The 57,671-nt window shown below is 71.5% G+C and carries 43 protein-coding genes (2 of these 43 only partly in view); 27 read left to right on the forward strand and 16 right to left on the reverse strand.

The genetic code is table 11. The features are described from left to right. From ACTOQ2_RS07680 to ACTOQ2_RS07695, 4 genes are all read right to left on the reverse strand, one after another. A protein-coding gene (locus ACTOQ2_RS07680; RefSeq protein WP_440099003.1) for a glycosyltransferase family 4 protein crosses the window boundary here: on the reverse strand, window positions 1–725 show its 5' portion. The gene continues 355 nt to the left of window position 1, outside the view; the window shows 725 of its 1,080 coding nt (coding positions 1–725); its start codon is at window positions 723–725; its stop codon lies beyond the left edge, outside the window. Beyond that, complete coding sequence (locus ACTOQ2_RS07685) at window positions 725–1,618, reverse strand: glycosyltransferase family 2 protein (protein ID WP_350973122.1); 894 nt, start codon at window positions 1,616–1,618, stop codon at window positions 725–727. Before ACTOQ2_RS07685 ends, ACTOQ2_RS07680 begins: the two co-directional genes overlap by 1 nt. A gap of 105 nt (window positions 1,619–1,723) precedes the next feature. Further along, window positions 1,724–2,563: a permease-like cell division protein FtsX gene (locus ACTOQ2_RS07690; protein WP_440099004.1), complete on the reverse strand. Its 840-nt coding sequence runs from the start codon at window positions 2,561–2,563 to the stop codon at window positions 1,724–1,726. Window positions 2,564–2,911: 348 nt separating this feature from the next. Continuing rightward, on the reverse strand, window positions 2,912–5,065 hold the full coding sequence (locus tag ACTOQ2_RS07695) for a hypothetical protein (RefSeq protein ID WP_440099005.1): 2,154 nt from the start codon (window positions 5,063–5,065) through the stop codon (window positions 2,912–2,914). Between the two features lie 197 nt (window positions 5,066–5,262). Between ACTOQ2_RS07695 and ACTOQ2_RS07700 the strand changes: the two genes are divergently transcribed. From ACTOQ2_RS07700 to ACTOQ2_RS07720, 5 genes are all read left to right on the forward strand, one after another. Next, window positions 5,263–6,774, forward strand: a complete 1,512-nt coding sequence (locus tag ACTOQ2_RS07700; RefSeq protein ID WP_440099006.1) for a hypothetical protein — start codon at window positions 5,263–5,265, stop codon at window positions 6,772–6,774. A 159-nt stretch (window positions 6,775–6,933) separates the two neighbouring features. Beyond that, the gene (locus ACTOQ2_RS07705; protein ID WP_440099007.1) at window positions 6,934–8,553 is read left to right on the forward strand and encodes an LCP family protein; all 1,620 of its coding nucleotides are present in this window, start codon (window positions 6,934–6,936) and stop codon (window positions 8,551–8,553) included. A 259-nt stretch (window positions 8,554–8,812) separates the two neighbouring features. Beyond that, entirely contained in the window at window positions 8,813–10,882 is a 2,070-nt protein-coding gene (locus ACTOQ2_RS07710; protein WP_440099008.1) for an acyltransferase family protein, read from the forward strand. Between the two features lie 100 nt (window positions 10,883–10,982). After that, window positions 10,983–12,068: a glycosyltransferase gene (locus ACTOQ2_RS07715; protein WP_440099009.1), complete on the forward strand. Its 1,086-nt coding sequence runs from the start codon at window positions 10,983–10,985 to the stop codon at window positions 12,066–12,068. After that, window positions 12,053–12,790: an acetoacetate decarboxylase family protein gene (locus ACTOQ2_RS07720; protein ID WP_440067509.1), complete on the forward strand. Its 738-nt coding sequence runs from the start codon at window positions 12,053–12,055 to the stop codon at window positions 12,788–12,790. The genes ACTOQ2_RS07715 and ACTOQ2_RS07720 overlap by 16 nt, the downstream gene beginning before the upstream one ends. 27 nt (window positions 12,791–12,817) lie before the next feature. Here the strand turns inward: ACTOQ2_RS07720 and ACTOQ2_RS07725 are convergent, their stop codons facing one another. From ACTOQ2_RS07725 to ACTOQ2_RS07755, 7 genes are all read right to left on the reverse strand, one after another. Beyond that, window positions 12,818–13,693 (reverse strand): sugar kinase, encoded by an 876-nt coding sequence (locus tag ACTOQ2_RS07725; RefSeq protein ID WP_440099010.1) that lies wholly within the window; start codon window positions 13,691–13,693, stop codon window positions 12,818–12,820. A gap of 13 nt (window positions 13,694–13,706) precedes the next feature. After that, complete coding sequence (locus ACTOQ2_RS07730) at window positions 13,707–14,588, reverse strand: glycosyltransferase family 2 protein (protein WP_440099084.1); 882 nt, start codon at window positions 14,586–14,588, stop codon at window positions 13,707–13,709. A gap of 195 nt (window positions 14,589–14,783) precedes the next feature. Continuing rightward, window positions 14,784–15,551 (reverse strand): CDP-alcohol phosphatidyltransferase family protein, encoded by a 768-nt coding sequence (locus ACTOQ2_RS07735; RefSeq protein ID WP_440099011.1) that lies wholly within the window; start codon window positions 15,549–15,551, stop codon window positions 14,784–14,786. After that, window positions 15,529–16,569 (reverse strand): iron-containing alcohol dehydrogenase family protein, encoded by a 1,041-nt coding sequence (locus ACTOQ2_RS07740; protein WP_440084150.1) that lies wholly within the window; start codon window positions 16,567–16,569, stop codon window positions 15,529–15,531. The genes ACTOQ2_RS07735 and ACTOQ2_RS07740 overlap by 23 nt, the downstream gene beginning before the upstream one ends. A gap of 5 nt (window positions 16,570–16,574) precedes the next feature. Further along, a complete protein-coding gene (locus ACTOQ2_RS07745; RefSeq protein ID WP_362679110.1) occupies window positions 16,575–17,309 on the reverse strand; it encodes a phosphocholine cytidylyltransferase family protein in 735 nt (244 codons plus the stop codon). A gap of 106 nt (window positions 17,310–17,415) precedes the next feature. Beyond that, window positions 17,416–18,051, reverse strand: a complete 636-nt coding sequence (locus tag ACTOQ2_RS07750; RefSeq protein ID WP_440099012.1) for a DUF5941 domain-containing protein — start codon at window positions 18,049–18,051, stop codon at window positions 17,416–17,418. A 71-nt stretch (window positions 18,052–18,122) separates the two neighbouring features. Further along, on the reverse strand, window positions 18,123–19,727 hold the full coding sequence (locus ACTOQ2_RS07755) for a CDP-alcohol phosphatidyltransferase family protein (RefSeq protein ID WP_440099013.1): 1,605 nt from the start codon (window positions 19,725–19,727) through the stop codon (window positions 18,123–18,125). A gap of 155 nt (window positions 19,728–19,882) precedes the next feature. On the opposite strand from ACTOQ2_RS07755, the gene ACTOQ2_RS07760 reads away from it, so the two are divergent. Beyond that, on the forward strand, window positions 19,883–21,271 hold the full coding sequence (locus ACTOQ2_RS07760; RefSeq protein WP_440099014.1) for an SDR family NAD(P)-dependent oxidoreductase: 1,389 nt from the start codon (window positions 19,883–19,885) through the stop codon (window positions 21,269–21,271). A 19-nt stretch (window positions 21,272–21,290) separates the two neighbouring features. Here the strand turns inward: ACTOQ2_RS07760 and ACTOQ2_RS07765 are convergent, their stop codons facing one another. Next, window positions 21,291–22,322, reverse strand: coding sequence for an ExoA family glycosyltransferase (locus tag ACTOQ2_RS07765; RefSeq protein ID WP_440099085.1), 1,032 nt, complete (start codon window positions 22,320–22,322; stop codon window positions 21,291–21,293). A gap of 66 nt (window positions 22,323–22,388) precedes the next feature. On the opposite strand from ACTOQ2_RS07765, the gene ACTOQ2_RS07770 reads away from it, so the two are divergent. From ACTOQ2_RS07770 to ACTOQ2_RS07780, 3 genes are all read left to right on the forward strand, one after another. Next, on the forward strand, window positions 22,389–23,885 hold the full coding sequence (locus ACTOQ2_RS07770; RefSeq protein ID WP_440099015.1) for an LCP family protein: 1,497 nt from the start codon (window positions 22,389–22,391) through the stop codon (window positions 23,883–23,885). A 57-nt stretch (window positions 23,886–23,942) separates the two neighbouring features. Next, window positions 23,943–24,311 (forward strand): STAS domain-containing protein, encoded by a 369-nt coding sequence (locus ACTOQ2_RS07775; protein ID WP_440099016.1) that lies wholly within the window; start codon window positions 23,943–23,945, stop codon window positions 24,309–24,311. 342 nt (window positions 24,312–24,653) lie between these two features. Continuing rightward, a complete protein-coding gene (locus ACTOQ2_RS07780) occupies window positions 24,654–25,049 on the forward strand; it encodes an STAS domain-containing protein (protein WP_440099017.1) in 396 nt (131 codons plus the stop codon). A 49-nt stretch (window positions 25,050–25,098) separates the two neighbouring features. On the opposite strand, the gene ACTOQ2_RS07785 is transcribed toward ACTOQ2_RS07780, so the two are convergent. From ACTOQ2_RS07785 to ACTOQ2_RS07795, 3 genes are all read right to left on the reverse strand, one after another. Next, window positions 25,099–26,148, reverse strand: coding sequence for a LacI family DNA-binding transcriptional regulator (locus ACTOQ2_RS07785; RefSeq protein ID WP_440099018.1), 1,050 nt, complete (start codon window positions 26,146–26,148; stop codon window positions 25,099–25,101). A gap of 7 nt (window positions 26,149–26,155) precedes the next feature. Continuing rightward, the gene (locus ACTOQ2_RS07790) at window positions 26,156–28,672 is read right to left on the reverse strand and encodes a glycoside hydrolase family 3 C-terminal domain-containing protein (protein ID WP_440099019.1); all 2,517 of its coding nucleotides are present in this window, start codon (window positions 28,670–28,672) and stop codon (window positions 26,156–26,158) included. A 265-nt stretch (window positions 28,673–28,937) separates the two neighbouring features. Next, window positions 28,938–30,287 (reverse strand): DUF1996 domain-containing protein, encoded by a 1,350-nt coding sequence (locus ACTOQ2_RS07795; RefSeq protein ID WP_440099020.1) that lies wholly within the window; start codon window positions 30,285–30,287, stop codon window positions 28,938–28,940. 364 nt (window positions 30,288–30,651) lie between these two features. Here ACTOQ2_RS07795 and ACTOQ2_RS07800 point away from each other — a divergent pair, with 364 nt between their 5' ends. Then, window positions 30,652–33,660 (forward strand): galactose-binding domain-containing protein, encoded by a 3,009-nt coding sequence (locus ACTOQ2_RS07800; protein ID WP_440099021.1) that lies wholly within the window; start codon window positions 30,652–30,654, stop codon window positions 33,658–33,660. 217 nt (window positions 33,661–33,877) lie between these two features. Here the strand turns inward: ACTOQ2_RS07800 and ACTOQ2_RS07805 are convergent, their stop codons facing one another. Continuing rightward, window positions 33,878–35,104, reverse strand: a complete 1,227-nt coding sequence (locus tag ACTOQ2_RS07805) for a glycosyltransferase (protein ID WP_440099022.1) — start codon at window positions 35,102–35,104, stop codon at window positions 33,878–33,880. An 830-nt stretch (window positions 35,105–35,934) separates the two neighbouring features. Here ACTOQ2_RS07805 and ACTOQ2_RS07810 point away from each other — a divergent pair. The 17 genes from ACTOQ2_RS07810 to ACTOQ2_RS07890 form a co-directional block, all read left to right on the forward strand. Beyond that, window positions 35,935–36,666 carry a hypothetical protein gene (locus ACTOQ2_RS07810; RefSeq protein WP_440099023.1) on the forward strand — a complete coding sequence of 244 codons (732 nt, stop codon included), beginning with the start codon at window positions 35,935–35,937 and terminating at the stop codon, window positions 36,664–36,666. Between the two features lie 59 nt (window positions 36,667–36,725). Then, entirely contained in the window at window positions 36,726–37,601 is an 876-nt protein-coding gene (locus tag ACTOQ2_RS07815; RefSeq protein WP_440099024.1) for an effector-associated domain EAD1-containing protein, read from the forward strand. 125 nt (window positions 37,602–37,726) lie between these two features. After that, window positions 37,727–40,942, forward strand: a complete 3,216-nt coding sequence (locus tag ACTOQ2_RS07820; protein ID WP_440099025.1) for a hypothetical protein — start codon at window positions 37,727–37,729, stop codon at window positions 40,940–40,942. Window positions 40,943–41,076: 134 nt separating this feature from the next. Beyond that, complete coding sequence (locus ACTOQ2_RS07825) at window positions 41,077–42,018, forward strand: radical SAM protein (RefSeq protein WP_440099026.1); 942 nt, start codon at window positions 41,077–41,079, stop codon at window positions 42,016–42,018. Then, window positions 42,015–42,272 (forward strand): radical SAM-modified peptide, FtsH ternary system-associated, encoded by a 258-nt coding sequence (locus ACTOQ2_RS07830; protein WP_440099027.1) that lies wholly within the window; start codon window positions 42,015–42,017, stop codon window positions 42,270–42,272. Before ACTOQ2_RS07825 ends, ACTOQ2_RS07830 begins: the two co-directional genes overlap by 4 nt. Further along, entirely contained in the window at window positions 42,263–42,967 is a 705-nt protein-coding gene (locus ACTOQ2_RS07835; RefSeq protein ID WP_440099028.1) for a hypothetical protein, read from the forward strand. The genes ACTOQ2_RS07830 and ACTOQ2_RS07835 overlap by 10 nt, the downstream gene beginning before the upstream one ends. A gap of 11 nt (window positions 42,968–42,978) precedes the next feature. Further along, window positions 42,979–44,220 (forward strand): HesA/MoeB/ThiF family protein, encoded by a 1,242-nt coding sequence (locus ACTOQ2_RS07840; protein ID WP_440099029.1) that lies wholly within the window; start codon window positions 42,979–42,981, stop codon window positions 44,218–44,220. Next, complete coding sequence (locus ACTOQ2_RS07845; RefSeq protein ID WP_440099030.1) at window positions 44,217–45,707, forward strand: effector-associated domain EAD1-containing protein; 1,491 nt, start codon at window positions 44,217–44,219, stop codon at window positions 45,705–45,707. Before ACTOQ2_RS07840 ends, ACTOQ2_RS07845 begins: the two co-directional genes overlap by 4 nt. Then, window positions 45,593–46,723, forward strand: a complete 1,131-nt coding sequence (locus tag ACTOQ2_RS07850) for a JAB N-terminal domain-containing protein (RefSeq protein WP_440099031.1) — start codon at window positions 45,593–45,595, stop codon at window positions 46,721–46,723. Before ACTOQ2_RS07845 ends, ACTOQ2_RS07850 begins: the two co-directional genes overlap by 115 nt. Continuing rightward, window positions 46,720–47,661, forward strand: a complete 942-nt coding sequence (locus ACTOQ2_RS07855) for a hypothetical protein (protein WP_440099032.1) — start codon at window positions 46,720–46,722, stop codon at window positions 47,659–47,661. The genes ACTOQ2_RS07850 and ACTOQ2_RS07855 overlap by 4 nt, the downstream gene beginning before the upstream one ends. Beyond that, on the forward strand, window positions 47,658–49,847 hold the full coding sequence (locus ACTOQ2_RS07860; protein ID WP_440099033.1) for an ATP-binding protein: 2,190 nt from the start codon (window positions 47,658–47,660) through the stop codon (window positions 49,845–49,847). The genes ACTOQ2_RS07855 and ACTOQ2_RS07860 overlap by 4 nt, the downstream gene beginning before the upstream one ends. Beyond that, the gene (locus ACTOQ2_RS07865) at window positions 49,844–51,037 is read left to right on the forward strand and encodes an AAA family ATPase (protein WP_440099034.1); all 1,194 of its coding nucleotides are present in this window, start codon (window positions 49,844–49,846) and stop codon (window positions 51,035–51,037) included. Before ACTOQ2_RS07860 ends, ACTOQ2_RS07865 begins: the two co-directional genes overlap by 4 nt. Further along, a complete protein-coding gene (locus ACTOQ2_RS07870; RefSeq protein ID WP_440099035.1) occupies window positions 51,037–51,813 on the forward strand; it encodes a hypothetical protein in 777 nt (258 codons plus the stop codon). The genes ACTOQ2_RS07865 and ACTOQ2_RS07870 overlap by 1 nt, the downstream gene beginning before the upstream one ends. Before the next feature lie 17 nt (window positions 51,814–51,830). Continuing rightward, on the forward strand, window positions 51,831–52,091 hold the full coding sequence (locus tag ACTOQ2_RS07875) for a hypothetical protein (protein ID WP_440099036.1): 261 nt from the start codon (window positions 51,831–51,833) through the stop codon (window positions 52,089–52,091). Next, window positions 52,084–52,671: a hypothetical protein gene (locus tag ACTOQ2_RS07880; RefSeq protein WP_440099037.1), complete on the forward strand. Its 588-nt coding sequence runs from the start codon at window positions 52,084–52,086 to the stop codon at window positions 52,669–52,671. Before ACTOQ2_RS07875 ends, ACTOQ2_RS07880 begins: the two co-directional genes overlap by 8 nt. Window positions 52,672–52,680: 9 nt before the next feature. After that, the gene (locus ACTOQ2_RS07885) at window positions 52,681–54,333 is read left to right on the forward strand and encodes a hypothetical protein (protein ID WP_440099038.1); all 1,653 of its coding nucleotides are present in this window, start codon (window positions 52,681–52,683) and stop codon (window positions 54,331–54,333) included. Window positions 54,334–54,343: 10 nt separating this feature from the next. Further along, window positions 54,344–57,671, forward strand: partial view of a hypothetical protein gene (locus ACTOQ2_RS07890; RefSeq protein WP_440099039.1) — the 5' portion only. Its footprint extends 14 nt past the window's final position; only the first 3,328 of its 3,342 coding nucleotides appear in the window; the start codon lies at window positions 54,344–54,346; its stop codon lies off the right edge, out of view.

Below are 57,671 nucleotides of genomic sequence, written 5' to 3' on the forward strand. Positions count from 1 at the left end.
CGCCCGTCCAGCCCCAGCTCGGTGGCGAGCGCCCTGGTCGTCTCCTCCAGGCCGCCCCAGAACTCCCCGGCGACCCGCAGCGACACGCCCTCGGGCAACGCGCGCAGCAGCAGGTCCAGCCCCTTGTACGGCCGGACGAGGCCGAAAAACAGCAGCCTGTGGTGCACGCCCTCCTCCGGTCCGCGGCGATCGGCCCCCGATGGAAGGTGCGGCGCCATCTCGGCGACCCGCACGGGCGTGGCGGCCAGTTCGCGGGCCTTGCCCGCCTGCCCCTCGGAGTGGACGAGCACCGCGTCCACCCGGCGCAGCAGCGCCTTCATCAGCGGCGTGTCGTACGGCTTGCGCTCGTGCGGCAGGACGTTGTGGCAGAGCGCCACGACCCGGGTCCGGCGGCGCAGGCCGTACAGGATGCCCAGGTACGGCGGGACCTGCACCGGGCTGAGGACGGCGAGGACGACCAGGTCGGCGCTCCGAAGCCGCCTCCCGGCACGGACCCAGCCGTCCGGGCGGCGCCAGTCGAGGTCGCGCCGGACGTGCGGGAACGGCTCGCCGTCGGGCGTGTCGGCGGTCTGTTTTCCCGGATACAGGAAGGAGGGGTACTGCGCCCGCCACGACTCGATCACCACGTCGTGCCCGGCGGCCCGCAGCCGGTGGGCGAGCTCGGTGGTGTGCGCGGCCCCGCCGCCCTTGTAGGGGTACGTCGGCCCGACGACGGCGATCCGCACTACTCGCTCCTGGAGCGCACGATGAGGTCGGCCAGCAGCGCCAGCGAGCCGATGAGCAGGCCGGATAGGAAGATCACGATGGTGTTGCTGGTCAGGTAGAAGCCGTAGCGGACGATGTCGACGACGCCCTTGACCAGGCCGATGCCGACCAGCCAGAGCGCGGGCGGCATGAGGACCTTGAGCGGGTTGAAGTACATGACCATCCGCAGCACCTGCAGGATGTAGCGGTAGGCGTCGGAGACGAAGCTGAACTTGGACTTGCCCGCCCGCTTGCTGTAGCCGATCGGCAGGTAGTAGACGTCGTGCTGGTTCGACAGGAACGACAGCGTGATCGTCGTGACGCAGGAGAACCCGGGCGGCAGCAGCCTCAGGTAGGGCTTGGCGACCGACTTGCGGAACGCCCGCAGCCCGCTGTTGAGGTCGGGGATCTTCTGCCCGGCCAGCCGCTCGGCCACCTTGCGGATGAACCACTTGGCCGGGACCCGCAGGAACTTGTGCGAGCCCTCCTCGCTGGTCCGCGCGCCCACGACCTGGTCGATCGCCGGGTCCTTCTCCAGGATCTGGATGAGCTCGGGGATGCGCTCGTTCGGGTACGTCATGTCGGCGTCGGTCCACACGACGATCTCGCCGTTCGCCTCCTGGGTGCCGATCCTGCGCACCGTGCCGGAGCCGCCGTTGCGGTGGAAGGCCCTGATCCGCATGTTCGGGAACCTGGGCGCGGCCTCCTGCAGCCTGGCCAGGGTCTCGTCGGTGGAGAAGTCGTCCACCGCCACGAGCTCGTAGGTGTATCCGCTGTGGTCCATCGCCTCGCAGATGCGCTCGACCTCGGCGATGACGTGGTCCTGCTCGTTGTAACACGGCAGGACGATGGTCACGTACGGCGTTGCGTCCACGGCTGATCCACTCTCGGGCTCTCGGGCATGCTCTCGACGGGCGAGGATACTCTGCCCGGACGGGACCCGAGCGCACATCACCTCTTCGGACACGGTCCGGCTCTCTCAGTCGACATCCAGGGGTTCGACCTCACCGACACCCGGCATGCCCTTTACCGCGTCGACGACCGCCCGCGCGGCTCCCGGATCCGCGAGCTTGACGAAATAGCTCTCCGGCAAGGGGCGCGCCGCGGCGAAACCGATGAGGAACGAGTCACGGCTCACCACCAGATGCTCCAGAACCCGGCGAGCATGCGCGGCGTTCTCGAAATAGACGTGCTCGATCCCTTCGAGCGCCATGAGTCCGGCCTCGACAGCCTTCTTCTCCTCCGCCGTCGCCGCTCCCCGGCCCGCGCAAGGATCGGGCTCCTCTTTCGTCTCTCCGGGCTTCTCCTCCGTCTCGTCGGACTCCGCGCCCTCGGGGTCCTCGGGCGGGCACAGCACGATGGAGACGTCGACCTTGCCCTCCCAGAAGTGGTACCCGAAAGCGGCGATATTGGAAACGCCCGGCGTGCCGCCCATGATTGTTCCGAAGGACTCGAAGTCGGCTCGCCGGTGAAGCCTGCCCTTGAACGACTCGGGCAGGTCATCGACTTCGAAGATCGAGGCCATTCTCCAGTCGTCGGCGAACTGATCCACGAGTTTCGCCCATGCCGTCTCCTGGGATTCGAACTCCATTTCCGCCACCTCGGGCATCGCGCGCAGTCTCTCCTCGATCGACCGCCGCTGCTCCGGGGTGACCGCCCGCTTGCGGCACCGCTCGTAGACGTCGTCGTTCTTGCAAAGAGAGACAGTGAACGTCCCGCCCTCAGGCCAGGGGCCGTCCGGCGGCGGAAGCACCCGGACGGAGTTCTGGTAGGCGTACCACCCCGCGGTTCCCGCCACACCGAGCAGCAGGACCGCCACCGCACCGGCCAGCAGGACATGTCGGATCCTGAGGCCTTTTCTGGCGGGGGCCTCCTGCTCGGGGTCTCCGAAGGACAGCTCCTCGACTACGGGGATCTCGTTCCCATCGCCCGAACGAGGAGCCGAATCCATCGCATCCACCGTGTTACCCCCAGAAATGATCTGGTATTTGGGTGAATATCGTTACACACCTCTCCAGATTTCGATCACCAGTGACGCGGTGCTCCGGAAACCGGCCGGCTCCGCCCAGACACCCTCCCGCGCGAGGGGTCCTTCAATGGGACGACCAATGGGACGACACGTGGAAATGGGACGACACGTGGACCCGCACCTGGTTCGCGATATCTCTCACGTGTCGATGTTCGCACGCGGAACGGTCATCCAGACGTCGGCGGCCAGGGACCAGGTGCCGTTGGGGGCGTCGACGAGGGAGCGGTCGTCCTGGCGGGTGCGGAGGTTCATGATGTGGACGGGGGTGCCGTACCCGGACAGCTGCCGGGACTCGGCGGCGAGCAGGACCGGGGTGCGACCGGCGGCGCGGACGCGGGCGGCCAGACGGGCGACGTCGGCGGACCTGGGGATGTCGGAACGGTAGATGGTGAGCCGGGCGGCCGGGAAGCCGCAGACGCCCCGGACGACCTGGGTGAAGCGGGCGGCGGTGACGCGCTCGACGACGAGCACCGAGGCGCGCGGCGGGAGGGCCGCGCACATGGTCTCGACCGCGGCGAGCTCGCCGCGGTCGACCGGGCTGAACGCCGTTCCCCCCGAGGTGATCACCGGGGGGACGAGGAGGAGGACCGCGCCGGCCGCGACGAGGCCCCTGCGCGTGCCCTGGCCGTACCCCGACCTCCGCGCCCTGTCGCGCGTCCAGCGCAGGCCCCAGACGGCGAGCAGGATCAGGCCGGGGATGACGACGGGGACCAGCCGCCGGGCGGCCCACGGGTGGTCGGGGGTGATGCCGGGCCGGTAGAGCGTGGTGACCGTGGTCCAGCCGATGACGGCGAGCGGCAGCAGCCAGCCGGGGGCCGTTCCCCTGATGAGCCTGCGCGTGAGCACGACCGCGGCGAGGGTGGCCAGGAGCGCCGCGGGAAGCCCGATGTACCAGACCACCCAGTGTGCCGAGTTCTCGTAGTAGAGCCGGGAGCCGTCGAGCGGCAGGCGGTTGATCCGCTGGACGCCCTTGATGAATTCCGCGGTCACCTGGTCGTCCGACGTGACGGGCGGCCGGACCACGGTCTCCAGCCACGGCCGGGCGGCGAAGGCCGCCGCGACCAGCGCGACCAGGCCGGCGGCGATCTCGGGCAGCCTCGGGACACCGGCCACCCGCCGCAGCGGGGCCGCGAGCCGCGGGGCGAGCGCCGCCGCCACCACGGTGAGGATCCCGACCGCGCCGCAGATGGCCAGCAGCGGGACGACCGAGTCCGACAGGTAGTCCAGGTACGGCCTGGACAGCAGGTAGGCGGCGGCCAGGCCCAGTCCGGCCCCCGCCACCAGCCCGCCGAGCAGCGGCACGCCCAGCCGTCCCCCGTCGCGGTCCCCCGCCCGGCTCAGGGCGATGAGCAGCCCGGCGTAGACGAGCACGGGGAGCACGTCGCGCAGCCCGTCGATCCTGACCAGGACGGCCAGCCCGAACACCAGCCCCGCCAGGGCGGCCCCCGTCCGCGCCGCCCCCTCACCGAAGCCGGAACCGGAACCGAAGCCGGAATCGGAAGGCATGGGCGGCGGGTCACCGGCGCCGACGACACCGCGGCGGAGCCTGGCCTCGGCGTCGTACAGCAGGGCGAGGCCGCCGAAGAGCAGGACCAGGGACGGGATCTCGCTGAAGGTCGTCCGCGAGGTGTAGAGGATCGGAAGGCAGACGGCGAAGGCCGGCGCGGCGAGGAGTGCCCAGCGAGCCCCGACGAGCCGGGCGACGACCCCCGCGAGGACCAGCACACCCGCCGCCCCCAGCACCGGCGGCACCAGCAGCAGCCCCGCGACGTCACCCGGCCAGGCGCCCACCGCGTGGAGCATCGGCGCCCCCGGCATGAACTGCGGCACGACCGCGCCGCCGGAGGCGTAGAAACCCACGCTGTCGAAGTGGAGCGCCGGGTCGGTGCCGCCGAAGGCCCATTCCTGGGAGGGGATCGGCAGCGAGCCGTGCCGGGCCAGCCAGACGCCGTACTGCGCGTAGGTGGCGGGGTCTCGGCGGACGATCAGCTGCTCGCCGTGCAGCAGGCCGTTGAAGATCCCGGAGGCCAGGGCGGCGGCGACCACCCCGGTGACCTGCCAGGCGGTCGCCTCGACGGTCTCCGGCAGGCGGCGCAGGCCGTACCGGCACAGCAGCGCGACGGCCGCCAGCCCCAGCGGGACCGCGACGAGCGGCCGGAACCAGCCGAGCAGCAGCAGCGGCAGCCCGGCCAGCAGCCAGCCCGCCAGGACGAGCGCGGGCACGACGGAGACCACGGCGAGCACCCTGCCCGCCGAGGGCCTGCGCGTACGGTCCAGCCAGCCGGTGGTCATGATGCGAACCGAGCGTAGTGCCACTTCCGGCCCGCACCTGGCACGCCGGGCCTGGACCGGGGCCGCGTCCGGGCGGGGCCGGGTTCAGGCGGGGCCGGGAGCCGAGCGGGATCCAGGGGCGCGGACACGGGACCGGCGCGAACGCGGGGCCAGGTCGAAGCCGGTAGCGTACGCGCAGCATTCGAGGAGGGGGACGAGTGATCGGGTGGGTGCGGCGGTATCGCGGGTTTCGGGGCGACCGCGAATTTCCTGACCGCCGCGGGCTCCGGGACCGCCTCCGGTTCCAGCTCCGGGACCGGGACCAGGACCACGTTCGGCTCCGGGGCCGCCGCCTGCTCCTGGAGCATCGCTGGTTCCTGGGCGTGCTGGCCGCGGGGATCGCGCTGCGGGTGATCACCATGCTCGGCTACCGGCCCGCGCTCTGGTTCCCCGACTCCTACACCTACGTCGTCACCGCGCTGAAACCCCGGCCCGACCTGGTCCGCCCCGCCGGGTACCCGATGTTCATGCGGCTGCTCGAGCCGTTCCACGAGTTTGCCGTCGTCGCGCTCGCCCAGCACCTGCTCGGGCTGCTGATCGGCGTGCTGGTCTATCTCACCGCGCGGCGGCTGCGGGCGCCCGGCTGGGCCGCCGCGCTCGCGTCCGTCCCCTCCCTCCTGGACGCCTACCAGATCCAGCTGGAGCACCTGCTGGTCTCCGACACCCTGTTCGCGGCCCTGGTCATGTCGGCGGCCTGCCTGGCCGTGCGCGGGTCCGTCGGATGGCGTACGGCGTGCGGGATCGGGCTGCTGCTCGCGGCGGCGACGCTGACCAGGACGGTCGGGCTGCCGCTGGTGGCCCTCTTCGCGGGCTGGCTGATCGTCAGGGAGCGGGGCCGGGTGCTCGCGGCGGGGGTGATGCTCGCCGCCGCGACGGTGCCCGTCCTCGGGTACGGGGCTTGGTTCTACGCGACGTACCAGCGGATCGGCATCGTGGGCGCGAACGGCGTCTTCCTGTACGGCAAGACGATGACCTTCGCCGACTGCGGCGTGATGCGCCCGCCGCCCGACCTGGCGGTGCTCTGCGACCCCCGCCCGGCGGCGCGGCGGCCTCCCGCGCAGGAGTACGTCTGGGCGCAGGACTCGCCGCTGGTCAGGCTGCCCGGTATCACCTTCACCCGGGCGAACGACACGCTGGCCGGGCGGTTCGCGTCGCTGGCGATCCTGAGCCAGCCGCTGGACTATCTCGGCTCGGTCGCCTCGGAGCTGGCCCGCTCGTTCACGGTGGGCCGCCCGGTCTACCCGGATCAGGAGATCTACGACTACTACCGATTCCCGGCGACCCCGCCCGCGCCGCCGGGGCGCTATCCGGCGACGGTGGGCGCCGAGGCCGCGAAGCGCTACGAGCGGGGCCCGATCTCCACCCGGATCGTCGAACCGTACGCGGGCTGGATCCGTACCTACCAGGGAATCGCCGGACTGCCTGGCGCGGCGGTCCTGGTGATCCTGCTGCTACCGCCCGCGGCGGCGTGCGTCCGGCGCTTCCGCCCAGACTCCACGGCGTGGGCGCTGCCCTGGTCGGTGGCGGTGGTGCTGCTGGTGATGCCGGCGGCGGTGGCGGAGTTCGACTACCGGTACGTCCTGCCGGCCGTGCCCGCCGCCTGCCTGGCGGCGGCACTTGTCGTACGTAAACCTAATTTCAGTAACATTCCTACTAATGTCCGCATTTGAGTATGCTGGCCGCCGGATCATCATGGCGGTGTCAGGGGGCGGTCTTGGCCAAGTTCGCATCATCACGACTCCTGGCGCGCACCTCGTGATCTACCCTTTGGGCTCGATGATCGAGCACGAGCACCGGACGACGACGCCGCCGCCCAGCGGGAGGCTCGTATGAGCGACCACCGGCAGGCGGCCGTCAGGGACCGCCGGAGCGAACCCGCCTCCCACGGCCGCCGGGGCGCGCGGCGCGCGGGAGGGGACGGGCCCCCTCAGGAAAGCCCGCCGAGAGACCTCCCGACGCAGCCGGGAGAGGCGACGCCGAGGGGCAGGGGCCGCAAGCAGCGGCGGCTCACCGGCGGCGCCTGGGCCGGCATCGCGGCGACCGGCCTGCTGGTGCTCGGCACCCTGGGCGGCTACGGGGTCTACCGCAACACGGTCGGCAACATCAGCGGTGTCGATATCGTCAGCAAGCTCGGCAACGACCGCCCGGCGGCCGTCAAGGGCGCGCTCAACGTGCTGATCGTGGGCTCCGACACCCGTGAGGGCGACAACCTCAAGTACGGCCAGAAGATGGCCGACGCGGGCAAGCGCACCGACACGATCATCCTCATGCACATCGCCCCCGACCGCGACAAGGCGACGTTCGTCAGCTTCCCCCGCGACTCGGTGGTCGACATGCCCGCCTGCCAGTCCGAGACCGGCGCACCGGTGGCGGCCCGCACCGAGATGATCAACGCCGCCTACAACGAGGGCGGCATCACCTGCACGATCACCACGATCGAGGCGCTCACCGACATCCGCATCGACCACTTCGTCGAGGTCGACTTCACCGGTTTCAAGAACATCGTGGACGCCCTCGGCGGCGTCAGGGTCTGCCTGACCAAACCGGTCGACGACAAGAAGGCCAAGCTCAAACTCGCGGCGGGCTGGCACCTCCTGGCGGGCGAGAAGGCCCTGGGCTACGTCCGGCTGCGCGGCTACGGCGACGGCAGCGACATCGGCCGCATCAAGCGCCAGCAGGTCTTCCTCAGCCAGGTGGTGAAGAAGGCCACCAGCAGCGAGCTGCTGACCGACCCCGGCAAGATGCTGAACTTCATCAACACCGCCGCCAAGTCCGTCCGGATGGACGAGGAGCTGGCCAAGGACACCGGCACCCTGCTGCAGATCGGGCAGAGCGCCCAGAAGCTGACCGCGGGCGGCGTCAAGCTGATCACCGTCCCGTGGGGCCCCCATCCCGACGACCCCAACCGGGTCGCCTGGGTGCAGCCGTACGCGAACCAGCTGTTCGCCGCGATCAAGAACGACACCGAGGTCACCCCGCCCCCGGACCCCAAGGCCAAGCCGGCCGTCAAGCGCGAGCAGGTCAGGATCCAGGTGTTCAACGGCACGGACACCCCGAACAGGGCCAGGGAGGTCGCCGCCGAGCTGGCCGACCAGGGCTTCGTGGTCACCCACGTCGGCAACGCCCGCCCGGCGACCGGCAACGTGCCCACCACCACGGTGCGCTACGCCAAGAAGGACGCCGCCGACGGCGTCTCGTACGGCGACGCGCTGGCCGCCAGGCTCTCCGGCGACAAGCGCGCCCCGGTCGCGGGCAAGGTCAGGCCGGTCACCACCGAGAAGTACGTCCCGTCCGTGGCGCCCCCGCCCACCCCGGGGGGCAAGGCCCCGACCGGGCCGGTCATCCAGCTGATCATCGGCGCCGACTGGCCGGGCGTCCGCGCCCTCCCGAAGATCCCCGACGCCCTCACGGACAAGGTCGTCGACAGCAAGACCAACCCCTGCACCTGACCTCCCTCGCGGCTCCCCGCCACCCGGACACCGGGCCCGGTGGCGGGAACCGGCCGCTCACCGGGCCGTGGACAGTCACGATTACCCGAGAACCGCCCGAATCAGAGCGCGTGCATGCGACAGAGGGCGCACAGTCGGTTTAGGGTTGGTCAAGGCCGCGAGGCGAACGCCTGCCCGCACTTCCGGCCCGCCCCCCGGGCACCCCGCCAGTCTGCCCGACTACTCCCCGGTCTCCGACAGATAGCTGAGCCTTCCCCTCGTGAGCGACATCCGATCCTTCCAGGTGCCGGCCCCCCAGGACGACGGCGGTTCCGAACCCGGCTCCGGCGGGTCCACCGGCGGGCAGGGCCGGAGATCCGCCCCGTGGCCCGGCCACGCGCAGGCGTCCGGCGGGTCCCAGCCCTCATGGCCGGAGCCGCCGTCCCCGGGTCCGGCCGCCTCCGGCCGGGCGTCCCGGCGCGACGCCGGGGACGACCGGGAGGAGAGCCCCGGCGAGGTCACCGAGTGGGGGGCCTACCCGGCGTACCGCGAGCCGCACGCCGGTGGCCCCCACGACTCCCACGACCCGCTCGACCTGTCCAAGCCCCTGAACGCCGAGCCGGTCCCCCAGGAGCCCTCGTGGATCCGCGAGGAGCCCGCGTGGTCCCAGGAAGGGCCGGCGTGGGCGCAGGATTCGTCGTGGGCGCAGGCGTCGTGGGCACAGGAGGATTCCTCCCCCTCGGTCCCGCCGCGGGAGGACTCCTCTCCTCCGGTCCCGCCGCGAGGGCGTGAGGGTTCCGCCCCGCCGGTCCCGCCGCGGGGGCGGGAGGACTTCCCCCCGTCGTGGGCGCAGGACGGCCCCACTCCCCCGCAGGGCGCCCCCCAGGTGCCGGCCCCCCGGCCCGACTGGGCTCCGCCGCCCACGTCGCCGCGCGTCCCCCCGTCCGGGGGAGCCGTGCCCCCTCGGGCTCCCGGCCGGGCACCCGCCCCCGGATATCCCGGGGTCCCCGGAGACTCCCAGCTTCCCGGGCGGCCACGGCTGCCCGGAGAGCCGCAGGCTCCCGTGCGGTTCCCGGACCCGGGACGACCGCCGTCCGCCCCGCGGCCCCGCCAGGAGCCGCGGCCGGCCGGCGAGCGTCCCTTCTCCTACTGGGAGAACACCAGCCGGGAGAGCGAGCCCTCGTTCTGGAGCCAGGGCCCGCAGGCCGAGCAGGAACTGCGGGCCGAGCGCGAGCGCGAGCCGATCGCCGAGGAGGAGGCCCCGGCCCCTGCGGCCAGGAAGAAGCGCGAGCCCTACCTCGACAACGTGAAGTTCGTCCTGATCGCCCTGGTGGTGACGGGCCACTCGCTGGTCCCCACCCTGAAGGCGCACTCGGCGGAGGCCGCGTACCTGTTCATCTACATGTTCCACATGCCAGCGTTCGTGCTGATCAGCGGCTACCTGGGCCGCAACTTCTGGAACTCCAACGCGAAGATCAACAAGCTGGTCGACACCCTGCTGATCCCGTACGTGGTCGTGGAGATCGGTTACGCGCTGCTCCGCTACGGGCTTGGCCAGAAGTGGACGCTGACGATAATTGATCCGGCCTGGCTGAACTGGTATCTGCTGGCCCTGGTCCTCTGGCGGATCTCCACGCCCATCTGGACGCGGATGCGGCAGCCGCTGCTGGTCGCGGTGGTCATCTACATGGCCGCGGGCTTCTCGGAGATCTCCGGCGACTTCAGCATCGACCGCTTCTTCGGCCTGCTGCCGTTCTACGTGCTCGGCCTGCTGCTCAAGCCGGAGCACTTCGACCTGCTCAAGCCCCTCTGGGTCAAGATCACCTCAGCGGTCGTCCTCATCGGCGCCGCCGGGGTGGCGATCGTCATCGCGCCCCACGTCCCTCGCGACCCGATCTACTTCCGCTACAGCTTCAAGGGCATGGACATGTCCTGGTGGCTGGGCCTCGGCGTGCGCGGCGCCGTGCTGGTCGCCGCGCTGGTCATGACGGTCGCGGTGCTCGCGCTGGTTCCCCGGGGCGAGACCTGGTTCTCCGACCTCGGCACCCGCACCCTGTACGCCTACCTGCTCCACGGCGTCGTGGTGGTCATCGCCAAGGACCAGGGCTGGCTGAGCTTCCCCTGGCTGTACGGCCCGCTGGGCGTGGCGGCGATCGCGTGCAGCTCGCTCGCCCTCGCCATCGTGCTGTGCCTGCCGGAGACCCGCAAACTCTTCAAGTGGATGCTCGAACCCCGCCTGGTCTGGCTCTACCGCCGCCCGTCCCCGCCCGCCGACACCACTGCCGCTACCACCGCACCGGCCGGCGCCGCCCCCGCCGCCAAGGAGAGTTCAGCGTCAGTTACCCGGTAATTAACCCCACACATCCGGTGATGACGGAACGAACACTCAGCATCGGGATATGCGGGTATGCGTCGCGACAATCGCTCATCACCCAGAGGACGCCCGGATCATGCATCGGCAGATCCGGTCGCTCCTCGACGCCGGGCATGAGATCACCTACGTCGCCCCCTTCACCGACTGCAACGTCACCCCGGATCCCGGGATCCGGGCGATCGACGTGCCCCGGGCGACCGCCGGGCGCCGCAGGCGGGCGCTGAAGGCCGCCCGGGGGGCACTCGAACGCGGGGTGGAGGGCGCCGACCTGCTGGTCGTGCACGACACGGAGCTGCTGTTCCGCCTGCCAAGGCGCCGCCCCGTCACCGTCTGGGACGTGCGCGACGACGTCGGGACCGCCCTGGGCGCCTGGAACACGGCCACCGGCCTCCCCGGCCACCTGCGCCGGGCCCTGCCCGCGCTGGTACGCCGGGTCGAGGCCCGCGCGGAGCACCGCCTGCACCTGATCCTGGCCGAGGACTCCTACCGGGAGCGGTTCTCCGGCACCCACCCGGTCGTGCCCAACGCCGCCTACGTGCCCCCTGTGCCGCCCGCGCCGCCCGGCCGGAACCGGGTGGTCCACGTGGGTCACCTCTCCGAGGCCGGTGGCGTGGCCGAGCTGGTGGAAACGGCCCGGCTGCTGCTCCCGTACGGGATCAGGCTCGACCTGATCGGCTCCGCCGACGTCCGGATCAGGCCGCTGCTGCGGGACGCGCAGCGGGAGGGCCTGCTCGACTGGTACGGCTACGTGCCCAACCGGCACGCGCTGCGGATGGCCGAGGGGGCGATCGCCGGCCTGTCGCTCCCGCACGACGCTCCCGGCCCCCGGCCCGTACCGGCCAAGATCATCGATTACATGTCCCGGGGAGTCCCGGTGGTCACCACCCCCCTGCCCGCCGCGGCGTCCATGGTCGAGAGGACCGGGTGCGGTGTCGTCGTCCCCTTCGGGGACGCGCAGGCGGTGGTACGCGCGGTGCTGGCGTTGCGGGGCGACCCGGAAGGGGCGGCCGCGACGGGCGCGCGCGGCCACGCCGAGGCCCTGGCCCACCACAACTGGCCGGACCACGCGGGCGCGTTCGTGGGGCGGCTGGAGGAATGGGCGGGCAAAACAGTGACGTCCGGCCTGGAGATTGGTGTACTGGAGGCATGGCACGCCATCTGATTCAGGGGCGCGAGGTCACCATGCCGGTCCGCGTCCGCGACGTCATGGTCTGCAGCGCGTCCTACCTGGTCAGGGCGGACGCCGCGCGGGCGGTGATCGCCTACTCGCACCTGGACGTCGCCGAGGTGCTGCCCCGCAAGGCCCTGTGCACGCTGGTGTTCGCCGACTATCTCGACGGTGACCTGGGCTGCTACCACGAGTTCGGCGTCGCCTTCCTGGCCAGGCCTCCCGGCTCCGGCCACGTTCCCGGCGGAGGGCTGCGCGCGAACCTGGCCGAGCTGCACCGCACCGGCGCCGGGGCGTTCGTCCACTGGCTCCCCGTCGACCAGGGCTTCACCCTGGAGGCGGGTCGCGCCATCTGGGGCTTCCCCAAGGAGCTCGCCGACATCGACCTGCGCCTGTCCTCCCCCTACAAACGGTGCATCGTGCGCAAGGACGGCCGCCTGGTGCTGGACCTGCTGATCAAACCGGGCGTCCCGGTGCCGGGCACCGGCATGATGACCCCCCTCGACGCCTACAGCCACCTGGACGGCGTCACCCGCCGCATCCCCTGGTCGCTGTCCCCCCGGGGGATCCGCACGCGTCCCGGCGGCGCTCTCATCCGCCTGGGCAACCATCCGATCGCCAAGGAGCTGAGCGAGCTCGGCCTGCCCAAGCGCGCCCTGGTGACGAGCACGGTCTCCCACCTGGCCATGACGCTCGGCGAGGCCAAGGAGCCCTGACAGCCCTGACAGGAGCCGCGTGCGGGATCAGGCGTCGAGCTCCAGGAGGGGCAGTTCGGCCCTCGTCGGCAGGCCCTGCCAGTCGCTGGGCCCCGACGAGGCGAAGGCCGCGAGCAGGCCGCCCCGGCGCAACCGGTCGGCCGGGTGCAGACCTTCCAGCAGCGCGCTGAGATAACCCGCGACGAAGGCGTCCCCGGAGCCGTTGGGGTCGACCACGGGCGTGGAGAGGTTCGCGGCGTCGTGGCGGACACCGTCGACCCGCACGCTCGCCCCCCGGGCGCCGCGGGTCACGATGACCTCGCGATCCCCGGTGAGCGCGGGCTTGACCAGGTCGAGCTCGGTCTGCCGGACGAACAGCACGTCGGCCGAGCAGGCCAGCACGCTGAGGATCTCCTCGGCCTCGCGCAGGTCGGGCCAGAGCTGGTCGTGGTAGTCGATCGCCACCGAGACCGCGACCCCGGCGGTCCGCGCGGCGCGTACGGCGGCGTGCATGGCGTCGCGCGCGCTCAGCGCGGCGGTGATCCCGCTGACGTGCAGGACGCGGGAGGCCGCGATCCGGTCCACCGGAACATTCCCCTGGGCGAGCCTGACGCCGGTGCGGTAGTACGTGACCCTGGACGCCTGGCCGAGCCGCGACTCCTTCAGGAGGATCCCGGTCGGGGACCCCTCGTCCACCCGGGCGTCGGAGACGTCCACGCCCTCGCCGCGCAGCGCGGTGAGGATCCTGGCCCCCAGCTCGTCGCCGCCGACCTTGCCCAGCCAGCCCACCCGGTGGCCGAGCCTGGACAGCCCGACCGCGACGGTGAACTCGGCCCCGGCGACGTCCAGCCTGGCCTCGTGCTCGTGACGGATCCGGCCGCTGGTGACGACGCCGAACGCCTCGCCGAGGGTGTAAACGTCCACTGCGGATCGGGGATCAGACGATCGGCGGGCGACCGAGGCGGAGCATGCGCCAGGCGGTGTTCCAGCCCATGGGACGGCGCTCGCCCGCGGGCTCGCGGAGCCCCTCGGTGAAGCCCTTGAACCAGGCGCGCAGGGCCGGCCTGGAGCGCTCGCGGACCAGGGTCAGCACGATCCAGTTGAGGAGGTAGAGCCCGGCCAGCACCCAGGGAAGGTTGCGGCGGGCCAGCCAGACCCGGTTGCGGGCGTTGAGGCGGTAGAAGTCGGTGTGCCGGGTCGGGGGGACCTGCGGGTGGTACATGACCGTCTGGGCGTCGTACTCGATGCGGTAGCCCTCGCCGAGGAGCCGCCAGGCCAGGTCGGTCTCCTCGTGGGCGTAGAAGAAACGCTCGGGGAGACCACCGACCTGGAGGAAGGCCGAGCGGCGGATGGCGCACGCGCCGCCCAGGAAGGTGGTGACCGGGGAGGACCGCTCGGGGTCGCCCGCGCGCAGGCGGGGGACGTGGCGGCGCTGGCCGATGCCGCCGTCGGGGTCCTTCACCCTGAAGGAGACGACCGCGAGGTCGTGCTCGGTGGAGAAGCGCTCCCGCAGGTGGGAGACGAGCCCCATGTCGGCGTACCAGCCGTCGTCGTCGAGGAAGAGGACGACGTCGCCCGAGCACTCCTCGACGCCGCGGTTGCGGCCCGCGGGAATACCCGCGTTGTGGTTCAGCCGCACGCTCCTGATCGAGGCCGAGGACCCCTGAGGCACGGTGGCCGACAGCTCGGGAACGTCCGTGCCGTTGCCGACGATGACCACCTCGACGTCACCGTCGACCTGGTTCAGCGCGGACTCGACCGCCCGGTCCAGCTCGGGGACCCGGTTGCCCATGGTGAGGATGACGCACGAGATCTTCAACGGGTCATCGTCCTGACGCGTCGAGAGCACGTACGGAGCATACTTTCATGATCACCGAGTCTGCTGGGTCGGGAATTCTGGCGGGGCTGGAGTTTCCTGGTATATCGGGGGACAAGCGTATCGGAACCGCTGGCGAACACCCACCAAACAGCGGGGTGTTCGCACTTACGACGCGCCCGGACGCCATCCGGTTCCTCATGAAAGCCGCCTGGACGCCAGAATGCTGATCAGATGCAGGACCATCTGCAGCACGGCGACGACCACGCAGGCCACCACGAGGATCCTCGTCGCCGCCAGCCCCCCGTTGAGGGCGTCCCAGATCGCGGCGACCACGATGAGGAGGGACAGCTCGACCGCCTGCACGATCCGGTGGAATTTCAGCGCGGCGGCCGCCCTGCGCGCCATGCCCAGCCCGCGCGACCGGAAGTGCTCGGCCGAGGCCTCGCTCGCCGCGACCAGCCCGGAGCGGGCTCGGGCCACGTCGACCAGGTCGGTCTCCGCCTTGATCAGGATGGCGCCGAGCGCGGCGGCGAACCCGATCACGGTGTACCAGTCGGGCAGGATCTCCGACGCCCGGAACCCCAGCCCGATGAGGATGGCCGCCTCGGCGAAGTAGTGGCCGACCCGGTCGAGGTAGACGCCGGTGATGGAGGTGCGGCCGGTCCAGCGGGCCAGCTCGCCGTCGGAGCAGTCGAGCAGCAGGTAAAGCTGGACCAGCAGGGCCGCGAGGACGGCCGCCCAGAGCCCGGGCAGCGCGAGCACGGCTCCGGCCAGCAGGCCGGTGAGGATCATCAGCCAGGTGGTCTGGTTGGGGGTGATCGGCGTCTTGGCGAGGAACCAGGTGACGTAGATCGACAGCTTGCGCATGTAGAGCGCGCCGGCCCAGTGCTCGCCGCTGTTGCGATCCATGGTCGAGTGCGGCTGGGCCACCGCACGGAGCTCAGCGACCGACGGCCCGGACATAATCCTCCACCCGATCGTGAATCTCCGGCTCCGACAGGCGCAGGTGCTCAAGGATCGTGTAGCGGCCGGGGCGCGTGGCCGGGGCCAGCATGACCGCCTCGGTGAACTGGGCCGCGGACAGCCCCACGTCGATGGGGGTGACCGGCAGCTCGTGCCCGCGCAGGCAGTCGACGACCTGGTTGAGCCTCCGCGAGTCCTCGCGAAGGAAGAAACAGAATGCGGCACCTATCCCGGCGAGCTCGCCGTGGTTGGAGGTGCCGGGAAAGAGCTGATCCACGGCATGCAGGATCTCATGGTCTCCGCCACTCGAAGGACGTGAGGATCCGGCGACCACCATCGACATGCCCGACAGGATGAGCGCCTCGGCCAGCACGGTGAGGAACGCGTCGGACTCGATCGAGTCGGATCTGCCGATCACCGCCTCCGCCGAGGTCCTGGACATCGCGCAGGCCAGGCCGTCGATCGGCTCCCCGCGCTCGCTCGCGCCGAGCTGCCAGTCCTCGATCGCCGAGAGGTTGCTGACCACGTCGCCGACCCCGGAACGGACCAGCGAGGCGGGCGCGTCGTGTACGAAATCGAGATCCACCATGATGGCCAGCGGCATGGGCACGCCGAAGGAGCCCTTGCCGCCGTCGTGCGTGAGCGAGGCCACCGGCGAGCAGATCCCGTCGTGCGACAGGTTGGTGGCCACCGCCACCATCGGGATCCCGGCCAGCGACGCGGCGTACTTGGTCACGTCGATGGTCTTGCCGCCGCCGATGCCCACGACCGCCTCGTACGCGCCCTTGCGCAGGTCGGCACCGAGCGAGATCGCCGCGTCGACCGAGCCGTCGGGCACCCGGAAGACCTGGGCCTCGCCGAGCGAGGGAGTGATCACCGAGGCGATCCGGTCTCCCTGGCCCGCGCCCACGGCCACCGCCACCCGCCCCGAGGTCGCCACCCTGCTGTCGGCCAGCAACGAGCCCAACTGGGCGACGGCGCCCCGGCGCACCTCCATGGACAGGGGGGCCGGGAGCATCCTGGCTAGTATCGGCACGCGATCTCCCGCGCCTTGGCGAGGTCGTCGTGGTTGTCTACCTCGACCCACGGGACGTCACCGATCGGAGCGACGGCGATCTTCTCGCCGCGGGCGACGAGCTCCTGGTAGCCGTCCTCGTAGTAGAGCTGCGGGTCGCGCTCGAAGGTGGCTTGGAGGGCGTCGGCGAGGCGGTCGCCGATGCCAGGCCGGATGAGCGTGGCGCCGATGTACTCACCGGCGGCGGCGGCCGGGTCCATCAGCTTGGTGATCAGCCGCAGGTGGCGGTCGCCGTCCAGGGTGACCTTCATCTCCTCGTCGGCGAGCTTCTTGACGTCGTCGACCGCGAGCAGGATGTCGGTGGTCGCCGGCGCGGAGAGCAGCGTCTCCTCCACCGAGACGGGGTGCACCGTGTCGCCGTTGACCAGGAGCACACCCTGGTCGAAGTAGTCGCGCGCGCACCACAGGGAGTAGGCGTTGTTCCACTCCTCGGCCTTGTCGTTGTGCACGAGGGTGAGCTTCACGCCGTGCCGCCGTTCCAGCTCGGCCTTGCGCTCGTGTACCGCCTGCGCCTGGTAGCCGACGATGACCACGACATCACGGAGATCGGCCGCCGCGAGGTTGCGCAGCGAAATGTCCATGATCGTGGTGTCGCCGTCGACCGGCACGAGCGCCTTGGGCAGCGTGTCCGTGTACGGCCGCAGGCGTCGTCCGGCCCCGGCGGCCAGCACCATTCCCAGCAACGTGCACTCCTCATTCGGGTGAGAGCCTCCCGGCGGGCACTCCTAGGCCCCAAAGATTAGTTGCCTTCGGGCCCTGATCGTGTAATCCGGGGTTCGCCGGACGTTCTCAATCGTGTGCGCCGAGGTCGGCCGCGTCCACCCCGGTGTCCACCCCGACCCGCGGGGCGGCCAGCCAGCAGGTGACGCTCTCCCAGGAGAAAAGGCACCACAGGTAGAGCGCGAGCAGGGCGAACACCAGCGTGACCTGCCCGGCGAGCCCGCCGAGGGCGATCAGCAGCATCCGGCCGTCCCAGCCGAGGCCGGACGTGGCCAGCCAGGACGGGGGGTAGACCCGCTGCCTCAGCCGGTAGACGACGTCGTAGTGGTGGAAGGCCATCGCGCCGAGCAGCATGAAGATCAGCCACGGTGGCACGTCGTGCGCGAAGCCCACCGAGGCCACGAAGCCGTACTCGGTGAGGCGCAGGACCGGCGGCACCAGCCAGTCGAGCCGGCCGTCGTGCGGGTGGGAGCTTCCGAGACCGGCCAGCAGCAGCGCCACCGCGGGGGCGAACACCGCCGGCCCGTCGGTGCCGGCCACCCCGACCAGGAGCAGCACCCCGGTCACGAACATCCCGACGATCGCGGGCGGCAGCGGCGGGAGTTGCCCGGCCACCAGGGCGCCCATGCCCCTCGACAGCACCCCGTCGTCCCGGTAGGCGACCACGACACTCCGCGGCACCGGCGCCATATGCACAGAAATCATGATCGCACCTGTTTTTCCCACTCGCCTGGCGGAAGATCCGTCCCGCCGGTCATGGATCCCGCCGCCCCGGGTCATCGGCTGAGCGACCTGCCCATCCGGCCGAAGAGGATGTAGAGGGCGGCGATCCCGCCCCAGACCAGCAGCGCGACGAAGGTCACCCGGGCGTTGAAGAGGGCGGCGGTCACCGCGATCAGGGCCATCCGCTCCCCGATGGGCAACACGATGATCTTCTTGAACCAGCGGGTGAGCGACGCCTTCTCCATGGCCCGCGAGAGCCGCACGACCGCGTTGCCCGTGCCCGGCGTCCGTCCCGCGTCGGCACCCGCGAACGCGGCCCGCCGATCCGGCCGGTGCGGCGCCGCCGTCCGCCTCGCGTCACCTGCCGGGTCGGCCAGCGAACCCGCCGGCCTGGCCCAGGCCGCGCCCACCCGGCTCGCGTCGGCGCGCGCCCCCGAGTACGAGAAGTCGATCGTGTGGCGGAGCATCTGCAGGATCATCGCGGACACCGCCAGCGCCCAGATGCCGTCCGGGCCGCCGCCCGCGACGTCCAGCCCTGCCGCGTACCCGATGGCGAGGCCCAGGTAGACGGCGTACTCCTTGACGCGGTCGAAGGTGGCGTCCAGCCACGCCCCGAGCGGCGAGAAGGTCCGGGTGTAGCGGGCGAGCTGGCCGTCGACGCAGTCGAGCACGAACGACAGGTAGAGCAGGACCGCCCCGGCGACCAGACCGGGCCGGGTGCCCACGGAGAACCAGATCGCGGCGAGCGCGGCGAAGCCGACGGAGATGCCGGTGACCGCGTTCGGCGTCAGGCCGAGCCTGGCGACCGACTTCACGAGGTGCCTGGACCAGGAGCTCACCCCGTACGTGGCGAAGAAGCCGTCGTTGGTCTTGACCGCGGCGTCCAGCCGGGCCTCGCCCTCGTCGATCTCGGCCAGCCGGGACACGGCCGTGTCGGCGTCCGCCTGCCCGGCCATCCGGTCGGCGTGCAGGCGTCCGAGCCTGGCCGCGCGCACCTGGACGCCGGAGCGGACCAGGCCGACCAGGAGCAGGCCGGGGGCCTCGCCGGCGTCCATCGGGCCGAAGGCGCCCGTCTCGGCGAGCTCGGCGAGCGTCTCGGCGATCTCGGCGAAGCCCGCGAGGTCGGACACGCCGACCTGGAAGGCGCCCCTGAAGGTGCCGTTGGTCTCGCCGGCCTCGTGGAAGGAGGTGCCCGCGGCCACCACGGACCTGCCGTCGGTCCTGACCGGCGGGCGCGCCGGCCCCGGGGCCCGGCCCACCTGGCCCGCCTGGCCCGTCTCGCCCACCAGCGCGCCGGTGCCGCGGGCCGGGTGCTCCACGAGCATGGCCAGCGCCTCGGTGTGCGCCACCAGGTCGCCGGCGACCACCAGCACCGGGCCGATGGACGAGCGGGCCACCTTCGCGATCCTGCGCAGGTCGTCGGCGAGCCCCCTCGACCCCTCGGCCCCGATCATGTGGGTACCGCCGGGCGCGTGGATGATGTCGCTGGAACGGGCCACCACGTGCACGTCCCGTACGGGAAGGGTGGCGAGCTGGCCGGTCAGCCTGTCGAGCAGGGTCCCGCCGGAGCACCGGAGGCCGGACGTCTCGGTGGTGGCGAGCACGACCGCGACCGCCTGTGAGGCGTCGGACGAGGCGATGGCGTGAGGGTCGGGCAATCCGGGCTCCTTCGTATCCGACGGGATCACCGTACGAATCGGGGAGTGCGCACTCAGCGTAGCTAGATCTTGACGGGATAGCACGGGAGCACGCCGGACGATCGGGTACGCACCCATTACGCTCGCCATATCCGAACTGTCAAAGGAATCTGATCGTGGCCGAACGTGAACCGCGTCCCCGAACCGTCGGTGTGGTCCTGGCAGGCGGCGTCGGCCGGCGCGTCGGCCACGACACCCCCAAGCAGCTGCTGGAGATAGCCGGCAGGACGATCCTCGAACACACCCTCGCCCTGTTCGAGGGGTCGCCGGAGGTCGACGAGATCATGGTCATGATGGCGCCCGGCTTCACCGGCGAGGTGGAGCGGATCGTCGAGCGCAACGGCTTCATGAAGGTCGGCAGGATCCTGGAGGGCGGCGCGAGCCGCCCGGAGACCACCTGGCGGGCGCTGCGGGCCCTGGGCACGCGGGAGTGCCTCGTGCTGCTGCACGACGCCGTACGCCCGCTGGCGGAGCCCAGGATCATCGCCGACTGCGTCGAGGCGCTGAGGACCTTCTCGGCGGTCGAGGTGGCGATCCCGAGTTCCGACACGATCGTGGTGACCTCGCAGGGGCCGCACGGGGAGATCGTCAGCGACGTCCCCGACCGTGCCGGCCTGCGCCGCGTCCAGACCCCGCAGTGCTTCCGGCTCTCGGTGATCCGCGAGGCGTACGAGCGCGCCTTCGCCGATCCCGGCTTCGGCGACCGGCCGCCCACCGACGACTGCGGGGTGGTGCTGCGATACCTTCCCGACGTGCCGATCCACGTGGTGCCGGGCAGCGAGCGGAACATGAAGGTCACGCACCCGGTGGACCTCTTCATCGCCGACAAGCTCCTGCGGCTCGCCGCGAGCGACGTCCCCGCCCGCTCCGGCACCGCCCTGCGCGAGGTGCTGGAGGGCAGGACCGTGGTGGTCTTCGGCTCGGACGACGGCGCCGGCGCCGAGGTGGCGGAACTGGCCGGGCACCACGGCGCCCGCGTGTTCCCCCTCCCCGGTGCGGCGAGCCTTCCCGGTACGCCGGACGTGGTCCGCGTCGACGACTTCCGGGCGGTGGCCGACGCGCTCGCCCGGATCGTCAAGGAGACGGGCGGGATCGACTACGTGGTCAGCGCGGCGGGCGCGCCCCCGGGCAGGATCGACGCGGCGGACGACACCGCGATCGCCGAGACCGTGAGCCTGAACCACCTGGGCCCCGTCACCGTCGCCAGGGCGGCCCTCCCCCATCTCCGCGAGACGCGGGGACAGCTGCTGTTCCACGCTCCCTCCCGCGCCCGGGACGCGGCGGGAGACGGCCTGCGCTCCTTCGCGGGAGCCGCCGTGGCCGGCCTGACCCGGGCACTCGCGGAGGAATGGGCCGGGTACGGGGTGCGGGTCAACTGCGTGGATCCCGGGCGGGCCGAAGCCACGGCGCCGCCGGGCCCGCGCGCCCCGTCCGCCGTCGCCCGCACCTCGCTGGACGTGCTCGCCTCCGGCATCACCGGTCAGGTGGTCGACGCCCGCCCCTGAGCGGCGTCCGCCCCGGGGGTCAGCCGCCCGCGCGGTCGGGCTTGCCGAGCCTTCTCGGGCTCGTCAGGAAGCCCCAGCCCCACGACATGTGCATGGTGACGTAGACCAGCGGCAACCGGACGAGCGCCGAGGCGGGCAGGCCGCTGCCGGTGACCGCGGAACCGGCCAGGATCGCCGCCAGGTAGCCGCCCGGGATCAGCAGCCCCGGCCAGAAGAACGGGGAGACCACCAGGCCCGCGAGGATGGCCAGCACGGCCAGGGGCGGCGCCAGGTAGCGCAGGTTGATCGTGCCCTCGTGGGTGCGGGCGACCACCCTGCGCCAGCGGCCGTAGTGGAAGTACTGCTTGGCGAGCGCCTTGAGGTCGGGCCTGGGCCGGTAGGAGACGCGCATCCGGGGCTGGAACCAGACCAGGCCGCCCGTCTCGCGGATGCGGTGGTTCATCTCCCAGTCCTGGGCCCGCTGGAAGTGCTCGTCGTAGCCGCCGACCCGCTCCAGCGCGGCGCGGCGGAACACGCCGAGGTAGACCGTGTCGGCCGGGCCCGCGGTGCCGCCGGTGTGGAACCGGGCGCCGCCGACACCGATCTTGGACGTCATCGCGCGGGCCACCGCCTGCTCGAACGGCGTGACGCCCTCGGCCGCCATGACGCCGCCCACGTTGTCGGCGCCGGTCTCCTCGAGGGTCTCCACCGCGACCTGGAGGTAGTCGTCGGGGAGCATCGCGTGGCCGTCCACCCTGGCGATGATCGCGTTGCCGGACGCGGCGATGGCGGCGTTGAGCGCGTTGGGGGTGCGGCCGGTCGGATTGGGCACGACGACCACGCGGGGGTCGTCGGCGGCGATTTCGTCGGCGACCTCCTGGGTACGGTCGCGAGAGGGGCCGATCGCGAGAACGACCTCGATCGGTCCCGCGTACCGCTGCGAGAGCACCTGACGCACCGCCTCCCGCAGATGGCGCTCCTCGTTCAGCACCGGGATGACGATGGAGATGGGGGGCCAGACACGTGTCTCGGAAGACGACGCCGGCGCGGGCGAGTCGGGGAACTGCTTCATGGCGTCGCTCACGCTACTGTACGAACGGGTACCTCATCGACCCAGCTGGAGCCTAGGGGGCCATGCATGCGCGACCCGGAGGAGGATTCGGGTGTGCACGTAGGCGGCGACGCCTACGGCAGCGTTCGGGTGAACCCGAGGCGTGATCGCAGGTCGGCGAGGGGTGCCCGCACCCGGCGGCGCGGTCTCGTGATCGCCGGCGCGCTCTCGTGCCTGGTTCTGGGCAGCTCCGGAGTGACCTGGGCGCTGACCAACTACGCCACGACGAAGATCGAGGCGGTCGACGCGGGGGTCCCCGGCTCGCGGTCGAGCACCGGCGCCATGAACATCCTGGTGGTCGGCGTCGACAAGCGCGACGACCTCACCCGCAAGCAGCAGAACCAGCTCAAGCTGGGCCGCGAGACCGGCGAGCGCACCGACACCATGATGGTGATCCACGTGTCGGAGGACCACAGCAAGGTCACCGTGGTCAGCCTCCCCCGCGACACCTGGACGACGGTCCCCGGCAAGGGCATGCACAAGATCAACGCCGCCTACCAGCTCGGCGGCCCAAAACTCGCGACACGCACGGTGCAGGCCGCCACGGGCCTGACCCTGCACCACTACGTCGAGGTCAACGTGCTGGGCTTCATCGAGGTGGTCGACGCCCTCGGCGGCATCTCGGTCTGCACCCCGGTCCCGATCAACGACCCGAAGACCGCGCTCGACCTGCAGCCGGGCACCTACTCCTTCGACGGCGTCAAGGCCCTCTCCTACGCCCGCACCCGCGCCACCGCCCGCTCCGACCTCGACCGCATCGACCGCCAGCAACAGGTGATCTCCGCGCTGCTGAACCAGGCGCTCAGCGGCGAGACGCTGACCAACCCGGTCAGGCTCGCCTCGTTCGTCGACACCACGCTCGACACGATCCGGGTGGACGACGCTCTGCGCGGGGACCTGCTCGGCCTGGCCGACCAGCTCAAGGACGTCTCCACCGACGACGTGGCCTTCGCCACGGTCCCGCTCGCCGACGTCGACTACAAGACGCCGACCGGCGAGTCCGCGGTGCTCTGGGACAAGGAGGCGGCCAAGGAGCTGTTCCGCAGGATCGCCGCCGACGAGACGCTGGTCAAGCCCGCCAAACCCGGCAAGTCCACGCCCACCCCTGCGGCCTCCCCCTCGGCTCCCGCGCTGACCGTCGCGCCCTCGCGGATCGCCCTCAGGGTGCTCAACGGCACCACGATCACCGGCCTGGGCGCGCAGACCAGGGCCGACCTGCAGAGAGTCGGCTTCCTGGTGCCCGAGACCCCGGGCAACACCCCGCAGAAGGACTTCGAGAAGACCGTCATCCGCTACGGCCCCGGCCGCGAGGATTCCGCACGCACGGTCGCCGCCGCGCTGCCCGGGGCGGAACTGCGCCCCCTGGAGAGCCTGGGCGACAAGATCGAGGTGGTCGTGGGCCGGAAACACGCCCCGGCGAAGAAGGTCACCGTGAAGGAGACGACCGCCTCGCCCGCCCCGAGCGCTACCCCTGCCGCGACCCCGACAGCAAGAACAGCAACGGACAACATCTGCAAAAAGTGAGCTAAGTGCATAACAACCTTCTGTCAGGGCAGCTGGAAAGGCACGGAGGTGATGATCGTGATCTCAACATTCGATGTTCAGACATGGCGCAGTGGCACCTGTGTGGTCGTGCAGGCGACGGGCGAGCTCGACATGGCCGTGGCTCCCCGGTTGCGCGCGGAAATCGACCACGTCCTGCACGAGGCGGGCACCCCGAACCTGGTGATGGACCTGACGGGAGTGCCGTTCTGCGACTCGGTGGGATTGGGGGTCCTCGTGGGCACGCTCACCCGTCTCAAGGAGGCCCACGGCCGCCTCATGCTGGTGGTGAGCCCCGGCATGATCACCCACCTGTTGACGATCACCAATCTCGACCGGCACTTCGAGACGCGGGACAGCCTGCGCGAAGCGCTCGACGCCATGGCACCGAGCCACTCCCCGGGCTGACCCCTCCCAGGTCGGGCCGGCTTTCCCAGCCGGCTCACGCCTCTCTCCCGTCATTCGGGAACCGGCTTTCCCGCACCTCCGCACCCACGTTCGGGCGGGGTCACAAAGCTGTTTCCTCGAATAGCTGGCACATATGCAGGTTGGCATCTACACTTCGCTTCGAAGCTATACGATCACGGAAAGCGATGATTCGCACCGTTAGGGAGTATCGTGGCTTCAGATGGTCCACCCCCTCCGCGCCCGCACGACGCGACCGGGGAGGCGACGATCTGAGGCCAGGCGTCCGAGCGACACCCCCTGGCCGGATACGTACATTCACGTGAGCCTGCAGGGAAGTGGGCGATGAACGCACTTCAACTCACGAGCGAGCACGCGAACGGCTTCGTGGTCATCACGGTGGCCGGCGAGCTCGACCTCGCCACCAGGCCGGACCTGTCGGCCTTCACCCAGGACGTCATCGACGCCCGCCCCGGCACGGTCATCATCGACCTGGCCGGTGTCACCTTCATCGACGCGTGCGGCCTGAGCGCGCTGATCGCCGTCAAACGGTACGCACGCGAGCACGACACGCCTCTGCTCCTGGCCGGAGCCCCACCGGTCGTCCTGAAGCTTCTGAAGCTGACCAACCTCGACGCGTCCTTCACCGTGATCTCCCGCACGGCGGCGATGGGCCCCCCGCCGGACTGCTCGGAGGTCGCCCCGCACGTCCAGGCGACCAGCCCCCTCGCCGAACGCTAGACGTCCGGCCCGCACCCCGCGGAGCGGCCGCACCGGCCGCTCCCCCGGATCAGGCGGACTCCCTGACCACCAGCGTCGGTTCGAAGATCCGCGAGGTCACCGGATGATCCGGATGCTCGATGTGGGTCAGCAGCAGCCGTCCCATCTCGGCCGCCATGTCCTCGACGGGGTGGCGGACGGTGGTGAGCGGCGGGCGGCAGGCCAGCGCCGCGCTGCTGTCGTCGAAACCCACCATGGCCACGTCACCGGGCACGCTGCGCCCGTGCTGGCGCAGCACCAGCAGGGCCCCCTGGGCCATCAGGTCGTTGGCCGCGAAGACGCCGTCGATGTCGGGATGCTCGGCGAGCAGCCGTTCCATCGCCACCTCGCCGCTGTGAAGGGTGAAGTTGCCCTCGGCGCAGGGGATGTAGGGATGGCCGTGCACGGCCATCGCCTCCTGGAAGCCCGCCAGGCGGTCCTGGCCGGCCGGGACGTCGAGCGGGCCGGAGATGGTCGCCGGCCTGCGACAGCCCCGGGCGACGAGATGGTCGGCGGCCAGCTTGCCCCCGGCCCGGTGCCCGACGTCGACGTAGCTGATCGGGATCGGCCTGGCCGGTCTGGCGAAGAGCACCGCGGGCAGCGAGGCGTCGGCGAGCAACTTGGGCAACGTGTCCTCGGCGCTGATGGAGACCAGGATGGCCCCGTCGACGTTGCCCCGGCGCAGGTAGCCGATGACCTGGTCGCGGGTCTCCGGGGTGTCGGCGAACATCAGGATCGGATAGATGCCCAGCGGGCGCAGGAAACCGACGACACCCCCGGCCACGCGCCCGAAGAACGGATCGGCGAAGACGTGGCCGGGAAACGGGCTCTCCTCGCTGCTGCCCGCCCCGGAGACGATCAGGGCGATCGTCCCCGTACGCCGGGTGACCAGGGAGCGCGCGGCCTGGTTGGGCACGTAGCCGGTGAGGGCGATCGCCTGCTTGACCTTCTCCTGGATCGCGAGATCCACGTTGCGGATCCCGTTGATCACGCGCGAGACCGTGGCACGGGAGACTCCCGCCGCCCGCGCCACATCCTCCAAGGTCGGGGGCGCCGACACTCGCGGCAGGCCTTCGCTCATAGGGCTTTTATAGCACAGCGAGAGAGCGCTCTCCCGAGGACTCTCCCGAGGTCGGCGGCTCCGTGCCGAGGAGCACCTCGGCGCTCAGCGGCAGGTCGGCGGCCGAGCGTCCGGCGAGCACCGTGAAGGCGCCCTCCTCGGCCCGCCAGGCGTGGTGCTCGGCCGACCAGTGCCGGAAGGCCCGCGCCGGGACGTCCACCGTGACCTCGACGACCTCGCCCGGCCCCGCGTCGGCGAGGGCGTAGCCGGCCAGCCAGCGCGCGGGACGGGTCACGCCCGTCTCCGGCCGGGACAGGTAGACCTGGACGACCTCGCGACCGGCGCGCTCGCCGGTGTTGCGCAGCCGTACCCGGACGGGCAGCGGGCTCTCCGGGGAGACGTCCCAGGGCACGGAGACGTCCTCGTAGGACCAGGACGTGTATCCGAGGCCGTGCCCGAACCAGTACGCCGGCGGCTCGGGCCGCCGCAGCCAGGCACGGTAACCGATGTCGAGACCCTCGGTGTAGGCGAGCGTCCCGTCCCGCGGGACGGTGGAGACGAGCGCCCTGCCGGCCCAGGTCGTGGGCAGCCGGCCCCCGGGTTCTGCCCGGCCGAACAGGACGTCGGCGAGGCCGTGCCCCGCCTCCTGCCCGGGGAACCAGCTCAGGAGCACGGCCGGCACCTCCTCGCGCCACGGCAGGACCATCGGGCCGCCGGAGTTGACGACCACGACGGTCGCCGGGTTGGCCGCGGCCACCGCCCGGACCAGCTCGTCCTGGCGTCCCGGCAGGTTCAGGTGGGCGCGGTCGGCGCCCTCGTTCTCGATCTCCTCCGTGGAGCCGACCACGACGACGACGGCGTCGCAGGTGCGGGCGAGCTCCACCGCGGCGGCCAGCTCCACCTCGTCGGCGCGCCGGGGCGGGTCCGCGGCCAGGACCGAGGCGATCCCGCTGCCGGGATCGAGCCGCCGCCGGGAGACGAGCTCCACGTCCCGGCCCGCCGTCACGGGGAACCGAGCGCGCCGGTACGGCGGGGACAGGTGCACGGTGGCGGGGTCGTCGGTGTCACGCTCCACCTCCTCGTCGACCAGGACGTGGCCGTCCGCCTCCAGCAGGACGTGACCCCATCCGGCGACGGCCAGCTCCCACAGGCCGTCCACCTCCGGGCTCAGCAGGGCGCGGATCTCGACGGTGGCGGCGGCGTCGATCCGCGCGGGTTCCAGGATGCGGCCGGTCAGCCGGTGTTCGGCGTGGATCTCGGCTCCGGCGCCGTCCAGCAGCCGGACCAGGACGCCGGGTTCGCCGGTCAGGGGGTCGCGGGCGTTGTCCGTGCCCAGCGGGGTCGGCCGGTCGTCGAGGTGCGGGCCGGGGCGGTGGAGCACCTCCGCCGTACCGGACAGCGCCTCGCGGATGCCGTCGAGGGGGGACACGACGGACACGGGGTACACGCCCGCGCTGCCGCCTCCCTGGATCCGGGCGGCGGCGGCGTTCGGCCCGAGCACGGCGACCCTGCGCAGCCGCGCGGGGTCCAGGGGGAGCAGCGAGTCCTCGTTGCGCAGGAGGACGGTGCTCGCGGCGACGGCCCGGCGCAACAGCGTGCGGGCGGCCCCGTACCCTCCCTGCTCGCCGGCGTCCTCCCGTTCGGCGGGGCCGGGGAGGGCGGGCGGGGCGTCGGCGGCATCGGCGGCGAGGTCCAGCGCGCCGACCCGGGAGGCCAGCCGGAGCAGGCGCCGGACCTTGTCGTCGATCGCGGCCTCCGGCACCTCGCCCGCGCGCACCGCGGCGACCAGCGCCTCCCCCCAGGTGCCCTCCGGCCCCGGCATCGCGAGGTCCTGCGCGGCGCGGGCGGCGGGACCGGTGGAGCGGACGCCGCCCCAGTCCGACACGACCACCCCGTCGAACCCCCACGCCCCCTTGAGCGGGTCGGCCAGGAGAGGGCTCTCCGACATCGTGGTCCCGTTCACCCCGTTGTAGGCGGACATGACGACCCAGACGCCCGCCTCCACCGCGGCCTCGAACGGCGCCAGGTACAGCTCGCGCAGGGTCTGCTCGTCGACGCGGGCGTCGAGGGTGAGCCGTTCGGTCTCGGAGTCGTTGGCGACGTAGTGCTTGGCGGTGGCCGCCACCCCGCCCGCCTGGACGCCCCGGACGCAGGCGGCGCCGATCCTGCCGGTCAGCAGGGGGTCCTCGGAGTAGCACTCGAAGTGGCGCCCGCCGAGCGGCGAGCGGTGCAGGTTGAGCGTCGGGGCGAGCAGGACGTCCACGCCCTTGCGCCGTGCCTCGCCGGCGAGCAGGCCGCCCAGCAGTTCCACCAGGTCGTCGTCCCAGGTGGCGGCCAGTGCGGTCGCGGAGGGCAGGGTCAGGGAGGTGCTCCGCTCGTCCCACCCCTCCCCGCGCACGCCGACCGGGCCGTCGGAGGTGACCATGGCCCGCAGCCCGATGCCGGGCTCCGCGTGGGTGGACCACACGGTCGCCCCGGTGAGCAGCCGCACCTTGCGTTCCAGGTCCAGCTTCTCCACCAGCCGGTCGAGCTCGTCGATGCCCACGTGTGTTTCCCTTCGCTGTCGGAGAGCGCTCTCCAGTACGTCACGGCGGTCCCGCGCTGTCAATGTCCGGCAGCGGACACGCCGGGGCCCGCGTCGGGAAAGGCCCTGCCGAGAAAACCCTTGTCGGGAGAGTCCTTGCCGGCAGGGTCCTTGCCGGAAAAGGCGGCCGGGAAAAGCACGTGCCCGGCCCCGGCCCGCGGGTGCCGGAGTCCGGGGCACCCCAGGCCGGAGCCGGGCACATGCGGTCAAGGAGGGTCAGAGAAGGTCAGGGAAGCTCGAAGTTCTCCGTGAGGGCGGCGCCGCGGTGCGGCTTGTACAGGTCGTAGCCGCGCGGGTTGCACTGGAGGCCGCCGTTGATGCAGTGGGTCACCAGGGCGTCGAGGATGGCGGGGTCGTCCCAGGCGTTGAAGAAGTCGTAGTGCCAGGTGTAACCGCGCCCGCTGGCCAGCCGCGCCTGCGACAGGTCACCGCTGGCGGGGAAGGCGATCTTGAACTCCAGCATCGGCACCGCCACCGGGTGGCTGGGCGGGCAGTAACCGCCGGCCGGGTAGGACATGTGGCTCTTGTGGTTGGCGCTGTCGAGGTTGACGCCGTCCCAGCAGCTCGGCGCCTGGTAGCGGACGTTCACCTGGCTGCCCGCCACGCAGGACGTCGGGATGTCCCAGCTCTTGGAGATGTCGCCGCACTCGAAGCCCTCGACGGCGCCCGGGGAGTCGCGGAACTCCGCCAGCGTCGCGGTCGGGCTGCCGACGACGAAGCGCAGGCCCTGTGGGAAGGGCTGCACCTCCCAGTAGTTGAGGATGCCGGACTTGTAGTAGATGACCTGGTTGCCGGTCGGCTCGATCAGCTGGGTGCCCTTGTAGAAGCTCGGGAACCAGTAGGCCGACCTGTCGTGCGGGTTGGTGCACGAGGTGCCGCCGCCGAGGAGCGAGGACGACGTGCTGTGCGCGTTGGTCGTCCTGTTGCCGACGAAGGTGTGCATGTGCGAGGCGCCGGGCAGGCCGGGGTAGACGATCGGGTCGTCGGGCCGGTTCGCCGTCGGGGAGCAGTTGGCCTGGAACTCGTGGTGCGTCACCTCGTCGGTGAACGTCGGCTTCGGCCTCGGGGTGACCGGGGAGCCACCGGTGCCGTACACCTTGAACTCCCACAGCGAGTAGCCGTAGCCGGTGCCCCGGGCGGTGCCGTGCATCCGCACGTACCGGCCCGAGCCCGAGACGTTGAGGGTCTGGGTGCCGCCGGTGCCGGTGGTGGTGGAGTAGACGTCGGTCCAGGAGGAGCCGTCGGCCGATGTCTGGATCTTGAACGACCTGCCGTACGCGCCCTCCCAGTTGAGCACGACCTGGGAGATCGTCGCGGTGGCGCCCAGGTCGACCTGGAGCCACTGCGGGTCGGCGGCGGCGCTGGACCACCGGGTCCCGTTGTCGCCGTCGAAGGCGGCTCCGGCGCCGTAACCGCCCCCTTCCGAGGAGGAGGCGGTCGCGGGCCGGCTCTGGGAGATCAAGCCGTCCGCCGCGCCGGCGGGGGAGGTGATCGCCAGACCGGCCGCGACCAGCGCGGTGAGGGTGGCGGCGACCAGTCCCAGGCGGAACCTGACTGGACTTCGGGATGGGCGCATTGCCTCTCCTTCAGTGGGGGGTGGCCGTGGGGAACGGCACAGGGAGAGCGCTCTCCTCCGAGGTTGATCCCCCCTGTTGCGAATTGTCAAGACGACAGCCAACCCAATCTGAAACCCGCCGTTCACGTCACCGACACAGGGACGCGCCCACCTTCTCTCCGTGGACGCCTCGACGGACGTGCGGAAAGGTGGGCTTTGAAGGGATATGTCCATTGGGGTGAAGTTTCGGGTGTGTGAGCAGCGCGTTTCGATCTCGCGAGAAGAAGGGCCTTGACACCGCTCGACCCCGGGAGCACCCTCGGTTACGGAGAGCGCTCTCCCCCTCGCCGTCCCCTGGCGGGCATCCCCCTTTCGAGGAGAGATCGTGTATCCAGCTCGTAGTTCGGGCCGCTTCCGGTTGGGCCTGGTCATCGCCGCTCTGGCGGCACTGGTCCTTTCCGGGCTGGCATTCACCGGCCCCGCGGCGGCGGCCGACGGCCTGCTGTCGCAGGGCAAGACAGCGACGGCCTCGTCGTCCGAGGGCGCCGGCTACGTCGCGTCGCTGGCGGTCGACGGGAACCCGACGGGAACCCGCTGGGCCAGCGCGTTCAGCGACCCGCAGTGGCTCCAGGTCGACCTCGGCGAGACGGCCACGATCAGCCGGGTGGTGCTGACCTGGGAGGCCGCGTACGGCAGGTCGTTCAAGATCCAGACATCGGCCGACGGCTCCTCCTGGACCGACGTCTACTCCACCACCACCGGCACCGGCGGCACCCAGACCCTCAACGTCTCGGGCTCGGGCCGGTACGTGCGGATGCACGGCACCGCCCGGGGCACCGGCTACGGCTACTCGCTGTGGGAGTTCCAGGTCTACGGCAGCACGGGCGGCTCCCAGGAACCTGAGGAGCCCGAGGAGCCCGGCACCTGGACCGAGGTGTGGAAGGACGACTTCAACGGAGCGGCCGGCACCTCCCCCTCGGCCGCCGACTGGATCCTGCGCACCGGCACCTCCTACCCCGGCGGCGCCGCGAACTGGGGCACCGGCGAGGTCGAGACCATGAGCGCCTCGACGGCCAACGTCCACCTCGACGGCACCGGCAACCTGAACATCAAGGCGATCAAGGACGGCGCGGGCAACTGGACCTCCGGCCGGATCGAGACCCAGCGCACCGACTTCGCGCCCCAGCCGGGCGAGCTGCTCAGGTTCAGCGCCCGGCTCAAGCAGCCCGACGTCGCGAACGCCCTGGGCTACTGGCCCGGCTTCCGCGCGACCGGCGCCGCCTACCGGGGCAACTACAACAACTGGCCGTCCGTCGGCGAGACCGACATCATGACCGGCGTCAACGGCCGCGACCAGCTGGCCAACACCCTGCACTGCGGCACCGCGCCCGAGGGCGTGTGCAACGAGTACAACGGCCGCACCAGCGGTTTCGCCACCTGCGACGGCTGCCAGACCGGCTACCACGAGTACGCCCAGGTCATCGACCGCACCAAGACCGACGAGGAGATCCGCTTCTACCTCGACGGCAGGCAGACCTGGGTCGTGCGCCAGAGCCAGGTCGGCGTCACCGCGTGGAGGGCGGCCCTGCACCACGGCTTCTACCTCCGCCTCGACCTCGCCATCGGCGGCTCGCTGCCCAACGCGCTCGCGGGAACCACGACGCCGACCGCCGCCACCACCTCCGGCGGCGTGCTCAGCGTGGACCGGATCTCGGTCGCCAGGCAGGCCGGCACCGTCCCCGCCGCGATGACCGACCCGGCGACCCCGGCCGGGCCGAGCACGGTCAGGGTGACCGGTTCGCAGGGCAACTGGCAGCTCCAGGTGAACGGCGCCCCGTACCTGGTCAAGGGCCTGACCTACGGCCCGCCGCAGGCCGCGGCCGACGGCTACATGCGCGACCTGGCGGCGATGGGCGTCAACACGATCCGCACCTGGGGCGTCGACGACACCCACACCCCGGCGCTGCTCGACAGGGCCGCCCAGCAGGGCATCAAGGTCATCGTCGGGCACTGGCTCAACCAGGGCGCCGACTACGTCAACGACACCGCGTACAAGAACAGCGTGAAGAACGAGATCGTCGCCAGGGTGAACGCCCTCAAGGGCCGCCAGGGCGTGCTCATGTGGGACGTCGGCAACGAGGTCATCCTCACCATGCAGGACCACGGCCTGCCGGCCGACGTGGTCGAGCAGCGGCGGGTGGCGTACGCGAAGTTCGTCAACGAGGTGGCGCAGGCGATCCACGCCGCCGACCCCAACCACCCGGTCACATCCACCGACGCCTACACCCACGCCTGGACCTACTACAAGGCCCACTCCCCCGCCCTCGACCTGCTCGCGGTCAACTCCTACGGCGCCATCCACACCGTCAAGCCGGACTGGATCAGCGGCGGGTACACCAAGCCGTACATCGTCACCGAGGCCGGGCCCGACGGCGAGTGGGAGGTGCCCAACGACGTCAACGGCGTCCCCGACGAGCCGACCGACCTGCAGAAGCGGGACCAGTACACCGCCAGCTGGAACGCGATCAAGGGCCACCCCGGCGTCGCGCTCGGCGCGACCGAGTTCCACTACGGCCTGGAGAACGACTTCGGCGGGGTGTGGCTCAACACCACCACCGGCGGCTGGCGCAGGCACGGCTACCACGCGCTCAAGGCGGCCTACACCGGGCAGCCCTCGGCGAACACCCCTCCGGAGATCACCTCGATGACGGTCGGCTCGCAGACCGCCGTCCAGGCCGGGAAGACCTTCACCGTCGAGGTCGCCGCGACCGACCCGAACAGCGACCTGATCCGCTACAACCTGATGTTCGGCAACAAGCACATCAACGGCAACCGCGGCTTCGACAACGTCAGGTTCACCCAGACCGGCCCCGGCAGGTTCACGGTGACCGCGCCGGAGCAGATGGGCGTGTGGAAGGTGTACGTGTACGCCTTCGACGGGCACGGCAACGCGGGCATCGAGCAGCGGTCGTTCCGCGTCGTCCCGCCGACGGTCTCCGGGACCAACGTGGCACTCGGCAAGCCGACCACCGCCTCCTCCTACCAGGCGACCGGCGACGGCGGCCCGTTCACCGCGAACCGGGCCACCGACGGCAGCTTCACCTCCCGGTGGGCCAGCGAGTGGGCCGACCCGCAGTGGATCCAGGTCGACCTCGGCGCGACCACCGCGATCAGGCACGTCCAGCTCGGCTGGGAGGGCGCGTACGGCAGGGCGTACCAGATCCAGACCTCAACCAACGGCTCGACCTGGACCACCGTCCACTCGACCACGACCGGCGACGGCGGGTTCGACTCCGTCGACCTCAACGCGTCGGCCAGGTACGTCCGGGTGAACCTCACCCAGCGCGGCACGGCGTACGGCTACTCGCTCTGGGAGTTCGGCATCTACAGCTAGGCGCCGTGCCCGGTACGTCTTCGAGCACGGCGGCGCGCCGGCCAGGCGCGTTCCGAGGACGGCGGCGCCTCCGCGGGCAGCGGGCGGGGGCCTCCCGCCCGCGGAGGCACGGCCCTTCCAAGATGCGCGGAGACCCGGCCAGGAAGCACACTTCCCGACCGGGTCTCCGGGCTTCCGCCGGGTCGGCATCCACCCGGAGAACCTCCCGGAACCTTTTTCAAAATGAGCTGTGCGCGTCCACGGCCACCAGCAGCCGCGCGGCGACGTCCGCGCCGTCGGTGCGCACCGCGCCGGCGAGGGATCGGGCACGGGCCGCCACGTCCGGCTGTAGAGCGTGACCGAGAGCCTCGGTCAGCGAGCCGGTGGTCGGCGCGCCGGGCGCGTGCGCGGTCCCGGCTCCGAGGTCGTCGACCCGCCGCGCCCAGTAGTGCTGGTCGAACTGCTGGGGGATGACGACCTGGGGTGCCCCGGCTCGCGCGGCCGCGGTGGTGGTGCCCGCGCCGCCGTGGTGCACGACCGCGGCGACCCGCCGGAAGAGCAGCTGCTGGTTCACCTCCCCGATGGACAGGCAGTCGGGTTCGTCGGCCGGCGGCGCCAGGTCCGCCCACCCTCGGAGCACGACCGCGCGGCGGCCGAGCGCGCGGGCCGTCTCGATCATCGTCTTGCCGAGGTCCTGCGGAGCGCGGATGCTGCCGAAGCCGAAATAGACGGGTGGCTCACCGGCGTCGAGGAAGGCCTCCAGCTCCGCGGAGAGCGGACGCTCGTCCGGCAGGATCCAGGCGCCCGTCTGGACCACATCCGGGTCCTCGTGCTCGGGCCAGGGTCCCAGCGTCGGGTCGGCGGCCAGCCAGGGCCGGTCGGTGAACATGTGGCCTCGCACGTCGCCGACCGGGGCCAGGCCGACAGAGGCCCGATGGGAGTTGAGAGCGGCGCCGAAGACGCCGTTCCAGCGTTGTGCGTCCTGCTCCCAGAGCTCGCGGTTGCCGGCCGTGCCGTCCGCCGGTACGGCTCCCGGCATCGGCAGGGGCGGCGGCGCGTGGTGCGGGGAGGGCAGGGCCACCGGGCAGTAGCCGGCGAAGACGTAGCGGATCCCCATCCGCTCGGCCACCGAGCGGGCGGCCACCACCAGGTATCCGCCCGCCAGGATGGCGTCGCAGCCTTCGGCCGCCGCCGACAGCGTCTCGAACTGGCCGGCGATCGAGTCCTCCACCATCCGGCGCCGCTGCTCGGGCGAGGGCGGGGCCGCCGCCGGGTCGGCCTTCCCGGTCGAGCGCAGTTCGGGGCCGAGGGGGGTGAACGGGATCCCGAGACCGCCGACCCAGTCGCGGAAGTCGGGGGGCGCGCACACCCGGACCTCCTCGCCGAGCTCCCTCAACCGCACCGCCAGCGCCACCACCGGCTGGACGTCACCGCGCGACCCGATCGTCGACAGCAGAACACGCATCGAAACTCCCCCTCCCACGGCAGCCGCGGCCACGATCGGCCGGGCATGGTCGGCGTGAGCCCGCACACGCGTCCATCCCCGTCCGCCGTGTGCCCGTTCGGCTCACGGCCCCGAATTCTGGACCGCCACCGGGGTCTTGCCGCAAGCCCCCCTGTCCGCTATACGTTGAAAGTGGCGAGGAGTCCGGGTGTTTCCGCGGGCCTGGCGCGGGAGTTCGTCACCTGACAGAACCCGGCGTCGCCGCCGTGGCCACGGCGTGGCGAAAACGAAGTTCCCAGGGCGCCCTGACGACGTGGTGAAACGCGATTCCTGGAGCGCCCCGACGTACACCCGGTCGCCCGCGTGCCTGGCGAAGCCGCTGTGCTCTCCATGTGACCCGGCTCGCCGCGCTCGACGTAGTGGGCGCGGAAGCGGACGGTGCCCCCGGTGTGGAGGGAACTACCGCCGGTCGTCTCCAGCACCTCCAGTCGCGCCGGAGAGAGCGTTTCCTGTTGCTGGATAAAGCAGGACATATCAGCATAAAGATAGAATTGACAACAGCAGCACGGCGCCGCAGGGCAACAACTCAAAACCTCCGGCACGCAAGTTGATCTTTGTGGCCCACCCTTTAACCAGGACCTCTCCTTTCATCGATCAAGACAGTGGCCACATTAACCCCAAATCGTACTTTTGGGCATAAAAAGCCTCATCAAAGGAACGGGAAGATCTCGCGTCAGATCCCTGGAAAGAATGCGGGCTTCACCGCGCATCAACCCATTACAGTCGACCACAGGCATACCGTCACGCCCCGCGCCAGAGTCCTCCCCGGTCCCCTCAGTACGAGGATGTAAATGATCGAGATTCCTCTCCCCGCCCTCCAAGAGCAGGACCTGAGCCTCGGATCCCTGGACACAGCGCGATCCGAGGAGTCCCCGTCCTCCCCCGGTGGTCAGCACTCCCCGCCCCTCGGCGAGCACCTTCCGCCCCTCTCCGGCCGGATCAGCCTCGGCGGCCCCCTGGCCGTGCGGGTCACCCCCGACTACGTGGCCGACGATCCGGGCCTGCGCGCGTTCGTGGAGCAGGAGTACGAGCACGTCACCTACCACGTGGTGCACCTGTCGATCAGCTTCGCCACCGAGCCCAGGGCACCACGCCTGGCCACCACCGACGTCAAGCTGGCGCTGTCCTCTACATCCACCTCCGTCGAGCCGATGGCGTGGTCGATGACGCCGAAACAGGTGACCGACGTGGCCCAGGTGGAACGCAGGTTCACTCTGGGGCCGCAACTGAGCCTCCTGGGCGCCGACGTGAGCCTGGGCGAGATCGGGCGGACCACCTCCAGGCAGCGCGCCGAGGTCTTTCTCCAGGCACGGAACGAGTTGCGCGCCAACCCGGAATGGGCATTCACCAGCACCAAGACCATGACCATAAATGGTTCATATCGCCTCATTTTGGTCGTACGAGGAGCTCGGGAAAGCGCGACCGGTATCAGCGTCACGATAAACGCCTCCACCGAGGGAAACCTGCTCCGCTGGTACGGGAGAACACTTCCCGATCCCCTGCGGCTCGCGGCCGTTCTGTGATCACGGCGCGCCCGCGCCGTCCGGAGACGAGACCACCACATTGAGAAAGAAGTGACCGGGTGAGGGACGAATTCACCTCAGAGGAGATCACTGAACTCGCCGGAGCGTTCTCGCTCGGTCCCGAGGCCCGGTGGCTGCTCGACAGAGCCGGATTCCCGCCCGCCATGATCCCCGCGATGAGGGACGTCAACGGCGGAGACTTCTGGTGGGCGGTGGGGCGGGAGATCGCACGCGGAGTCATGCCGGACGGCCGCCGCCGTCTCATGGCGGTGGCGGCGGAACGCTACCCCAACAACCCGGTCTTCCAGGCCGCGCTGCGCGATGCGGCCCCCGAGACGACCCGCCACCCCTCGGAGACCGTTACGGCGACGCGCGTCATGGCGGTGGGTGCCAGCCCGCGGGGTCACCTGAGAGTCCGCGCCGACCGGGAGGCGCGGGCGATACAGGAGGCCGCCAGGCTGGGGCACCTGGACGTCCTGATCTGCCCGGCCGCCCAGGCCGCCGACCTCAAACGCCTGAGAGAGTTCCAGCCGGACATCCTGCACCTGAGCTGTCACGGCGACGGCAAGAACCTGATCTTCGAAGACGTGCACGGCGGGGAGCACCCGGTGCCCGCCGGCGACGTCGTCGAGACGCTCCGGCACCACCGGGAGGCCGAAGGAGGCCACCTGCGGGGCCTCGTCCTCGGCTCGTGCCACAGCGTGGAGATCGCGTCCCGCTTCACCGAGGTCGCCGATCAGGTGATCGCCCATCGCGGCGAGCTTGACGACGCGTGCGCGATCGCCTTCGCCCGGCACCTCTACGAGGATCTGCACCGGATTCCCGACCTCGGCCGGGCCGCGCGGAACGCCGCCAGGGACGCCGTGAACACCGACCACTCCTGCACCGGCGTGCTGACCGGCCTCGTCGTCCTGCCGGAACGGGGGCCGGGATGAACGCGGGCTTCGATCCGGCGATCGCTGCCTGGGCCGAGGCCCACGCGGCGACGATCAGGGCGCGCACCACGCACTCAGCCGACAGCGGGCCTCAGGAAGCAATCGGACCGGTGACCGTCAGCGCCGTGACCGAGGTCGGGATGTGGTCCACCGGCAGGACGGAGATACGAGCTCTGGCCGGAGTCGCCCTCCCCGACGGACAACTCCGCCTCGCCACCACAGGCACCGACGGCAGCGTACACATCTGGGACGGCCATACCGCAACCCTCCTGCACACTCTCACCCACCACACCAGCATGGTCTACTCGGTCGCCTGGGCCACCCTCCCCGACGGACAACTCCGCCTCGCCACCGCAGGCTATGACTACACCGCACGTATCTGGGACGGCCATACCGCAACCCTCCTGCACACTCTCACCCACCGCACCAGCTCGGTCTACTCCGTCGCCTGGGCCACCCTCCCCGACGGACAACTCCGCCTCGCCACCGGAAGCACCGACCACACCGCACGCATCTGGGACGGCCACGCCGGCACCCTCCTGCACACCCTCACCGCACACACCGGCCCGGTCAGGTCCGTCGCCTGGGCCATCCTCCCCGACGGACAACTCCGCCTCGCCACCGCAGGCGGCACCACCGTACGTATCTGGGACGGTCACACCGCGACACCCCTGCACACCCTTACCCGCCAAGTCGGCTCGGTCGCCTGGGCCACCCTGCCCGACGGACAACTCCGCCTCGCCATCGCAAGCTTCGACGGCACCACACGCATCTGGGACGGACACACCGCCACCCCCCTGCACACCCTCACCCACACCGGCCCGGTCTACTCCGTCGCCTGGGCCACCCTCCCCGACGGACGCGCCCTCCTCGCCACCACAAGCTTCGACGGCACCACACGCATCTGGGACGGACACACCGCCACCCCCCTGCACACCCTCACCGAACACACCGACGCGATCCACTCCGTCGACTGGGTCCCTCTCCCCAACGAGGGATTACTCGTGGCGGGCAGCATGTCAAGCGAGGTCCACATGTGGGACATCCAACTCGCCCCATCCCCGCGCCCGACTTCCTTGTCTCCGGCCCCCGGCCATCCATCCGACTCGGCCGCCACACCGCGAACCGTCCTGGAGAACGTCGAAGAGATAACTCCGACCAACTTGTCAGCCGATCTGGGATCGGAGGAAACCGACAGGGTCGCATGCGTGGCGCTTGACGACGGACGACTCCTCCTCGCCACCGCAAGCCTCGACAACCCCGCACGCATCTGGGACGGACACACCGCCACACCCCTGCACACCCTCGCTCACACCGGCTCGGCCACCTCGGTCGCCTGGGCCGCCCTCCCCGACGGACGACTCCTCCTCGCCGCCGCGAGCGACGACGGCACCGCACGCATCTGGGACGGACACACCGGAGCACTCCTGCACACCCTCGCCGGACACACCGGCGCGGTCTGGTCCGTCGCCTGGGCCGCCCTCCCCGACGGACGACTCCTCCTCGCCGCCGCGAGCGACGACGGCACCATACGCATCTGGGACGGACACACCGCCACACTCCTGCACACCCTCACCGGACACACCGGCGCGGTCAGGTCGTCCGCCTGGGCCGCCCTCCCCGACGGACGACTCCTCCTCACCACCGCAGGCGCCGACGGCACCGCACGCATCTGGGACGGACACACCGGAGCACTCCTGCACACCCTCACCGAACACACAGACGCGATCGTCTCGGTCGCCTGGGCCGCCCTCCCCGACGGACGACTCCTCCTCGCCGCCACCAGCCACGACGGCACCGCACGCATCTGGGACGGCCACACCGGCGCTCTCCTGCACACCCTCACCCACCACACCAACGAGGTCTACTCCGCCGCCTGGGCCACCCTCCCCGACGAACGACTCCTCCTCGCCACCGCGAGCGGCAACGGCACCGCACACATCTGGGACGGACACACCGGTACCGAGCTGTACCAGCTCCCAATTCACGGCGCCTACCCCGAGGGGATCGACTGGGCGCTGCTCCCCGACAGGCGGCTGCTTCTCGCCGTGGCACGTGGCCAAGACCCGATCCACAGCCCCGCGCGCCTCTGGGAAGTGCGCCTCGACCCCCCGGTCGGTCACGCCCCGCCGGCTCGGCAAGCACGTCCTCGCAGCAGGCCGGGGATCCCCGCCGAAGCCCTTCTCGCCTTCGGCGGTGCCGGGTTGTGGCCACCGCTCGGGCTGATCGACGACCTCGTCGCGCTCACCGGTCCCCGGTGGACGGGAGAGCCGGTGCTGAACGACGGGCGCCTCGGGACGCTGGCCGAGCGGCCCGGCATCCGGCGGCTGCGTGACCTGGGATGGCCTCGCAGGGCCAGGCTCGCCTTCGCGGCGCTGCTCGTCGGCGGCCTCACCCCGCAGGACCGCTACGTCCCGCCCGCCGAGGCGGAGCCGCCCGCACTGCGGGCCGCGCTCGCGGCCTCCGTGGACGGGCCGGGGAGCCGGTGGGGACCGGCGGGAACGGACATGGCCGAGCTGGCGAGCGCCGCGGAGGAGATCACCGCTCGTACGATCACCCTGCTGACGATTCTCGGGCCCGCCGCGTGCGCGGCCGATCCCCTGCTGCCGCTGCGGCTCGCCCACCGGATCCCGCAACTGCCCGCGCTGAACCAGCGGCAGCTCCGGTTCCTGGCGGCTCCCGCCGCGCGCGAAAAGGCGGGGGTGAGGCGGAGCGGCGCGGGAACCTCCCGCTACAGCCCCGGCACGGCGGACATCACCCGCCACGGGCCGCTCACCGCGCTGCTGGGCACCCAGCTGGCTCTGCCTCCCGACCTGATGGCGCTGCGCGACCTGGAGAACCAGCTGCTCTACCGCAGGCACCTCGCCCCGGTCCCGCCGACGCCGGAACCCGTCGTTCTGCTGCTGGACACGACCCCGCCCACCCACGGGCAGCCCGAGCAGGTGCTCCGGATGGTCGCGCACCTCATGACCGCCGCGCTGTGGGAGCACGACCGGCGGCCGACGCTGATCTCGCTGACCGACCCGGGTGTCGCGACGCCGCTGGCCGGTCCGGCGGATCTCGCGAGGCTGTGGTCCACCCGGACTCTGGAACCACCGCTGCCCGCGCTCCGCCGGGCGATGGAGACCGCCCACGAGATCCCCTGGCCGGTCGTGCTGCTGACCCATCACCACACCGCGCAGGACGCCTATCTCATCACCGAACGGACACGACTGGTGACCACCCACCACCCGCCGGAGACCGCGCCGCGCTCTCCCGGCCACCCGCGCCACCGGCATCTGCCGCCGGACCCCACGCGCGAACAGCTGCGCGCCGCCGTCCACACCCTCCTGCTGCCGTGACGGACGCGATGAACACGGCGGAGACGCACATCATGACGGACGCGACGCCCGGCGGGCCGGTCTGGCGGGAGGCCGTGCTGGGAGAGCCGTACGACGGCGGGCGAATCAGATGCGAGCTGTGCCCGTTCCGGTGTGTGCTCGCCGACGGCCAGGTGGGGGTGTGCCAGGTGCGGCGCAACCGGGCCGGGGTCCTGGAGACGGCCACCTTCACCGCCGCGACCGCCCACCTGGACGCCATCGAGCGCAAGCCGCTCTATCACGTACGGCCCGGAATCCGGGTGCTGACCGTCGCCGGCCCCGGCTGCACGTTCCGATGCGACTACTGCGTCAACCATCGCCTGTCGCAGTACGGCCGGGTGGACACGGTGCCGTGGATCGGCGATCCGGCGCGTCCTGGCGAACTGGTGGAGCAAGCCGTCGCGGCGGGGGCGGCGGTGGGCCTGTCCTACGCCGAGCCGGGGCTGGCCCCGGAGCTGACGCTGGCACTGGCCGAGCACGCGTACGGCGCGGGGGTGCCCCTCGTGTGGAAGAGCAACGGGTTCCTCACGTCCCGGGCGATCGATCTGGTGGCACCGGCGCTCACGGCGGTGAACATCGACGTGAAGGCGGGGGGCGAGGCCGAGCACAGACGCCTCACGGGCGCTCCGCTGAAGCCGGTGCTGGACGCCGTCGAGCGGTTCCTCGCGGCGGGTGTGTGGGTCGAGGTGAGCACGCCGCTGATCCCGGGCACCTCTGCGGAGCCGGCGGCCCTGCGCCGGATCTCCGGCTGGCTGCGCGGACTCGGGCGGGAAGTCCCCTGGCATCTCCTGCGCTTCACACCGGACTTTCGGATGCGTCGCCATTCGCCAACCGCGCCGTCCGAATTAAACGCGGCCCGGGAAATCGGACGTGAATCGGGATTGGACTTCGTCTACGTGGAGAGGGCTCTGGGCGCGGAAGGCCGCCACACCCGGTGCCCGGTTTGCGAAACGATGCTCGTGGAACGCGGAATATGGGAAACAATGGAAAATCACATCACGGGCGATCGGTGTCCGCGATGCGCGAAGCAGGTTCCCGGTCGATGGGGGGATCCATGACGGTCCGACATTCAGAAAGCCCTCGCGACGACAAAGACGGCGGAGAGACCACATACGAATTCGTGGAGTCCCTGCCGGATCTCATCGACGCCTCGGAATACGGCCGGTATCCGGACGGCGGTCTGGTAAAGCTGCGAATCACAGTGACCGAGTCGGGTGTCGAATTACTCGGAGACGGCATGCGTCCGGAGGCGGTGGAGGCACTCCTGACCGCACTCGGCGGCGACACGATGGAGCAGATGCTGTGCGGGTAGACGACGCGGGCGCTTCCGCGGATTCCGGTGCGGAGACCGGCTCCGCGCGTTCCCACGCTCCGGACGGGGAGAGCGGTTTTCTCCACGCTCGTGATCCCGGCGAGGAGGGCGAGTTCCTTCGCGGCCTCCGGCTGGGCCTCGATCCCCAGCCCGCGTCCGGCGCGGCGAACCGCGGCGCGGCCACGACGAACCCCTCCTCATGGTGGAACCACCTGTTCTGCACGACCTGCGGCCACACGTTCCGGCGCGGTGACCGGGTGCTGGTGGACGAGGAGACCGGGACGGTCCGGCACGCCGAACGGGCGCTGGAGTGCGGAACCGGCCGGCCGGACGACCCAGGAACCGTCAGGGAGGATCCGAAGGACCCGGACAACGAGGTCGCGGAGTTCTCGATCGGTCTGCTGAGCACCTGGCCTCCCACGGTGCCGATCTCGCGGCTGGCCGCCGGAGACTGGAGGATCCCCAGGAGGGGTGCGGCGGGGAAGCCGCGGGGCTGCGGTTTCTGCGGTCACACCTTCCGGGCGGGCGAGTACGTCGTCGTGTGCCCTTGCAGCCCGGACGCCCCGAGGTGCGAGGCGGCGGTCCATCGTGACCCGGCCATCGGGCTGCCCTGCTGGGAGCGGTGGCAACCGTCCGGAGGACTCACCGTATGCCCGGTGACGCAGACCCGGATCGTCCGCGCGGGGGACCGGTGATCATGCCCGAGGTGACCGTTTCCGAGGTGACCAGGCCGGAGAAGGCCGGGCCGGAGACGGCGGACCGGTTCGCCAGGCAGCGGACGATCCCCGGCTGGGACCAGGAGCGTCTCGCGGCGGCGACCGCCGTCATCGCGGGCGTGGGGGCGCTCGGCAACGAGACGGCCAAGAACCTGGCGCTCGCCGGGGTGGGACGGCTCATCCTGTGCGACCCCGACACCGTGTCGACCACCAATCTGAGCCGCACGGTGCTTCTGGGCCCCGGCGACGTCGGCAGTCCGAAGGTGACCGCCGCGGCCGGGGCGCTCCGCCGCCTGGTGCCCGGCCTGGAGGTCGAGACGCGCGCCACCGACCTCGTCTCCGGGATCGGTCTCGGCGAGCTCGCCGACGCGGACGTGGTGGTCGGCTGCGTCGACACGATCGAGGCCCGCATGCGGCTGCTGGGCCGGTGCGCGCTGGTCGGCGCCCCCCTGCTGGACGGTGGCACCCACCCGTGGGGAGGCGAGGTGCGGGTGCGCGTCTCGCCGGAGGAGGCCTGCTACGCGTGCACCCTGACGCCGCACCAGCGCGGCGCGAGCGACCTGCCGTGGAGCTGCTCCGAGCCGGCCGGTGCCGGGCCCGAGACCGCCACGATCGCCACCACCGCGCTGGTCGCCTCGTGGCTGACGCTCGCCGCGCTCCGCCTGCTGTTCGGCGAGCCTCCCCCGTACCGGGTCCTGAGCATCGACGCGATCGGCGGGCGCACCGCGCCGGTCGCGATCAGGCGCGACCCCGGGTGCCCGCTGCACCGGCCGCTGAGCGGTCCTGTGGAGCGGTCGTCCCTCGACAACCGGGCCACCGTCGCCCGGTTCCTGGACACGCTTTCCCCGGGTTCGGACCCGGTGACCTGGCAGGCGTTCCCGCTGCCCGGCCGCTGCCCCCGCTGCCGTGAGGAGAGCCGGGAAACGCCCCGCACGATGCCCACCGGCACCGCGAGCGAGACGATCACCGGCGCCGCCGAAGCGACAGCCGCCGACGCCACGGGTACGGCACCGGCCGAGACGCCGGGCAGGCCGGGCAGGACGACCGGCGGCGTCGCGGACGGCGCCCCCGTCACGTGCGGGCGTTGCGGGGCACTCGTCAGGGGGAGATCGAGCGAGCATCTGCGCGACGCCGACCCGCGGGCCGGCCTGTCGGAGCTCGGCGTCGCTCCGGGGGAAATTCTGATCGTCGGCATGCCGGGAGGTGGGTTCACATGTCATCGGCTCAAATGAGGCGAGGACCGGGTGACGGGGAGGGACCGCGGGCGCAGGACATCCATCTCACCCCGGACAGCCGGGACATCTTCCTGGAAGCCCTGGCCTCGGCCTTCGGCAATTCGAGGGAGGCGAACCACATATTGGAGGCGATCGGGTTCCCGATGGCCTCCGTCCCCGGCTTCGACAGACCATTCGACTTCTGGAACGACGTCTTCAGGGAGTTCAACCGCGGGATCATGCCGACGCCGTATCGTCTCCTGCTCAACGCGTCGTTGCGCAGGTACGGCCACAACGCCGGCTTCACTCGCGTGGCGGCCGCCTGCGGGCTCACCACCGGCGGCACCGGCGCCGGCACGGGGGCGGGGATCGGGACTCGCGAGGATCCTCCCGCGTGCCACGTCATCGTCCGGGCCGACTCGGAGAGCGAGCGGCGGGCGACGGCCCGGTGGCTGACCGCGGAAGGGCTGGAACCTCGGGAGGTCTGGTCGACGCCGACCGCCGTCTCCTACCGGCTCGGCGAGACGGATCCCGGCGCGGTCCGGCTGGCCCTGGAGAACCGCCCCGACCTGGGCTGGACGGTCGTCCCGCCCGGCGCCCCCGACTACCTCATCCACCACATCTACGTGGAGGGCCCTGACGGGAGACGGTTCAGCGTCACCGACGCCCCGGCGCAGCAGACGGTCGGCAACCTCGCCGAGGAGATCGTCGAACAGTACCGGGAGAACGGGGGCCTGCCGTCCGGCGACCGGCCGACGGTCGTCGACAAGGTCGGGCCCGCAGGGCAGGGCGAGCGGACGAACCCGGACAACACATTGCACGAGGAGGGCATCGGGGAGGACGACCTGCTCCGCGTGGGCTTCCAGGCGACGGCCGCCGCGATCAACCCGCTCGACCGGCAGGACGCGCTGTCCCGGGCGCGCAACCAGATCCGGGCATACGCCAGGGCGCGGCCCGGTTTCGTCGTCCGGTCCAACTCCACCGAACTCCCCACCGAGTACGAGATCAGGTTCGAGGGCCGGAGTTTCGGGCCGCCGGTGTCTCGGGAGACCGAGCCCCTGGACATCGGCCACCACATCGTGTCGATCCTTCTCTGCACCCAGTTCCCGCTGACCGCGCCCCAGGTCTTCTGGGAGTCGCCGATCTTCCACCCGAACGTCTTCCCGACCTACGAGTGCGAGGCCCTGCGGAGAAGACCGCACATGCAGGGGCTGGTGTGCCTGGGCACTCTCGCCGAGTCGTACAGCCCGTCACTGGACTTCGGCGAGCTGTGCGCGACGCTGCGTGACATCGCCGGTTTCCGCAACTACAGCGTGTTCGTGCTCTCCGAGGATCTCGACGCCGGCGGACCGAGAATCCGCGGGGACTACTACGACGAAGAGGCGGCGTTGTGGGCGGTTTCGCTGACGGGCCAGGAACGCATCCAGAAGATCGGCGGGATGATGGCCTTCTCGGCACCCCGGGCGCCGGGCCACTACCGCAATGTGATCAGTCCGGACGCATGAGCCTCACGATCCAGATCTTCAAGAGCGACGACTATCTTCCCGACGGCGAGATCCCGCTCCTGCCGCTGCTTCACGAGTTCTTCAGGCCGGTGATCGGGGAGGCCGCAGAGGGAAGGGTCACGTTCAGGCTCCTCTTCCTGGGCGTGAGCGACAAGGCCGCCCTGTCCGGCACGCCGTCGGTGGTGAACCTGCGGTCCAGCCACGGCTACGTCCAGGTCCAGATCCGCAGGGACGGGCAGCTCCTGTACCGGCATCCCCATCCCGTACGGGAGATCATCGCTCAACCGCTGCGAAGCATGCTGGCGGCGCGCGACCCCGAGACGACCCACTGGGGGTTCGGTGTCCGGGGACAGGCACTCGACCGGATCCCGCTGGTGCGTCCCGCCCCGCGGGTGGCCAACGAGATCGGTGTCGCGGCACGTCCCCGGCGGGCGCGGCTGTTCCGGCTGGAGGAGATGGCCGAGCCCGAACCGCCCTGGGCCGGGCTGGCGGAGCTGGGGGTGGCCGTGCCCGAGGACGGAGACGGGAACGCGGCCGATCCGGAGTCCCCGATACGCGTCGTGATGACCGAGGAGATCCGTACCGCGTTCGCCGAGACGCTGCCGTTCTCCTCAGAGGTGGAGGAGGGGGGTTTTCTCGCGGGAAATGTTTTTCGCGACGTAAACCGGGAGGGGGGGTACCTCGTCCAAGTGAATGCGGTCATTCAAGCTGAACGCACCGGAGCGTCGATGCTGAACTTCACCTTCACCGGGGAGAGTTTCCTGCGGATCAACGAGCAGATCGTCACCCGGGGGCGCGGCGAGAAACTGCTGGGCTGGTATCACACACATCTCTTCCCCGCGACGGATTCGCTAGGGCTCTCCTCCGTCGATGTCGATCTCCATCGGTCGATCTTCCGCCAGCCGTGGCAGGTGGCCGCTCTGGTCAATATTTCCGATAACGGCAGAACGCTCCGTTTTTACCGAAATAACGGAAAAATCATGGCAAAAGCTCCTTATCTAACGGCGAGCGAATGAACGCCGAGATCACCGCCCAGCGGGTGCTGGGGTGGGCCGTGACGCGGGAGGGAACCCTGCCCAGCGGCCCCCTGTGGGAGACGGCGCGACTGGGCCGTCCCGGGCGGGCGACCCGCGTGCTGGCGGGCGAGCTGGCCCGGCGGACGGCGGCCACGCTCGGGATCGGGGTTCCGGCACCGGGCGACGCGACCACGATAGGGCTGGGCACGGTCTTCCTGGCCGCGGCTGTGGGGGGCCGGGGACAGCCGGAGCCCGCGCGACGGCTCGCCGAACTCGCCCGCCCAGCCGGGCGCCGGGCCATCGGGCCGCGCTGGTACGACCTCGTCGCCCTGCACGGGCTGGTGGCGGCCGTGCTCCGGGACTGGCGCCCCCCGCCCCCGTCCTCCGGCACCACTACCACCGTGTCCACGACGGTGTCCGGCGACGGCGACGAGCCCGAACCGCTCGACGAGATCCTGCTGCGCGTCTCACCGCTGAGCGCAGTGCTCCACCGGCCGCCGCTGAGGAAGCTGGCCGCGCGGGCCACCGGTGAGGAGGTCGCGACGGCGGTCGAGCTGCTCGCCCGGCCGCGCGGCGCGGCGACGCTCGCCGCGGGCCTGGCGTCCTGGTCCCCGGACCACACCGTGCTGAGCTGGCGTGTCGAGCTCATGCGCAGGCTCCGCGCCGATCACCCCGACGCGGTCCTGGACATCCACTGCCTGGCGCGGTCGCGGCACGGAGCCGAATGGGACCGGCGGCTGAGCTGGGCCCGGCGCGCGCTCAACAGGCTCGGACCGCCGGATCCGCTCGCCATCGCCACCGTCGAGTTCTGGGCCCCGCTGTTCTCCGCGGTCCGCTCCGGCACGGAGCTCGCACGCGTACGCCCCCTCCTCCAGGGACACGAGCAGGCACTCCAACTCGTCCGATTCCACAACCTCGACAAGGTGGGCGCCCGATGACGAGGAAACGCACGATCACCCTCGCGCCGGCCGACCCCGGCGCGTTCAGCGACCGCTACATCCTCGCTGAGACGGACGAACCCGAGCTCACCCTCAGAGCGCTGCTGCGCGACCTGCCGGCCCTCTCCCTCCAGCCTCTGGAACCCGCCGTCCTCGGGCTGCTCGTGCGCAGTCTGCTGATCGAGGTGGTCCGGGCGGAGCCCGGCACCCCGCTGTTCCTGCCACCGGGAACGAGCCTGGCCGCCTTCTCCGCGGGCATCCCCGGCGAGGGCGACGGAACCGTTCCCCCACCCGAGACCGATCCCCGTACGGACCCGGAAGAGGACGATCGGGTGCCGCCGGTCACCGACGCCCACCCTGAGCTGCTGAGCGAGCGCCAGGCCGTGCTCATCGCCCACGCCAGGGAGATGAGCACGGCGGCCTCCTACCTGGAGAGCGGCCTCTCGGTGCTGGTCCGCTGCGAGAAACTCCTGGTGGAGCACCTCGCGCAACAGATCGCCGCCATGTCGGGCAAGCCCTTCCGGCGGATCCGGGTGCCGTCGGGCCTCGACAGGGCCGAGTCGAACCCGCTGCTGGGAGGCGGGCGCCGATCCGAGCTCATGGCCGGGCTGGAGAAGGCCGTCGTGGAGAGCGTGCCCGGGGATCTGGTGGTGATCCCCCAGCTCGACCTGCTGGCGGGCGGCAGCGACGCCTCACTCAGCGGCGAGGCCAGGGAGCTCACGGACCTGCTGTACGAACACAGCGAGCGGGTGATCCTGGCCTTCACCGACCCCTCGCTCGTCATCCCCGAGGTGCTCGCCAACAGGTTCGCCGTACGGCTGGCGATGGACATCCTCCCGCGCGAGGTACGGGGGGCGGACGGCAGGGCGGTCCCCATCGGACGGGCCCTGGTCACCCGCGAGGAGGCCGAACTCTTCACCGGATTCGACCCGGCCGTCCTGTACAAGCACATCGCGGGCATGAACGCCGTACGGCTGCGGCACGGCATGCTCTTCGCCCACCACCAGCACCGGATGGCGAGCGAGTCGGTGGAGGTGCCGGGCAGCGGCCCCACCTTCACCAGCCTCAGGCCCGACCTGGCCGGGCCTCGCGAGGCCCCCACCTTCGCGGGTCTCCTGCAGGAGTTGCGCACTTTCAAGGCGCGCACCTCCAGCGCCTTCGACGTGCCGAACGTGTCTCTGGACTCCATCGGCGGCTACGACGACGTCAAGGAGGAGCTGAAGCAGGCACTGAAGATCATCAGTGGTGCCGCGGCCGCCGAGCACAATGTGCCGGAACATCTGCGACACGACCTGATACCGCGCGGTTTCATCTTCCACGGCCCGCCGGGCACCGGTAAGACCCTTTTCGCCAAGGCGATCGCCAGCCGGCTGGACGCCACGATCCTGGTGGTCTCGGGGCCGGAGATCACCGACATGTACGTCGGCGAGAGCGAGCGCAAGCTCAGGGACCTGTTCACCGAGGCGCGCCGCAACGCTCCCGCGGTGCTCGTCTTCGACGAGTTCGACTCCATCGCGGGCAAGCGCACCGGCCGCGACGACGGCGGCAGCCGAGCGGGCAACGCGATCGTCGCCCAGCTCCTCACCGAGCTCGACGGCTTCCGGCCGGAGGTGCCCGTGCTCATCATCGGCACGACGAACAGGATCGACATCATCGACGACGCGCTGCTGCGGCCGAGCCGGTTCAAACCGATCAAGATCGACCTGCCGAACGAGCCCGCCCGTCTCGCCATCGCGAAGGTGCACGCCGAGCACTTCGGGGTGGACGTCAGCGAGCGCCTGCTGCTGACGATCGCCCGCGCGACCGAGGGCATGAACGGCGACGAGATCCGCTCGATCTTCAGGAACGCCCGTGCCGAGCAGCTGGTCGGCCAGGGGCGCGAGCCCGACGCCCGGCACCTCGGGGAGCTCGTCGGGAGGCTGCGCTGGGCCCAGCAGCAACGCGACATCGACAAGGAAGACCAGAACGGGCGCGCGAGACCGGCGTCCGGGGAGAGAAGACGCCCCCAGATCCTGTGGGAGACCCAGGCGGGCCCGGCGGACGACGCGGACGAGACAGGCCCGGCGAACGCTCCCGGCGCGACGGACGCACCCGGCACGACAAACGCGGCGCACACCACAGACCGGGCACACCACGCGGGAACGCCCGCCTCGCACGACGGCGAAGGGAACGGCACCACATCGTGAGCGACACGACCCGCCCGGCACGCATGCTGGCTCGCACCTACGCGCAGCGGCTCAACGAGGTCAAGGAACGCTTCGTGGGCCGGGACCGGGTCATCGACCTCCTGGGGATCGCGGCGCTGTGCAACGAGCACGTCCTGGTGATCGGCCCTCCGGGGACCGCCAAGACCAGGCTGCTCAACGACTTCTGCGGAATGCTCGAGACCAAGCCGTTCACGTACCTCCTGACCCGGTTCACCGAACCCGCGGAGATCTTCGGGCCGATCAACGTCAAACGCTTCCAGCAGGACGGCGTCTACGAGATCAACACCGAGGGGATGCTGCCCACCGCCCGCGTCGCCTTCCTCGACGAGGTCTTCCAGGGCAGTTCCGCCATCCTCAACACCCTGCTGACACTGATCAACGAGCGGACCTTCCACGACGGGCGGACCAGCGGGACGACCCCCCTGATCACCCTGGTCGGCTCGTCCAACGAGATCCCCGACGATCCCGTGCTGGCCGCCTTCAGCGACCGGTTCCTGCTGCGCTGCAACCTGGACTACGTGGACGACGAGCAGGTGGAGGAGGTCCTGGCGCTCGGATGGAAGGCGGAACGTCAGAGGATCCAGGCCGATGGTGCGGCGGCGGATCCGCACGGGAACCGCCTGTACGCCCCGATCTCCGCGCCCGACCTGAGAAGTCTCCAGCGGGCGGTCGGGGAGATCGACCTCACGGCCGTACTCGACCGGTACATGGAGATCATGCGGGTGCTGCGCGGGGAGGGGATCGCCTTCTCCGACCGGCGGGCGGTGAAGGCACAGAAGATCTTCGCGGCGTCCGCGCTGCTGGCGGGCCGGTCGAGGGCGGAACTCTCGGATCTGGCGTACCTGATCCATCTCTGGACGGCCCCCGAGGACGAGGAGTCGCTGCGCCGCATCGTCTCCGACCACGGCGTGCCGGTCGACGAGCCCGGCGGCCGCGTCCGCGAGGTGTACGAGATCGTCCAGGTCGACCTGGACGAGATCGTGACGCGGCGCGGACAGGTCGGTACCGAGCACGAGCTGCGCGAGCTGATCCGGCGGATCCAGCGGCTGGTCACCGAGTTGCGGCGTGACCATCCCGGCGAGGAGGCCGCGCTGGAGCGGGTGAAGCGGGAGCACCGCACGACCCTCACCCTCCTGGGAGAACGATTCGGCAGGGAAGGACTGGGCTGATGTGCAATCCACGCCGGGTGCGCGTCCGGGCGACGCGCGAACTCGCCGAGGCATGGGGACAGGAGGTGCGCCGCCAGGTCACCAGGAGCGGCCGGACCGTCGGGGAGGCGCGGGTCAGGGAACCGCTGGCGTCCACGGTGGGCGGCCCGACTCTGACCGCCCTCACCGCCGTACTCGCCAGGACGGAGGGCTGGACGCGGGGCGACGACGGCGTCTTCCGGCACGAGCTCGACGGAGGGCTGATCGCCTTCGACCCCGGCACCCGCGAGCTGGAGATCGTCGCCCGGGTGTCGGGCGAGGTCACCGGCGTCGGTGAGGCGTCCAGCGTGGTGGAGACCCGGGTGACCGACACGGTCGAGGCCGAGGGGGTCGGCACCTACTACGACGACAACTGGGGCGGCGTCACCGAGCAGGACGCCCGGCGTGCCGCGGAACAGGACCTGGAGCGGTCCCTGGCGGAGGCGGCCGAGGCGCGCCGCGCCGAGGCCAGGCGGGCCGCCGAGGCGAGCGCGGGCGGCGAGGTGGAGTCACGGGCGGCGCGGCAGGCGGACGAGGCGTTCGCGAGCGCGTCGGCGGCCAGGGAGGAGGAGCTCCGCGAGCGGGCCGCCGAGCGGCTGACGGCGGTCGGCGTCGAGGGGCGGACGCGGTTCCACCACGCCCTGGCCGAGGCGTACCGCGACGCGGTCCTCGCCTTCGCCAGGGCCAGGCGGGCCGACAACATCCACCACCGCGCCGAGAACGGCGTGCTGGAGATCGAGTTCGACCTGCAGATCTGATCCTTCAGGAGGCTGACGTGCGTGTCCGGGTCAAGTTCCGCTACCGCGCCGAGACCGGCGAGGTCGAGATGTTCCAGATCGAGGATCTCCATGACGGGCCGCCGCTGGCCGACCACGACGCGCGCCACGACCGCGCCGCGGCCGACGTGGCCCGCGTCGTGGAGAACAACGCCCTCATCGAGGAGACGTTCCCCGGCGCCGAACCCGCCGCCCCCCGGACAACCCGGACGGCCGCGGAACGGGCCGGCGAGCAGAGGGAACAGCGCCTCCGTGACTGACCCCCAGCTGTACGAGAAGGCGGCCGACTGCTTCAGGCGGGCGGGCCTCGCTCTCGACGCGGCGCGTTGCTACCGGCTCGCCGGGGCGTACCGGCGGGCCGGGGAGCAGTACGCCGCCATCGGGGAGTACCGGGAGGCGGCCCTCGACTACGAGCGGTCGAACCAGGCCGACCTCGCGGCCTGGCTGCTGGCCCACCGGGCCGGCGATCCGGCGGCGGCCCGCGCCCTGATCGCCCGGAACACGTCGAGGGAGGCCGGCCCCACTCTCCACCAGCGGCTCGCGCTCGCCCGCTGCGCGATCGGCGACGGGGCACCGGCGGAGACGATCCCGCCGGTGATCGATGACGTCTGCGCGGAACTGTCCGACCAGGACGCGCTGTACGACCGCTTTCTTGAGGAGTGGGCCGTGGCGCTGGCCGAGCACCTGCGACGGTACGACCAGGTCGCGCTGGTGTACGCGGCGTCGGTGCGCGGGCGCCGGCACGGAGCCGCGACGCGCTGGGCGCAGTGGGCTCTCCGCGTACTGGGAACCGAACTAATCATCCCGGCCGGAACCGAGCCGGTCCGACAGCCTGCCTGAGGACGATCGATGTCAGAGCGACGAACGCCGGGACCCGGAACACCGGACGGCACGGGACGCCCCCGCCGGGCGACGGGTGAGGTGAGGGCGCTTCCCGAGCAGCCCCCCTCCGTCCCGCCGGACCCGCCGCCGAGCCGGCAGGCGTCCGGCGCGGTGCGGGTCCTCGTACGTTTCGAGACGGCCTCGGCGGCACTGGTCTTCGCCGAGCAGCTGTCCGGCGGCCGGCCGATCGGCACGGTCGGCTGCGCGCGCGGCGGACCGGGAGACCACTGGTGGGTGCGGAGCGACCTGCCCCTGGAGGTGGGCAGGGAGATGGCCGCCGTCTGCTCCGGCAGGCTCCACGTCCTGTCGGGGGACAGGCTCGTTCCCGACGCCCCCGGCCGGGAGGCCGTGTCCGGAGCCTCCCCCGCCCGCGCCGGCCTCACCACCCTCGGCGACCTCGTCTCCGTCTCCGTGACGGACCTGGTGCGGCGGGCCGGGCTGCATCCCGCCCGCCGCGGGCCGCTGCGCGAGGCGGTGCTGCTGCTCCCCGGGCACCTGGTGCCGGGTGTGGTCCGCCGGGCCCTGGACCTGCGGCTACGGGTGGAGTACAGGCCGGTGGCGCTCACCCCGCTGTTCGAGGGCGGCACCGCCGAGCGGATCTCCTACGAGGTGCGCCTGCGCGCCGCCCGGGAGACCGCCGTCCCCGGAGCGCTGCTGGCCGCGCTGGGACGCGACCCCTCCGTCCTGGTGTGCCGGTCCGTCGAGGAGACGCTGCTCGTGCAGCACGGAACCGGCACCCCGCTGTCGGACCGCTCCCTGGCCACGCTGGTCGACGACGGCGTCTGGGTGCTCGCCGGACCGGGGTACGGCTGCTCCCGCCTGCGCCCGCTGGCGGAGGCGGCCGAGGGGGCGGCTCTCGTCCGGCGCGGCGAGGACCACACGCTCCCGGACATCGGCCCCGCCTCCGGACACGCCCAGCCGTACGACGCCCACAGCGAACCGGCCCCGCGGACGCTGACCCTGGTACGCGCGCCCACGCGCGGCGTGGCGGTCGACGCCGCCCTGCTCGACGACGCGGACCTCGAATGCCTGCCGCGACTCCTGGCCGGGGAACAGCTGTCGGAGTCCGCCTTCCTGGTACGCGGCCGGGACCGGCACCTCCTCACCGCACCCGGCGGACTGCTGGAGCACCTGCCGGTCGGCGAACCCCTGCACTGCGTCGGCCCCGGCGGCCTGTACGTTCCCCTGGGCCGCCGCATCGACCCCCTGCTCCCGGCGACGGCGCGAGGTGCCCTGTTCCCCACCGACTCCTCGACCGCGCTCGTCCTGCTCGCCTCGGTCGTCCTCGCGTTCGATCTGGAGACGCGCCTGCCGGTGTGGCGGCTCTGGGCTGGACCCGTACCTCCGCTGGACGAGCAGTTGCCCCGATCGGTCGCGGCCGAGCTGCGGGACATCGACGAGCAGGTGACACCGACCAGGCCGCAATCCCCCGCGCGGCGACCTTCGGGCTGGGACCGAGTCTTCAACCGCCGGCCGCGCGACACCCCGCCCGACTGGCGCGACGAGGCCTACGCGGCCGAGCGCGCGGGACAGTACGCGGTCGCGGCGGAACTGTACTCAAGGAACAACGACCCCCTCCGCGCCGCACGCCTGTACGAGCGCGCCGCCGAAGAGTCATAGGGCCCGCCCCATGGTGGACGACCCCGCCCTCCGATCATGGGCCACGGCCCACGCCCGCACGGTCACCCCGCGACGAACCGACCCCGCACCGTGGCAACTCCCCTGGACACCGGGCGTCCCGTTCACGGTCGTCATCCGGGAGAAGCTTCTGCTCAGCGGCCACACCGACGAGGCATGGGTGGTCGCCGGGACGCCCCTCTCCGACGGCCGTCTCATCCTCGCCACCGGCAGCCCTGACAACACCGCACGCATCTGGGACGGCCACACCGCGACCCTCCTGCACACCCTCACCGGACACACAGACTCGGTCAGATCCGTCGCCTGGGCTGCCCTCCCCGACGGACGACTCCTCCTCGCCACCGCGAGCTACGACGACACCGTGCGCATCTGGGACGGCCACACCGCGGCCCTCCTGCACACCCTCACCGAAAACACCGGCGGCGTCTACTCCGCCGTCTGGGCCACTCTCCCCGACGGACGCCTCCTCCTCGCCACCGCAAGCGAAGACAGCACCGCACGCATCTGGGACGGCCACACCGGCACCCCCCTGCACACCCTCACCGGACACACCGACGTGGTCTACTCCACCGCCTGGGCCACCCTGCCCGACGGACGACTCCTCCTCGCCACCACAAGCGCCGACCACACCGTGCGCATCTGGGACGGCCACACCGGCACCCCCCTGCACACCCTCACCGAACACACAGACTCGGTCACCTCGGTCGCCTGGGCCACCCTGCCCGACGGACGCCTCCTCCTCGCCACCACAAGCGAAGACAGCACCGCACGCATCTGGGACGGCCACACCGGCACCTCCCTGCACACCCTCACCGGACACACCGACGTGGTCTACTTTTCCGCCTGGGCCACCCTGCCCGACGGACGCCTCCTCCTCGCCACCACAAGCGAAGACAGCACCGCACGCATCTGGGACGGCCACACCGGCACCCCCCTGCACACCCTCACCGAGCAATCAGAAGTCCTGGGGACAGATTGGCTACAGGAGTCCGACGGAGGGCTCACCCTGGCCATCGCCTGTGGCAACGACGTCCGCCTCCTGGAGGTCGCCGTCGATCCTCCGGTGCCGCCACCCACCCCGGCCCGGACGACCGAGCCGAGCGGCGCCCCGCCCCCGGCAGTGCTGGAAGGCGTCGAGAACGTCACCCCGGCCGCTCTCGCCGCGAGGCCAGGCAGAATCGACAGCACATCCTGGGCCACCCTCCCCGACGGACGGCTCCTCCTCGCCACCGCAGGCGGCGACCACACCGCACGCATCTGGGACGGCCACACCGGAGCACTCCTGCACACCCTCACCGAACACGCAAGCATGGTCTGGTCCGTCGCTTGGGCCACCCTGCCCGACGGACGACTCCTCCTCGCCACCGCAAGCAACGACCACACCACACGCATCTGGGACGGCCACACCGGCACCCCCCTGCACACCCTCACTGAACACACAGACTCGGTCAGATCCGTCGCCTGGGCCACCCTGCCCGACGGACGACTCCTCCTCGCCACCGCAAGCAACGACCACACCACACGCATCTGGGACGGCCACACCGGCACCCCCCTGCACACCCTCACCGAACACACCGGCACGATCTGGTCCGTCGCTTGGGCCACCCTCCCCGACGGACGACTCCTCCTCGCCACCACAAGCTTCGACGGCACCGCACGCATCTGGGACGGCCACACCGGAGCACTCCTGCACACCCTCACCGAACACACCGGCACGGTCTACTCCGCCGCCTGGGCCACCCTCCCCGACGGACGACTCCTCCTCGCCACCACAAGCTTCGACGGCACCGCACGCATCTGGGACGGCCACACCGGAGCACTCCTGCACACCCTCACCGAACACACCGGCCCGGTCTACTCCGCCGCCTGGGCCACCCTCCCCGACGGACGACTTCTCCTCGCCACCGCGAGCAACGACGGCACCGCACGCATCTGGGACGGACACACCGCGACCTCGTTGCAGCCGGTTCTGGGCCATGAGGGCTGGGCCGAAGGAGCAGACTGGACACTACTGCCCGACGGGCGTCTCTTCCTCTCGACCGGCAGTGCCGAAGGCGGGGCCCAGATATGGGACGTCCGTCTCTCACCACCCGTCTCCGTCCCCGCTCCGACCACCGGAGCCGCCGGCACTCCCGCCAGACCCCTCGCTCCCGCCGTGGCGGCGCTTCTCGCCTGCGGGGAGAACGACCTGTGGCCGCCGCTGGGCCTGGTCGACGATCTGATAACGCTCACCGGCCGGAACGCCTCGCCCCCGCGCCTGAACGACGGCCGGTTGAACGTGCTCGCCGACCACGAGGGCATCCGGCGGCTCCGGGATCTCGGCTGGCCGGCCAGGGCCAGGGGCTCGTTCGCGGTGCTGCTGTCGGCCCGGCTGACACCTGTCCCCGCGTTCACGCTCCCCGAGGGCGCCGACCGGCCGTCGGCTCGCGCGGCGCTGACGGCCGGGCTGGATGCCACGAGCTCGCCCGCCGTTCCCGGTGGCGTCCCGCCGGGCGAGCTGGTCGCGGCGGTCGACACGGTGACCGCGCGCGTCGCCTCGCTGCTGACGATCATCGGCCCCGACGCGGCCGCCGCCGATCCCGCGCTGCCGTTGAAACTCGCCCACCACGCCGCGCAGCTTCCCCCGTTGAACCGCAGGCAGCTGAGGCTTCTCGGCGACCCGGCCGGAACTCGCAGGAACACGCGGCGATCCGGGGGCGGGACCTCCCAGCACGCCCCGGGAACGGTCGGGGTGAGCCGTCACGGCACGCTCGCACAGCTGCTGCACACCCAGCTCGCCCTGACCGAGGACCTGTTCTCCATCCAGCATCTCGGCGACCAGCTCCTCTACCGGCGGCACACCGGCGAGGTCCCGCCCGCCCCCCGGCCGGTGACCATGATCCTGGACACCACGCCTCCCACGTACGGAACCCCCGAGCAGACCCTTCGCCTGGTCGCGCACCTCATCACCGTCACCCTGTGGGAGTACGGCGAGCAGCCGGTCCTGATCTCGCTGACCAGGCCGGGGGCCGCGCTCAGGCTCACGGGCCGCGCCCAGCTCGCGCATCTCTGGTCGACCAGGACCCTCGACCCGCCTGGTCCCGCGCTCCCCATCGCCGTCGACCTCGCCCGGAGCACCGGCAATCCGATCGTCCTGCTGGCCCACCACCACAGCCCCGACCGTGCCTACGCTCCCGGACCGGACGAGCGTCTGATCACCACCCACCACCCGGCGGAGCCCGCGCCGCACGCGGCCACGCACCCCGAGCACGTCCACCTGCCGCCGGACCCCACGGAGGCCGAGCTCGGCAGGGCCGTACGCCTCGCCCTCGCTCCCGCCG

The sequence above is a fragment of the Streptosporangium sp. H16 genome, assembly GCF_051918855.1.
In the GTDB taxonomy this organism is placed as follows: Bacteria; Actinomycetota; Actinomycetes; order Streptosporangiales; family Streptosporangiaceae; genus Streptosporangium.

What these genes read in the sequence shown, in the direction of transcription:
- ACTOQ2_RS07715 (WP_440099009.1), top strand. Translation starts at nt 10,983, where the DNA reads ATGCATCGGCAGATCCGGTCGCTCCTCGACGCCGGGCATGAGATCACC.
- ACTOQ2_RS07765 (WP_440099085.1), bottom strand. Translation starts at nt 22,322, where the DNA reads ATGAAGCAGTTCCCCGACTCGCCCGCGCCGGCGTCGTCTTCCGAGACA.
- ACTOQ2_RS07740 (WP_440084150.1), bottom strand. Translation starts at nt 16,569, where the DNA reads ATGCTCCCGGCCCCCCTGTCCATGGAGGTGCGCCGGGGCGCCGTCGCC.
- ACTOQ2_RS07705 (WP_440099007.1), top strand. Translation starts at nt 6,934, where the DNA reads ATGAGCGACCACCGGCAGGCGGCCGTCAGGGACCGCCGGAGCGAACCC.
- ACTOQ2_RS07810 (WP_440099023.1), top strand. Translation starts at nt 35,935, where the DNA reads ATGATCGAGATTCCTCTCCCCGCCCTCCAAGAGCAGGACCTGAGCCTC.
- ACTOQ2_RS07795 (WP_440099020.1), bottom strand. Translation starts at nt 30,287, where the DNA reads ATGCGCCCATCCCGAAGTCCAGTCAGGTTCCGCCTGGGACTGGTCGCC.
- ACTOQ2_RS07830 (WP_440099027.1), top strand. Translation starts at nt 42,015, where the DNA reads ATGACGGTCCGACATTCAGAAAGCCCTCGCGACGACAAAGACGGCGGA.
- ACTOQ2_RS07855 (WP_440099032.1), top strand. Translation starts at nt 46,720, where the DNA reads ATGAACGCCGAGATCACCGCCCAGCGGGTGCTGGGGTGGGCCGTGACG.
- ACTOQ2_RS07735 (WP_440099011.1), bottom strand. Translation starts at nt 15,551, where the DNA reads ATGTCCGGGCCGTCGGTCGCTGAGCTCCGTGCGGTGGCCCAGCCGCAC.
- ACTOQ2_RS07805 (WP_440099022.1), bottom strand. Translation starts at nt 35,104, where the DNA reads ATGCGTGTTCTGCTGTCGACGATCGGGTCGCGCGGTGACGTCCAGCCG.
- ACTOQ2_RS07695 (WP_440099005.1), bottom strand. Translation starts at nt 5,065, where the DNA reads ATGACCACCGGCTGGCTGGACCGTACGCGCAGGCCCTCGGCGGGCAGG.
- ACTOQ2_RS07720 (WP_440067509.1), top strand. Translation starts at nt 12,053, where the DNA reads ATGGCACGCCATCTGATTCAGGGGCGCGAGGTCACCATGCCGGTCCGC.
- ACTOQ2_RS07780 (WP_440099017.1), top strand. Translation starts at nt 24,654, where the DNA reads ATGAACGCACTTCAACTCACGAGCGAGCACGCGAACGGCTTCGTGGTC.
- ACTOQ2_RS07785 (WP_440099018.1), bottom strand. Translation starts at nt 26,148, where the DNA reads ATGAGCGAAGGCCTGCCGCGAGTGTCGGCGCCCCCGACCTTGGAGGAT.
- ACTOQ2_RS07750 (WP_440099012.1), bottom strand. Translation starts at nt 18,051, where the DNA reads ATGATTTCTGTGCATATGGCGCCGGTGCCGCGGAGTGTCGTGGTCGCC.
- ACTOQ2_RS07885 (WP_440099038.1), top strand. Translation starts at nt 52,681, where the DNA reads ATGTCAGAGCGACGAACGCCGGGACCCGGAACACCGGACGGCACGGGA.
- ACTOQ2_RS07860 (WP_440099033.1), top strand. Translation starts at nt 47,658, where the DNA reads ATGACGAGGAAACGCACGATCACCCTCGCGCCGGCCGACCCCGGCGCG.
- ACTOQ2_RS07870 (WP_440099035.1), top strand. Translation starts at nt 51,037, where the DNA reads ATGTGCAATCCACGCCGGGTGCGCGTCCGGGCGACGCGCGAACTCGCC.
- ACTOQ2_RS07845 (WP_440099030.1), top strand. Translation starts at nt 44,217, where the DNA reads ATGAGGCGAGGACCGGGTGACGGGGAGGGACCGCGGGCGCAGGACATC.
- ACTOQ2_RS07770 (WP_440099015.1), top strand. Translation starts at nt 22,389, where the DNA reads ATGCGCGACCCGGAGGAGGATTCGGGTGTGCACGTAGGCGGCGACGCC.